The following is a 57,671-nucleotide window of genomic DNA, read 5'->3' on the forward strand; positions in this document are numbered from 1 at the left end:
AAAGCCCGGCCAAGAATAATTCCCCAGATTGAATCGGAGAGAGCAGCAATTATGCTGCCGAGAACAAATACCGCCAGCCCGCCGACAATAAGCGGCTTACGACCGATGCGGTCAGAGAGCAGGCCAAAGGGGATCTGGAAGACGGCCTGGGCCAGACCGTAAATGCCGATAGCAAGGCCTATCAGCGCTTCGCTGGCACCCTGTAGCGCCATACCGTAAGTGGTCAGAACCGGCAGGACCATAAACATGCCAAGCATGCGCAAAGAGAATACGGTCCCTAAACCCCAGGTGGCGCGCAACTCACCGGGCGTCATTTTGTAATCGTTCATTCCCACCTCTGTATTAATTTCGCGCCTAGTGTAAAGCGCTAAGCAGGCTGGGTAAATATGCGCTTTATTAACAAATGTTGGGGTTGTGAGGGGCGTCGGCTGGAGACGAAAATGCCGGATAGCGATCTGAACGTAACTTATCCGGCCTACAAGCTATATGCTTTTTGGTAGGCCGGATAAGGCGTCAGCCGCCATCCGGCATAGAAGGTGTGACGATTAACTTACCAGACGTAAGTCAGCAGGTTCTGCGAGTTTGGCACCATAAAGTCGACGGACATCATCACGGAAAGCGCGGTAATGGCGATGATGGAGAAACCGAACAGCTTGCGCGCCCAGACTCTGTCATCTTCCACTTTATAACCGCGCAGCGCCATGCCCAACCACCAGACGCTCACCGCTGCTGCAACAATCAGGTATTTATAACCTGCATAGCCGCCCAGGGTTAGCATCAGCGTGGCGATAGCAAATGCCACGATATACAGCGTGATATGGTTCTTCGCGACCGAAATGCCTTTTACCACTGGCAGTACAGGGATGTTGGCAGCCTGATAATCCTTGAAGCGGAAAATCGCAATCGCGTAAGAGTGCGGCATCTGCCACAGGCTGAAAATAGCCAGCAGAATCAACGCACCGCTATCGAACTCACCGGTTACGGCACAGTAGCCAATCACCGGTGGCGCAGCGCCGGAGAGTGAGCCAATCAGCGTGCCATAAACGGAATGGCGCTTCATGTACAGGCTATAAACGCCCACATAGACCACGAAGCCCATTACCCCCAGCCAGCAGGCCAGAGGGTTCGCGCCAAACCACAGCAGCATAAAGCCAGCAATACCCAGCAGGGTGGCGTATACCAGCGAGACCGCAGGGGAAATCAGACCTTTAACCAGCACGCGGTTTTTGGTCCTCTCCATCTTCCTGTCGATATCCCTGTCGATGTAGTTGTTAAATACACAACCCGACGCCACAACCAGTGACACCCCAACCAGCGTGTAGATAAACAGGGGATAATCAATGCTGCCTTTCGAGGCCAGCAGGAATCCCCCAATCACCGAGATCAGGTTGCCAAAGATGATGCCTGGTTTCGTTACTTGCAGGTATTGCTTAAACATCATAATCGCCGCTCTTAGTGCATCATCATGTTGTAGTTAAGGTTCCACATAATCCAGATGGAGCCCACAACCAGGATGGCGATGATTAGCACAGTAAAGACAAAGGCCGTCATGTTCCAACCCTCATCAGATTTGCTATTCATGTGCAGGAAGCACACCAGGTGCACCAGAATCTGTACCACTGCCATTGCCAGAATAGTTCCCAGAATGACGGCCGGTGAGGCAGAACCTGTCATCACCATCCAGAACGGAATGACCGTCAGGATGATCGACAGGATAAAACCTGTCATGTAGGTTTTTACGCTGCCATGGGATGCGCCGCCGCTCTCGTTAGAATGACTCATTACATCGCCCCCATCAGATAAACAACAGTGAACACACAGATCCACACCACATCCAGGAAGTGCCAGAACAGGCTCAGGCACATGATGCGGGTACGGTTAGTACTGGTCAGACCGCGACGAGCAACTTGCACCATCAGCACCGCCATCCAGATAAGACCGGAGGTGACGTGCAGACCGTGCGTACCGACCAGCGCGAAGAACGCAGACAGGAAGCCGCTGCGATCCGGGCCCATACCGTTAACAATCAGGTGATGGAATTCATAGAGTTCCATCCCGATGAATCCGGCACCGAACAAGAAGGTCAACGCCAGCCAGGAGATAACCTGGCTCTTGTTGTTCTTGTACATGGCAATCGCTGCCATGCCGTAAGTAATGGAGCTGAATAACAGCAGGAATGTTTCAACCAGAACGAACGGCAGTTCAAAAATGTCCTTACCTGTCGGGCCACCTGCGGTGCCGTTCACCAGAACGGCATAGGTTGCAAACAGAATAGAGAACAGAATGCAGTCGCTCATCAGGTAGACCCAGAATCCGAAGATCTTGGTCTGGCCTGCATCGTGGTGCCCGTGTTCGTGCGCGTGGGCAGTCGCGTGCGTTAAAGTATCAGTTGCCATTTTTCAGCCCTGCCTTAGTAATCTCATCGAAATGCTGGTTTTCCAGTTTTTCGACTTCCGGGACCGGCACGTAGTAATCCACGTCTTCATCAAAGCTTTTCACAATCCAGCTGATGATCATGCCTGCGAAGCTTGCAATCGCCAGCCACCAGATATGCCAGATCATGGCGAAACCAAACAGTGTTGCGAAGGCGGTAATGACGATACCGGCACCGCTGTTCTTCGGCATATGAATTTCTTCATAGTGCGCAGGCTGCTTGTACGCTTCACCTTTTTCTTTCATTTCCCAGAAGGCATCACGCTCGTGAACGTGCGGCACAACGGCAAAGTTATAGAACGGAGGCGGGGAAGAGGTTGCCCACTCCAGCGTACGACCACCCCATGGGTCACCGGTCAGGTCACGGTTCTGCTCGCGGTCGCGAATAGAAACGAAGATCTGAATCAGCTGGCACAGGATACCCAGTGCAATCAGCGCGGCGCCGCAGGCGGCAACGACCAGCATCGGATGGAACTGTGGATCAATCTGCTGGCTGAGGCGACGGGTCATACCCATGAAGCCCAGCACGTACAGTGGCATAAATGCTACGAAGAAGCCGATGATCCAGAACCAGAATGCGCGTTTACCCCAGGTTTCGTTCAGCGTGAAGCCAAACGCTTTTGGCCACCAGTAGGTCATACCAGCGAAGCATCCAAATACGACGCCGCCGATGATAACGTTATGGAAGTGCGCAATCAGGAACAGACTGTTGTGCAGAACGAAGTCCGCACCCGGCACCGCCAGCAGTACACCGGTCATGCCGCCGACTGAGAAGGTGACGATAAAGCCAATCGTCCACAGCATTGCTGAGTGGAATACGATACGGCCCTGATACATGGTGAACAGCCAGTTGAAGATCTTCACCCCGGTCGGGATGGCGATAATCATGGTGGTGATACCGAAGAAGGCGTTTACGTTAGCGCCTGCACCCATGGTGAAGAAGTGGTGCAGCCAAACAACGAACGACAGAACGGTGATACACACGGTTGCCCACACCAGCGAGGTGTAACCAAACAGACGTTTACGTGAGAAGGTTGCCGCGATTTCGGAGAACACACCGAAGACTGGCAGAACCAGAATGTACACTTCCGGATGGCCCCAGGCCCAAATCAGGTTGATGTACATCATCATGTTGCCGCCCATATCGTTGGTAAAGAAATGGGTGCCCAGATAGCGATCCAGGGTCAGCAACGCGACGGTAACCGTCAGGATTGGGAAAGAAGCGATAATCAGGATGTTTGCACACAGAGATGCCCAGCTAAACACTGGCATCTTGAACATGGTCATTCCTGGTGCACGCATCTTAATGATGGTCACAAAGAAGTTGATACCGGTCAGAGTTGTACCAATACCGGACAACTGGACTGCCCATATCCAATAGTCGACCCCGACGCTTGGACTGTACTCTATTCCCGAAAGTGGCGGATACGCCAGCCAACCGGTCTGCGCGAATTCACCCACGCCCAGAGAAAGGTTAACCAGGATTACGCCGACAACGGTGAACCAGAAGCTCAGGTTGTTCAGGAACGGGAATGCAACGTCACGTGCGCCGATCTGCAGCGGAACCACCAGGTTCATCAGACCGATAACAAATGGCATTGCCACGAAGAAGATCATAATCACGCCGTGAGCCGTGAAGATCTGGTCGTAGTGGTGAGGTGGCAGGAAGCCCGCTTCACCTGCAGAAGCCAGCGCTTGCTGACTACGCATCATGATGGCGTCGGCAAAGCCACGAATCAACATGACGATTGCGACGATGACATACATGATGCCAAGGCGTTTGTGGTCAACAGAAGTCAGCCACTCTTTCCACAGGTAGGTCCACTTACCGAAGTAAGTGATAAGGCCCAGTAAGGCCGCACCACCGATGATAATGGCAGCAATCGTAACCATGACAATAGGTTCATGGAACGGAACTGCATCCAGCGTCAATTTTCCGAACATCGTATTCTTCCTCGGCCCCTTAGTGAGCGGATTCCGCGTGGCTCATGTCCATGCCTTCCATTCCTTCGTGTGCGCTGTGCTCACCTTCGGGTTGGGTCATGTCCATGCTCTTACCGTGAGCCATAAATTTGTTAATAACGTCTTTAAACAAATCCGGTTTCACGTTGGAGAAGTATTCCACCTGGTTGTATTCGCTTGGCGCAGCCACTTTCTCGAACGCTGCCATGTCGCTCATGGTGTTCGTGGACTGTTTAGCTTTAGCAACCCATTGGTCGAATTCGGCGCGGTCCTTTGTTGCGATAGCCTTGAACTTCATACCGGAGAAGCCTGGTCCGCTATAACTTGCGGAGATACCATCATAAGTACCGACTTCGTTGGCGATCAGATGCAGTCGAGTCTGCATACCTGCCATGGCATAAATCTGGCTACCCAGACGCGGGATAAAGAAGGAGTTCATCACGGAGTTGGAAGTCACTTTGAATTCAACCGGAGTATTCGCCGGGAAGGCGATTTCATTCACGGTAGCGATACCCTGTTCCGGATAGATGAAGAACCATTTCCAGTCCATGGAAACCACTTCGATGGTAATGGGCTTCTCGTCATGCGCCAGCGGTTTGCTTGGCTCAAGAGCGTGAGTGGTTTTCCAGGTCAGAACGGCAAGGAAAATGATGATTAAGATCGGCACCGTCCAGACCACAGCTTCCACTTTATTGGAGTGTGACCAGTTCGGGCTGTACTTCGCATCTTTATTGCTTGCACGATACTTCCAGGCAAAACCAACAGCCATCAAGATGGCGGGAATAACGACAATCAACATCAGGCCAAATGCCGTCAGTATCAATGACCGTTGTTCCAGTCCAATCTGTCCTTTAGGGTCAAGCAGCGCAGAATTACAGCCACTGAGTAATGCAGTGCCTGCAATTAATGACAACCATCCCAAACTTTTATTGTATTTCCTGAGTCTCATTTAACGACCTCAATTCCACGGGACCGGGTGGCGTTTAAAGTGTGAGGGCATTTTACGGGAAGGTTACATTACTGTAAACATCTCTAGATCTGTGTTACTGGGTTCTGCCGTGCATGTCACATATGTTGCAATATATGTCGCTTTGGCTTTAAGAACCTGTTGCAACATCACGTTATAACGAAAGCGGGCAGGTGGGGGGCGTACTGAGGGCAATTGGTATAACCAATACGAAAATAAAACAATTGCTTAACAATTGATTATCAATAAACGGACAATTGAGGAACAAAAAATAAATCTTTCGTGGCTGAATCGAGTAAGGAAAATAGTATATATAAAAGGCGTCAATAATTTCCAAATTCTTTGGCGCACAAAATAACAAATATTATTTTTAGCAGTTGTTGCTTATTTCGCCGTTATAATTACGCAGGGTGATTACAACGACCAAATATGCTCGTCATACTTCAAGCTACGGGTGTGTTGGCTTTCCTCGCTCGCCCCAGTCACTTACTTATGTAAGCTCCTGGGGATTTGCTGCGTCGCCGCGTGATTCGGCCTCTCGGCCTCTCCCCTACGGGGCCAGCGCAAGCGCTGTTCAAAACGCTCACGCCTTTTGTCCCGTAACTCGAATTATTTAGAGCATAAATATGCAACATCATGCCAGACGGGTTTTGCGCAATGCCAGATAATCAAGCAATCCACCAAAAACGACCCCGCAGACAGCGACCACCACTGAGACTTCAAGCAGTTCCGGCAGGAAGGAGAAGTTGGTGTAATCCATCGCGTTCATGGTTAACAGCAGCAGCCAAACCAGCAGCAGGCAGCAGCCCACTACCAACGTCATTAATGCCAGACTGTATGCTCCACGAAATTCCGTACGCGGAATAAAGCTTTCATTTTGCCAGCTATGTTCCAGGGTCTGGCGACATACCAGCAGCAGTATCAGGCCGGGGATCGCGGCAAATACGGAGAACAGATAAAACGTCGGCCAGCCGTGTGCTTCGACAAACCAACCCGCTACCGGGCCAACGTAAACGCGACCAACGGCTGAAAGCGCGGAGAGCAGGGCGAACTGGGTCGCTGAGAAGGACTTATTGCACAGCGTCATTAATAAAGCGACAAATGCCGCCGTGCCCATTCCGCCGCACAGGTTTTCAAAGAAGACGGCCGCCGCCATGCTGAACATGTGTTTGTCAGTGATGGACAGTAGCCAGTAGCCCGCATTCGACGCCCCTTGCAGGATGCCGAAAATAAGCAATGCGCGGAACAGAGAAAGGCGCTGCATCAGGCTCCCACCGTACAGCGCGCCAACAATGGTGGCCAGTAGCCCCAGTGTCTTATTCACCACGCCAACTTCACCCGCATCAAACCCAACGCCGCGGATTAAAAAGGTGGTGGTCAGGCTCATGGCGAAAGCATCCCCGAGCTTATACAGCACAATAAGCAGCAGAATCAGCCATGCGTTGTTACGACCAAAGAAGTCTCGCAGCGGAGCCGCAACCGCCTGTTCCAGCGTTTTAGGCACTGGAATGGTGTCAGTCGGTTCAGGTGCTAACAGGGTGGCGATGATACAGGGAATCAACAGCGCAGCCATCAGCCAGTACATCCCTTGCCAGCCCAGCCAGCGATCGGCCATCCACAAGGCCAATCCGCCTGAAACCAGCATCCCTAGTCGATAGCCCAGCACGCTGATAGCTGCGCCGGTGCCGCGGTCTTCTGCGGGCAATACGTCGGTTTTCCAGGCATCAAAGACGATATCCTGCGATGCCGAGCAAAAAGCGATCACTACTGCGAGTGCGGCCATCCAGCGTAACTGTGTGCCAGGCTCCAGAAAGCCCATCGCGACGATAGAAATTAACAACAGCACCTGGGTCGCCAGCAGCCAGCCGCGACGTCGACCTAAAAACGGTGGCGTGTAACGGTCCATCAACGGGGACCAGAGAAATTTAAATACATAGGCCTGACCGACCAGGGAAAAGAAACCGATGGTTTTAAGATCGATATTCTCGACGGTCATCCACGCCTGAAGCGTACCGGAGGTGAGTGCGAGCGGTAAACCGGAGGCGAACCCCAGAATGAGCAGGATAGCTGAACGTGGTTGCTGAAAAATACGTAAGTATTGACTGGACATGGGCTTCTATAGGCCCGACGAACGCCGGGCCATATGGGCAGAAATTAACGAGCGTTCTGCTTGATGAAATCGTGAACGCTGGTGTCCTGAGACATATCAGCGATGGTGTCGGTCAGTACGCTGTTAACGGCGTTAGCGATATTTTTGTTAGAGGCCTGCAGGGCACCTTCAACAGAATAGCTTGCGCGGTAGTTTTTGGTCATCTTGTTGCCATTAGCGGCGGTCGCGATGATGGCGATGTCTGCTTTGGTGGCGATGTTATAGCGCACGCTACCCTGAGACACGTCAGCATACAGCTGGTTAACAATGATTTGCAGGTTGACTGCACCGTTTGGTCCAATCATATAACCACGTGCTGTCATCTGTTTTTCCAGTACTTCTTGCAACAGGAAACGCAGGTCGCGGGACGCGGTCAGGGTCACCAACTGGTTGTCGCGGGTGACTTTTGCCAGCGCTTGATCCTGGCGCTGGTCGGCTCCGTTGATGCTAACGGTCACGCCCATCAGGCTCGGGTCCTGCTGTGGCAGGGTAATTTTCGGGGAGACTTCAATAGTGGTCGGCGGTGTTGCGCATCCAGCTAACATAAACAGCGCGACAAACGGGACGAGGATTTTTTTAAACATGCCAGGGCTCTCAGCGAATCTAAATTGTATGGTTAGAGAAAATTCCCGCCATCATAACATCGCCAACGATGAGGGGAAGTGGGTAACGCATGTAAATTCATTGTGTTGTCCGTTTTATGACTTTGTGGAGACTATAAACGGACTTTTTGCAATAAATTGGAGTGAGGAATCAGTGAACTTCATCCGTTTGAATGAGAAAATCAGACAAGCGCTAATTTTTTGTTGCTAAGGTGTAATGAAAACGGTAAAAGCGGCTAGTATTTAAAGGGATGGGTGACATCTCAGCGTTGTCGGAGGAAAAATTTCATGATGATTCGTGAGCAAATAGAAGAAAAATTAAGGGCAGCGTTCGAACCCGTGTTCCTCGAAGTTGTGGATGAAAGCTATCGTCACAATGTCCCGGCTGGTTCTGAAAGCCACTTTAAGGTTGTACTGGTTAGCGATCGCTTTACAGGTGAACGTTTTCTTAATCGTCATCGGATGATTTACAGCACGTTAACGGCGGAGCTTTCCACAACCGTTCATGCGCTTGCCCTGCATACCTACACTATTAAGGAGTGGGAAGCGTTGCAGGATACGATTTTTGCATCGCCTCCGTGTCGTGGGGCGGGAAGCATCGCGTAAAAACGGATTTGCAACAACCGACGCTTTTCCAGTATGTTGCTACAGATTATGTGAAAACGGCCTGCGGGCCGTTTTGTTTTGTCTGAATTCTGGGGCAGTCGTACAGTATTCAGACAAAAATTAGCCGGGAATTGTGAAAAAAGCCGCAGCAACGCGCGATAACCGTTCTCGACTCATAAAAGTGATGCCGCTATAATGCGCGTCTTATTTTTCGGAATGTCTTCGGGATGATTCTGACGACAGGGAATGTGATTGCTTATGAGAACATCCCAGTTCCGCGAAGCCAACAACCTGTGCTTGCGGAGAAGAGTTGACCGAGCACTGTGATTTTTTGAGGTAACAAGATGCAAGTTTCAGTTGAAACCACTCAAGGCCTTGGCCGCCGTGTAACGATTACTATCGCTGCTGACAGCATCGAGACCGCTGTGAAAAGCGAGCTGGTCAACGTAGCGAAGAAAGTGCGTATTGACGGTTTCCGCAAAGGAAAAGTACCGATGAATGTTGTTGCTCAGCGTTATGGCGCGTCTGTTCGCCAGGACGTTCTGGGTGACCTGATGAGCCGCAACTTCGTTGACGCGATCATCAAAGAAAAAATCAATCCGGCTGGCGCACCGAACTACGTTCCGGGCGAATACAAACTGGGTGAAGATTTTACTTACGCGGTAGAGTTTGAAGTTTACCCGGAAGTTGAGCTGACTGGCCTGGAAGCAATCGAAGTTGAAAAACCGGTTGTTGAAGTTACCGACGCTGACGTTGACGTAATGCTGGACACCCTGCGCAAGCAGCAGGCTACCTGGAAAGACAAAGACGGCGCTGCTGATGCAGAAGACCGTGTAACCATCGACTTCACCGGTTCTGTAGACGGCGAAGAGTTCGAAGGCGGCAAAGCGTCTGACTTCGTACTGGCGATGGGCCAGGGTCGTATGATCCCGGGCTTTGAAGAAGGCGTTAAAGGCCACAAAGCTGGCGAAGAGTTCACTATCGACGTGACCTTCCCGGAAGAATACCACGCTGAAAACCTGAAAGGTAAAGCTGCGAAGTTCGTTATCAACCTGAAGAAAGTTGAAGAACGCGAACTGCCAGAACTGACTGAAGAATTCATCAAACGTTTCGGCGTTGAAGATGGTTCCGTAGCAGGTCTGCGCGCTGAAGTCCGTAAAAACATGGAACGCGAGCTGAAAGGCGCTGTGCGTAACCGCGTTAAGTCTCAGGCGATCGAAGGTCTGGTAAAAGCTAACGACATCGACGTTCCGGCTGCTCTGATCGACAGCGAAATCGACGTTCTGCGTCGTCAGGCTGCACAGCGTTTCGGCGGCAACGAGAAACAAGCTCTGGAACTGCCGCGTGAACTGTTCGAAGAACAGGCTAAGCGTCGCGTAGTTGTTGGTCTGCTGCTGGGCGAAGTGATTCGTACCAACGAACTGAAAGCTGACGAAGATCGCGTTAAAGGCCTGATCGAAGAGATGGCTTCTGCTTACGAAGATCCGAAAGAAGTTGTTGAGTTCTACAGCAAAAACAAAGAGCTGATGGACAACATGCGTAACGTCGCTCTGGAAGAGCAGGCTGTTGAAGCCGTTCTGGCGAAAGCGAAAGTGACTGAAAAAGCCACTTCCTTCAACGAACTGATGAACCAGCAGGCGTAATTCGTCGCTTTTTTAGCTCGAATTTCGTACGCAAGCCCGTCACCTTTTGGTGGCGGGTTTTTTTTTGTCACGCATTTTGCATGGGAAGAGTGCGAAAACAGCGTTTCAGTGTTAGCGTTACAACAAAAGATTGTTATGCTTGAATTATGGCGATGTCGTACCCATTACTGAGGGACTAGCTGATAATCCGTCCATAAGGTTACAATCAGCACAGCAGGTTTTTTCAAATTTTATCCAGGAGACGGAAATGTCATACAGCGGCGAACGAGATAACTTTGCACCCCATATGGCGCTGGTGCCGATGGTCATTGAACAGACCTCACGTGGTGAGCGCTCTTTTGATATCTATTCTCGTCTACTTAAGGAACGCGTCATTTTTCTGACCGGCCAGGTCGAAGACCATATGGCTAACCTGATCGTGGCGCAGATGCTGTTCCTGGAAGCAGAAAACCCAGAAAAAGATATCTACCTGTACATCAACTCCCCTGGTGGAGTGATCACTGCCGGGATGTCTATCTATGACACCATGCAGTTTATTAAGCCGGACGTCAGCACCATTTGTATGGGCCAGGCGGCCTCAATGGGTGCGTTCCTGCTGACCGCCGGGGCGAAAGGCAAACGTTTTTGCCTGCCTAACTCTCGCGTCATGATCCACCAGCCTCTGGGCGGTTACCAGGGCCAGGCAACGGATATTGAAATTCATGCCCGTGAAATCCTGAAGGTAAAAGGGCGCATGAACGAACTTATGGCGCATCATACGGGTCAATCTCTTGAGCAGATTGAACGTGATACCGAGCGCGATCGCTTCCTCTCCGCTTCTGAAGCGGTAGAGTACGGTCTGGTCGACTCGATTTTGACCCATCGTAATTAATGCCCAGTGCGCAGGTGTGCCGCTATAATTACCTGGAGCGGCACAACGCTGACTAGCGTCTTGCGCCTGAGAATGGCATTTGCGTCGTCGTGTGCGGCACAAAGAACAAAGAAGAGGTTTTGACCCATGACAGATAAACGCAAAGATGGCTCGGGCAAATTGTTGTACTGCTCTTTTTGCGGCAAAAGCCAGCATGAAGTGCGTAAGCTGATTGCCGGTCCATCCGTGTATATCTGCGACGAATGTGTTGATTTATGCAACGACATCATTCGCGAAGAGATTAAGGAAGTAGCACCGCACCGTGAACGCAGTGCGCTGCCGACGCCACATGAAATTCGCAACCACCTGGACGATTACGTTATCGGTCAGGAGCAGGCGAAGAAAGTGCTGGCGGTCGCGGTATACAACCATTACAAACGTCTGCGCAACGGCGATACCAGCAATGGCGTCGAGTTGGGCAAAAGTAACATCCTGCTGATTGGCCCGACGGGTTCCGGTAAAACGCTGCTGGCTGAAACGCTGGCGCGCCTGCTGGACGTTCCGTTCACCATGGCTGATGCCACCACGCTGACCGAAGCCGGTTATGTGGGTGAAGATGTTGAAAATATTATTCAGAAACTGTTGCAGAAGTGCGATTACGACGTGCAGAAAGCACAGCGTGGGATCGTCTATATCGATGAGATCGACAAGATTTCTCGTAAGTCTGATAATCCATCTATTACCCGTGACGTTTCCGGCGAAGGCGTACAGCAGGCGCTGTTGAAACTGATCGAAGGGACGGTTGCTGCCGTTCCGCCGCAGGGTGGTCGTAAACATCCTCAGCAGGAATTCCTGCAGGTTGATACCTCCAAGATCCTGTTTATCTGCGGTGGTGCCTTTGCAGGTCTGGATAAAGTGATTGCTAACCGTGTTGAAACCGGCTCCGGCATTGGTTTTGGCGCAACGGTAAAAGCACAGTCTGATAAAGCCAGCGAAGGTGAACTGCTGTCGCAGGTCGAACCGGAAGATCTGATCAAATTTGGTCTGATCCCTGAGTTCATCGGTCGTCTGCCGGTTGTGGCAACGCTGAGCGAGCTGAGCGAAGAAGCGTTGATCCAGATCCTCAAAGAGCCGAAAAACGCCCTGACCAAGCAGTACCAGGCGCTGTTCAATCTTGAAGGTGTCGATCTGGAATTCCGTGAGGAAGCGCTGGATGCGATCGCTAAGAAAGCGATGGCGCGTAAAACCGGTGCTCGTGGTCTGCGTTCTATCGTCGAAGCCGCGCTGCTCGACACCATGTACGATCTGCCTTCTATGGAAGACGTCGAAAAAGTGGTGATCGATGAGTCGGTGATTGGCGGTCAGAGCAAGCCATTGCTGATTTACGGTAAGCCGGAAGCGCAGCAGGCATCTGGCGAATAATTCATCAATTCATACAGACATTTAATTAAAAAGGGGGGATTTTATCTCCCCTTTTATTTTTCCGTAAACATGGCGTTGAATGTGTGGGAAACATCCCCATATACTGACATACATGTTAAAGGTGGTGTGAAGCACAGTCGTACCACCTGATTACCTGGCGGAAACTAAACTAAGAGAGAGCTCTATGAATCCTGAGCGTTCTGAACGCATTGAAATCCCCGTATTGCCGTTGCGCGATGTGGTGGTTTATCCGCACATGGTCATACCCTTATTTGTAGGGCGGGAAAAATCTATCCGTTGTCTGGAAGCGGCTATGGACCATGATAAAAAAATCATGCTGGTCGCACAGAAAGAAGCGTCAACGGATGAGCCGGGTGTAAACGATCTTTTCACCGTCGGGACCGTGGCCTCTATTTTGCAGATGCTGAAACTGCCTGACGGCACCGTAAAAGTGCTGGTCGAGGGGTTACAGCGTGCGCGTATTTCTGCGCTGTCTGACAACGGCGAGCATTTCTCTGCGAAAGCAGAGTACCTTGACTCGCCTGCTATTGATGAGCGCGAACAGGAAGTGCTGGTGCGTACCGCTATCAGCCAGTTCGAAGGCTATATCAAGCTGAACAAGAAAATCCCACCAGAAGTGCTGACGTCGCTGAACAGCATTGACGATCCTGCACGTCTGGCGGATACCATCGCTGCACACATGCCGCTGAAGCTGGCTGACAAGCAGTCCGTGCTGGAGATGTCCGACGTTAACGAACGTCTGGAATATCTGATGGCGATGATGGAATCTGAAATCGATCTGCTGCAGGTTGAGAAACGCATTCGCAACCGTGTGAAAAAGCAGATGGAAAAATCTCAGCGCGAGTACTATCTGAACGAGCAGATGAAAGCTATTCAGAAAGAACTCGGTGAGATGGACGATGCACCGGACGAAAACGAAGCGTTGAAGCGTAAAATCGACGCGGCGAAAATGCCGAAAGAGGCAAAAGAGAAAGCGGAAGCAGAACTGCAGAAGCTGAAAATGATGTCTCCTATGTCGGCGGAAGCGACCGTGGTGCGTGGCTACATCGACTGGATGGTACAGGTGCCGTGGAATGCGCGTAGCAAGGTCAAAAAAGACCTACGCCAGGCGCAGGAAATCCTCGATACCGACCATTATGGTCTGGAGCGCGTCAAAGACCGTATCCTTGAGTACCTCGCGGTTCAAAGCCGTGTAAATAAAATCAAGGGGCCGATCCTGTGTCTGGTTGGACCGCCGGGGGTAGGTAAAACCTCTCTGGGGCAGTCCATCGCTAAGGCAACTGGGCGTAAATACATCCGTATGGCGCTGGGCGGCGTGCGTGATGAAGCCGAAATTCGTGGTCACCGCCGGACCTATATCGGTTCTATGCCGGGTAAACTGATCCAGAAAATGGCCAAAGTGGGCGTTAAAAACCCGCTGTTCCTGCTTGATGAGATCGACAAAATGTCTTCCGACATGCGTGGCGATCCGGCGTCCGCACTGCTTGAGGTGCTGGATCCAGAGCAGAACGTGGCGTTCAGCGATCACTACCTGGAAGTGGACTACGATCTCAGCGACGTAATGTTTGTTGCGACCTCTAACTCCATGAATATTCCGGCACCGTTGCTGGATCGTATGGAAGTGATCCGTCTGTCCGGTTATACCGAAGACGAAAAGCTGAACATTGCCAAACGTCACCTGTTACCGAAACAGATTGAGCGTAATGCACTGAAAAAAGGTGAGCTGACGGTCGACGATAGCGCCATTGTGGGCATTATTCGTTACTACACCCGTGAAGCAGGCGTACGTAGTCTGGAACGTGAAATCTCTAAACTGTGCCGTAAAGCGGTGAAACAGCTGCTGCTGGATAAATCGCTGAAACATATTGAGATCAATGGCGACAACCTGCACGATTATCTGGGTGTACAGCGCTTTGACTATGGCCGCGCGGACAACGAAAACCGCGTTGGTCAGGTGACGGGGCTGGCGTGGACGGAAGTTGGCGGCGATCTGCTGACTATCGAAACCGCCTGCGTACCGGGTAAAGGTAAGTTGACCTACACCGGTTCTCTGGGTGAAGTCATGCAGGAGTCGATTCAGGCTGCGCTGACCGTGGTGCGTGCGCGTGCGGAAAAACTGGGTATTAACCCGGACTTTTACGAAAAACGCGACATCCACGTTCACGTACCTGAAGGGGCGACGCCGAAAGACGGTCCAAGTGCGGGTATTGCTATGTGTACTGCGCTGGTTTCTTGTCTTACCGGTAACCCAGTTCGCGCCGACGTGGCGATGACGGGTGAGATCACTCTGCGTGGTCAGGTTCTGCCTATAGGTGGTTTGAAAGAAAAACTGCTGGCGGCACACCGTGGCGGCATTAAGACGGTCTTAATTCCCGATGAGAACAAACGTGACCTGGAAGAGATTCCGGACAACGTAATTGCCGATCTTAATATTCACCCGGTGAAACGTATTGAGGAAGTTCTGACTCTTGCGTTGCAAAATGAACCCTCTGGAATGCAGGTTGTGACGGCAAAATAGTGACCTCGCGCAAAGAGCATTAATAAAAACAGGGCTGGCAGGCCATTTCGGGCTTGCCAGCCTTTTTTTGTATAGCTAATTTAGATAACGGATTGGGCTTGCCATCATTAACGGGTGTTGTAAGGGCATGGCAGGCCTGATATAACTGCTGCGCGGTCGCACTTTGAAGGATTCAGGTGCGATATAAATTATAAAGAGGAAGAGAAGAGTGAATAAATCTCAACTGATCGACAAAATTGCTGCAGGGGCTGATATCTCTAAAGCTGCGGCTGGACGTGCGTTAGATGCAATTATTGCTTCTGTTACCGAATCTCTGAAAGAAGGTGATGACGTAGCGCTGGTAGGTTTTGGTACTTTTGCCGTTAAAGAGCGTGCTGCCCGTACTGGTCGCAACCCGCAAACAGGTAAAGAGATCACCATCGCCGCGGCTAAAGTACCGGGCTTCCGTGCAGGTAAAGCACTGAAAGACGCGGTAAACTAAGTGATTTCCCCTTTGGGGATGTGACGAAGTACAAGGGCGCATCGACTGATGTGCCTTTTTTATTTGTAATTCCGGTACTTTCTACGCGTTGTGGGCTGACAATTGCCCCTGTTTCTTGTCACAATAGACCTTTGTGCGCAGCGTTCAGGAAACGCTATGCTGCGTGAAGCATATATACTCAAAATCCTTGTTGCCGTTGTTGTCATCAACGCGGGGGCAGCAGAGAGGATAACGCGTATAGTCATCTACAGCGGAGTGTGGTTACACCATGATGGACAGCTTACGCACGGCTGCTAACAGTCTCGTGCTCAAGATTATTTTCGGTATCATTATCGTGTCGTTCATTTTGACCGGCGTGAGTGGTTACCTGATTGGCGGAGGCAATAACTTCGCCGCCAAAGTGAATGGCCAGGAGATCAGCCGCGGGCAGTTCGAGAATGCGTTCAACAGCGAACGTAACCGCATGCAGCAACAGCTGGGCGATCAATACTCCGAGCTGGCCGCGAACGAAGGTTATATGAAAACGCTGCGTCAGCAGGTGCTGAATCGTCTTGTTGACGAAGCACTGCTGGATCAGTATTCCCGCGAGCTTAAGCTCAACATCAGCGACGATCAGGTTAAACAGGCCATTTTCGCCACGCCTGCGTTCCAGGTGGACGGCAAGTTTGATAACAACCGCTACAACGCGATTGTCAATCAAATGGGAATGACTGCAGACCAGTACGCTCAGGCATTACGTAATCAGCTTACGACACAGCAGCTGATTAACGGTGTTGCCGGTACGGACTTCATGCTGAAAGGTGAAACGGACGAACTGGCGGCGCTGGTCGCACAGCAGCGTATCGTGCGCGAGGCGACGATTGACGTTAACGCACTGGCCGCGAAGCAGTCTGTTACCGAGCAGGAAGTTGCCAGCTACTACGAGCAGAATAAAAACAACTTTATGACGCCGGAACAGTTCCGCGTGAGCTACATCAAGCTGGACGCTGCTGCAATGCAGGAGACGGCCAGCGATGCTGATATTCAGTCTTACTATGACCAGCATCAGGATCAGTTCACTCAGCCGCAGCGTAACCGCTACAGCATCATTCAGACCAAAACGGAAGATGAAGCCAAAGCGGTACTGGACGAGCTGAACAAAGGCGGTGATTTTGCTGCGCTGGCGAAAGAAAAATCTGCCGATATCATCTCTGCCCGTAAAGGCGGCGATATGGGATGGCTGGAAGATTCCACCACCCCGGATGAGCTGAAAAATGCTGGTCTGAAAGAAAAAGGCCAACTGTCTGGCGTAATTAAGTCTTCCGTTGGTTTCCTCGTTGCGCGTCTTGACGACGTACAGCCTGCGCAAGTTAAACCGCTGAGCGAAGCCCGTGACGAGATTGCGGCAAAAGTGAAGCAGGAAAAAGCGCTGGATGCGTACTATGCGCTGCAGCAGAAAGTCAGCGACGCGGCCAGCAATGATAACGAATCTCTGGCGGGTGCAGAGCAGGCTGCGGGTATGAAAGCGGTTGAAACGGGCTGGTTTAGCCGTGACAGCCTGCCGGAAGAACTGAATTTCAAACCAGTCGCTGACATCATTTTCAATGGTGGGCTGGTTGGTGAGAACGGTACGCCTGGCAGTAACTCCGATATCATCACCGTGGACGGCGATCGTGCGTTCGTGCTGCGTATTGCAGAGCACAAAGCTGAAGCCGTGAAGCCACTGGCTGAAGTGAAAGAGCAGGTAACTGCGCTCGTTAAGCACAATAAAGCAGAGCAGCAGGCGAAGCTTGATGCCGATAAACTGCTGGCGGATCTGAAAGCCGGTAAAGGCGATGAAGCGGTGAAAGCGGCGGGTCTGAGCTTTGGCGAGGCGAAAACGCTGAGCCGTACGGGTCAGGATCCGCTGAGCCAGGCTGCCTTTGGTCTGAGCCTGCCGGAGAAAGACAAACCGAGCTACGGCGTCGCGAACGACATGCAGGGTAACGTTGTTCTGTTGGCGTTGGACGAGGTGAAAGCTGGTTCTATGCCTGAAGCGCAGAAGAAAGCGATGGTTCAGGGGATCACTCAGAACAACGCGCAGATTGTCTTTGAAGCGCTGATGAGCAACCTGCGTAAAGCCGCAAAAATTAAAATCGGTGATGCGCTGGAACAGCAGCAATAACCGAGGCAGTTCGCAAAAAATTGCAAAAAGTTGTATCTACCAAAGGCCGCTTTCGCGGCCTTTTCCATTTCTGATATTTGCCGTTTGTCTGCCGTTCTGCACCTCGCTATCGTGATTCCACTGTTAACAAACAAGGAGAAAACAGTATGAAACATGGAATCAAAGCTCTGCTTATCACTCTTTCATTGACCTGCACTGGTATGGCCCAAACTGCATTGGCGGCTGAGCCTGTCGTCAAAAGCCAGGCGACTCAAACCAAAGCGGAAAACCCAGGGGCGGCACAAAGCAAAGCCACACAGCCCGCTAAAGCAAGCGACGATGAGGGCACCAGGGTAAGCATCAACAACGCTTCTGCGGAGGATTTAGCGCGAGTTATGAATGGCGTGGGTCTAAAGAAAGCGCAGGCGATTGTGAGCTATCGTGAGGAGTACGGGCCGTTTAAAACGGTGGACGATTTAAAGCAGGTGCCGGGCATGGGCAGTTCACTGGTTGAGCGTAACCTGGCAGTTTTAACACTTTAATAACTTGCAGAGCGCTGAAAGTTTGCCAGACTGTAGAGGTCATACCAGTTATGACCTCTTTACCCAAAAATCTGTTCCTATAAAAACAACGTAAGGCTCCTGCGCTATGCAAACACAAATCAAAGTTCGTGGTTTTCATCTTGATGTCTATCAGCACGTTAACAATGCCCGCTATCTGGAGTTTCTGGAAGAAGCCCGCTGGGATGGTCTGGAAAACAGCGACAGCTTTCAGTGGATGACAGCACACAACATCGCTTTTGTGGTCGTGAATATTAATATCAACTACCGACGACCTGCGGTGCTGAGCGACCTGCTGACTATCACCAGTCAGGTTCAACAGTTAAATGGCAAAAGTGGTGTGTTAAATCAGACCATTATTCTGGAGCCGGAAGGGCAGGTGGTGGCAGACGCGCTGATTACGTTCGTCTGTATTGATTTGAAAACGCAAAAAGCGTTGCCGCTGGAAGGGGAGTTGCGCGAAAAACTGGAGCAGATGGTGCAGTAGTGGCTGCGACTGCCGGAAGGCGACGCTCAAGCGTCTTATCCGGCCTACAAGAGTTGCTGCAACTGCATGTAGGCCGGATAAGCAAAGCGCCATCCGGCAATACAATCATTTTAACCCGGTTTTCTGTTTCATTGCCGCCATTACTGCCGGTTTATCCGCCAGATAATGGTTCAGGCCGTTGGCACGCAGATTACACGCCGCACAATGACCGCAACCGTCACCTTTGATGCCGTTATAGCAGGTCAGCGTTTCTTCGCGTACCAGGTCCAGCTTGCCCCAATAATCGGCCAGTGCCCAGGTTTCGGCTTTATCGATCCACATCAGTGGGGTTTCAAAGCGAATATCTTTCGCCATCCCCAGGCTTACAGCATGGTTCAGGGCTTTAACGAACTCATCGCGACAGTCCGGATAGCCGGAGAAATCGGTCTCACAAACGCCGGTGATGACCGCCTCTGCCTGCACCTGGTAAGCGTAAATTGCTGCCAGCGTTAAGAACAGAATATTGCGTCCTGGCACAAAGGTATTGGGAATGCCATTCGCATCCGGTTCGTAATCGGGTACCGGAATGTTATCGCGGGTCAGGCTGCTGACAGCCAGTTCACTGAGCAATGTGACATCAAGTACTTTGTGCGCGCGCGCGCCAAGTTTTAAGGCCAGGTCACGTGCGACATCAATCTCAGCGCGATGGCGCTGACCATAATCAAAGGTCACGCAGTGCACTTCATCATACTGATGCAGCGCTTGCGCCAGACAAGTCGTGGAGTCCTGACCTCCACTGAATACAACAACAGCACGTTTCATGGCTTTTCCTGACAAAATAACGAAGCCCTTATGGTAGCGCCTGGGCGTGCCGTCGACCAGCTTCTTCACGCGGAAGGAGGTGGCAGCCAGGCTTCGGTAAACTCGAACCAGCCACGAGGATTCAGGCGTACGCCGTTCACGCCCGGTGGCGCGCTGATGCGATAGTGATAATTGAACAGTGGCGTCAGGGTAGCGTCATGCATTAGCGTGGCGAAAACTTGTTGTAAAGCCGCGTGGCGATCGTCCTCATCGGCCTGAATTTGAAGGGCATCCAGGGTCGTTTGCAAATGTGTATATGCTGGCGCATTCAATACATGTGACCAGAGCTGATCGCAGCGCAACCACTGTTCGAGAGTATATTCAGGTGCCTCACCAATCAGCCTGTCGCCCATCATCAGGTCGGCCTGGGCTAAGGGATGATCGCCATCCCAGTTTTTAGCATTATGAAAAATAAGCGTTAATTCACAGCCGAGCAGCGCCAACGCCTGGCGAAGCTGTTCAGCCATAGCGTGAAGTTCTACCGGCAGGTGATAAGCCAGCGTCAGCTTTTCCGGCAGCGCTACCTCGTCGAGTTCATCCCATTGCGGGATAGTCCATCCGGGGAGCAGTGCATTGCTTGGCGTGATCAGATTTTCATCCACTTCAAGCGTTTGTAGCAGGGAAGAACGGTGGATGATATTGATCAGTCTACGGGCCTGCTGCGTATTCAGGCGCGCGCTTTTTCTGAGCGTGAGATAGCAAAAACCAAGACTGATCCCGCTGCTTACCTGGCTTAGCATAGGCAATTCTTCGGGTTTACCAATCGCAATTTGCACCGGATGGCGACAGCTGGTGCCCAAATCCTGGGAGAAGAGCTGCGGGGTTATCCAGTATTCAATGGCTTTTAGCAGCGGATGACTCAGATGGTAGTGATCGTGACTCTCGATACGCACCAGCTCAGGAGTAAACAGCGTCAGCCGGAACGGGCCGGTACCCACAAACGGGTGCTCAGGATGCGCCAGGTGACTGCTGTAGCTTGCCAGACGGTGCGCCAGCCAGAAGTCGGGATGATGCAGAATAAAGGTCAGACACTGGGGATGCGTCACCTCAATGCGCTTTACGCTGATAAACAGCTTATTCAGCGCGGGGAGTTCTAACAGCTTCAGCAACTGCTGATGTAGCTGTGTGCTGCTGACCGCATCGCCGTTATGCCAGTACAGGGTGGAACGAATATAGAAATCCCAGCGCAGGCCGTCAGCGGAGATATTCCAGTGGTGGGCTAAGTCTCCACAGGGACGTTGCGTAGTGCTGTCAAACCGGGTCAGGCCAGAGAAAACTTGTCCAGCGAGGTGTTGCTCCGCGCGACCGGGGAGAAACCCGGGGTGCAAGGGGTCGAGCGGGCGGTAATAGGGTATACGCAGGGTTGGCGTGTCGTTTTGCCACTGACCGCCCATAAACGGTTGTAACAGTGTTCTTAATTCACCCGGTGCCAGCTGAGCCAGTTCCAGTACGCTAAGCTGCTCGCCCTTTTGCAGCGCCTGTTCCATCATGGTGTTGCGCAGTGAATCTGGCGTCACTAAAAACCGCAGCTGCCCGCGTTTCCCGCGCCCCGACTGGGCATGCCACTCCAGCCAGCCTGCATCCTGCGCTTGCTTTAGCAGGGTACGCACATGGCGTTCGCTACAAAAACAGCGTTCGGCCAGTTCCCCGACGGTCACCGACTGCGGTTCGCCGTTCGAGGGCAGCCACAGGCGTTGGTACTGGTTCAGGCGATTAAGCAGACGCATTGATACTTTTTCCTTCAGGATGTTCGTTAACGGTTTATGCGTAGAGAAACCCGGAACAATTCATTTTATCTATTCACTATTACTTCCGTATATCTCAGGTGATACTGGATCACAAGTTAACCGCGTCACAGTGTGGAGAAAGAAATGGCTCGTCTGGCTGCATTTGATATGGATGGCACCCTTTTGATGCCGAATCACCATTTAGGTGACGAAACGCTTTCAACGCTGTCGCGCCTGCGTGAACGCGATATTACTCTGACATTTGCCACCGGTCGCCATGTGCTTGAGATGCGCCATATTTTAGGCTCGATCTCACTGGACGCCTTTTTGATCACGGGTAATGGCACGCGCATTCACTCTCTTGAGGGCGATGTGTTACACCGTCAGGATCTGGATCCGAATGTCGCGGACATTGTGTTGCATCAGAAGTGGGACACTACCGCCAGCATGCATGTCTTTAATGACAATGGCTGGTTCACCGGACAAGAGATCCCCTCGCTGCTGCAGGCGCATGTATATAGCGGATTTCGCTATCAGATCGTCGATGTGAAACGTATTCCGGCGCATCAGGTCACCAAAGTCTGCTTCTGCGGCGATCATGACTCTCTTATCCAATTGCGCATTCAACTGAATGAAGCGCTGGGTGAACAGGCGAATCTCTGTTTTTCCGCGTTTGATTGCCTTGAGGTGCTGCCGCTGGGCTGTAATAAAGGATCGGCATTGGCGGTGTTGAGCGACTATTTAGGTTATTCAATGGCCGAGTGTATGGCGTTTGGCGATGCCATGAACGATCGCGAAATGTTAGGCAGCGTTGGGCGCGGCCTGATTATGGGTAACGCGATGCCGCAACTGATTGCTGAACTGCCTCATTTATCGGTGATTGGGCATTGCCGTAATCAGGCAGTGTCACACTTTTTGACGCATTGGCTGGACAATCCACATCTACCTTATTCCCCCGAATGAGAGATCCCTTCCAGCAAGCCAGACTTCGCGTCTGGCTTTTTTTTATCCCATTAATGGGTGTTCAGTAGTTGGGCAAGCTCCGCTTTCCACGGCGTTAAATCACCGATGTGCGCGTCGACCCACTGTGGGTTGTAGTAGGTTTCCAGATAGCGTTCGCCGCTGTCACACAACAGTGTCACCAGCGAACCGGTAACGCCTGCATCGCGCATACGGGCGGCAAGTTGTAGCGTTCCCCACATGTTTGTGCCGGTAGAGGCGCCGACCTTGCGGCCCAACTGCGTTTCCAGCCAGTGTGCGGTGGCCACGCTTGCGGCATCCGGCACGCGCAGCATTTCATCGACCACGTCAGGAATGAAAGACGGTTCGACACGCGGGCGGCCAATGCCTTCAATTTTACTTCCTACCGGACTGCGTAACGTGGCATCGCGATCCTGCCAGAAGGGCAGAAAGACCGAGTTTTCCGGGTCTACCACCATCAGTTGAGTATCGTAGCCCTGACAGCGAATATAGCGGCCAATGGTTGCTGAGGTGCCACCGGTTCCGGCGCTCATCACAATATGGCGGGGAACGGGGTTGGGCTCGCACTGCATCTGACGAAAGATGCTGTCGGCGATATTATTATTGCCGCGCCAGTCGGTGGCGCGCTCAGCGTAAGTGAACTGGTCCATGTAATGACCGTTCAGCTCACGCGCCAGTTGCTCAGAGGCTGCATAGATTTCGCAGGCGCTTTCCACGAAATGACAGCGACCGCCGTAAAATTCAATCTGTTCAACTTTACGTTTTGCCGTACAGGAAGGCATGACGGCAATAAATGGCAACCCTAACAGTCGAGCGAAATAAGCCTCAGAGACCGCCGTTGAACCGGACGATGATTCAATGATGGTGGTGCCTTCTTTGATCCAGCCATTGCACAATCCGTACAGAAACAGTGAGCGCGCCAGACGATGCTTCAGACTCCCGGTCGGATGCGTGCTCTCATCTTTTAAATAGAGCTGAATGCCCGGGAACGCCGGTAGCGACAGGCGAATGAGATGCGTATCCGCAGAACGCTGATAATCCGCGTTGATTTCATTGATGGCGTTTTTAACCCAGGAGCTATTCATCATTAATAGATATCCATTTGTCATTTTGTGCCCAGAATAGCGAAAAGCACGGAAAAAATTGTTGCCATTTAGCCTTTAAAATAGAATGTAAGGAGAAAATTCTTCTCTGTGGAGTGGATATGTTAGACAAAATTGACCGCAAGCTACTCGGCTTACTGCAACAGGACTGCACCCTTTCTTTGCAGGCATTAGCAGATGCCGTTAATCTGACTACCACCCCCTGCTGGAAACGTCTCAAACGACTCGAGGATGACGGTATCCTGCTGGGCAGAGTCGCCCTGTTGGATCCAGAAAAACTGGGGCTGGGCTTAACGGCGTTTGTGCTGATCAAAACTCAGCATCACAGCAGCGAATGGTATTGCCGCTTTGTCACTGAAGTGACCGGAATGCCCGAGGTTCTGGGGTTCTGGCGTATGGCAGGGGAGTATGACTACCTGATGCGAGTGCAGGTTGCTGATATGAAAAGCTATGATGAATTCTATAAGCGCCTGGTGAACAGCGTACCGGGCCTGTCTGACGTCACCTCCAGCTTTGCCATGGAACAGATTAAATACACAACTGCTCTACCTATTGAATAATTCTCCCGGCGCTTATTGCCGGAAATCTTGTCAGGATATAACGCGTGCGATTATTTGCTCAATTAAGCTGGTACTTCCGCCGGGAGTGGCGTCGCTACCTCGGGGCAGTGGCCTTGCTTATCATCATCGCTATCCTTCAGCTTATTCCGCCGAAAGTGGTCGGGATCATTGTGGATGGCGTGACGACTCAACGCTTCACCACCGAGCGGCTGCTGATGTGGGTGGGGACAATTGCCCTGATTGCCGTGGTGGTTTATTTGCTGCGTTATGTCTGGCGCGTGCTGCTGTTTGGCGCATCCTACCAACTGGCGGTTGAACTGCGGGAAGATTATTACCGTCAGTTGAGTCGCCAGCATCCAGAATTTTATCTGCGGCACCGTACGGGCGATCTGATGGCACGGGCAACCAACGATGTCGATCGCGTCGTATTTGCCGCCGGAGAAGGGGTGCTGACGCTGGTGGATTCGCTGGTAATGGGGTGTGCGGTGCTGATCGTGATGTCAACGCAGATAAGCTGGCAACTGACGCTCATTGCGCTGCTGCCGATGCCGGTGATGGCGTTGATGATCAAACGTTACGGCGATCGACTCCATAACCGTTTTAAGCTGGCGCAGGCGGCGTTTTCCAGTCTCAACGATCGTACTCAGGAAAGCCTGACTAGTATTCGTATGATCAAGGCCTTTGGGCTGGAGGATCGGCAGTCGGCATTATTTGCTGCTGATGCTGAAGATACCGGTAAGAAAAACCTGCGTGTGGCGCGCATTGACGCCCGCTTTGATCCTACGATTTATATCGCCATTGGTATGGCTAACCTGCTGGCGATTGCCGGGGGAAGCTGGATGGTGGTTCACGGCTCGCTGACGCTCGGGCAGCTCACCAGCTTTATGATGTATCTCGGTCTGATGATTTGGCCGATGCTGGCGCTGGCCTGGATGTTTAACATCGTCGAACGCGGCAGCGCCGCGTATAGCCGAATTCGCGCCATGCTGGCAGAAGCGCCGGTAGTGGATGACGGTACTGAACCGGTGCCGGAAGGACGCGGCGAGCTGGCGGTGGCGATTCGCGAATTTTGTTACCCTCAAACCACCCACCCGGCGCTGGAAAATGTGAATTTCCAGCTCAAACCTGGACAGATGCTGGGCATCTGTGGTCCGACCGGCGCGGGAAAAAGTACGGTACTGTCGCTGATCCAGCGTCATTTTGATATCACCCAGGGCGATGTGCGCTTTCATGATATCCCATTAACGCGCTTACAGCTGGATAGCTGGCGCAGCCGACTGGCGGTTGTCAGCCAGACACCATTCCTGTTTTCCGATACCGTCGGTAATAACATCGCCTTAGGACGCCCGCAGGCCACGCAGGAAGAGATCGAGCATGTGGCGCGCCTTGCCAGCGTTCATGAGGATATTTTACGTCTTCCTCAGGGCTACGACACCGAAGTGGGCGAACGCGGGGTGATGCTGTCAGGCGGGCAAAAACAGCGTATTTCTATCGCTCGAGCGTTACTGCTGAACGCTGAAATTCTGATTCTGGATGATGCGCTGTCGGCGGTGGACGGTCGTACCGAGCATCAGATCCTGCATAACCTGCGCCAGTGGGGCGAAGGCAGAACCGTGATTATCAGCGCTCACCGTTTATCGGCTTTGACGGAAGCCAGCGAGATTATCGTGATGCAGCATGGGCATATTGCTCAGCGCGGTGAGCATGAATCTTTAGTGCAACAGCCCGGTTGGTATCGCGACATGTACCGCTATCAGCAACTTGAAGCGGCGCTGTCTGATGCACCAGAGATAAACGAGGAGGCGGCTAATGCGTAGTTTCGGGCAATTATGGCCAACTCTGAAAAGACTGCTGGCGTATGGTTCCCCATGGCGAAAACAGCTGGCGATTGCGGTAGTCATGCTATGGGTGGCTGCGGCGGCGGAAGTCAGCGGTCCGCTGCTGATTAGCTATTTTATCGATAACATGGTGGCGAAGAACAATCTGCCATTGGCGATGGTTGCCGGGCTGGTTGCGGCCTATGTCGGTCTGCAACTGCTGGCGGCAGGTCTGCATTACGCGCAGTCATTGCTGTTTAACCAGGCGGCGGTTGGCGTAGTACAACAGTTACGCACCGACGTAATGGACGCTGCGCTGCGCCAGCCGCTCAGCGCTTTTGATACTCAGCCCGTCGGGCAGCTTATCTCACGTGTGACCAATGATACTGAAGTTATTCGCGACCTGTACGTGACGGTGGTCGCAACGGTTCTGCGCAGTGCGGCCTTAATCGGCGCGATGCTGGTGGCGATGTTCAGCCTGGAGTGGCGCATGGCGCTGGTGGCAATGGCCATTTTCCCGGCCGTGCTGGTGGTGATGGTGATTTACCAACGCTACAGCACCCCGATTGTGCGTCGGGTGCGCGCTTATCTGGCGGATATTAACGATGGCTTTAACGAAGTCATCAACGGCATGAGCGTTATCCAGCAGTTCCGCCAGCAGGCAAGGTTTGGCGAGAGAATGGGCGAGGCCAGCCGCTCGCACTATATGGCGCGTATGCAAACCCTGCGACTGGATGGTTTTTTGCTGCGTCCACTGCTGAGCCTGTTCTCGGCGCTGATCCTCTGCGGTTTGCTGATGCTGTTCAGTTTTACCTCTGGCACCTCCATCGAGGTTGGCGTGCTGTACGCGTTCATCAGCTACCTCGGCCGTTTGAACGAACCGCTGATCGAGCTGACCACCCAGCAATCAATGCTGCAGCAGGCGGTTGTCGCTGGTGAGCGAGTGTTCGAACTGATGGACGGGCCTCGTCAGCGCTATGGTGAAGACGATCGCCCGCTCAAAAGCGGAGATATTGAGGTGGATAACGTTTCATTTGCCTATCGCGACGACAACCTGGTGCTGCAAAACATCAGTCTGTCCGTGCCTTCGCGCAGCTTTGTGGCTTTGGTCGGACACACAGGCAGCGGCAAAAGCACGCTGGCCAGCCTGCTGATGGGATATTACCCGCTGACGCAGGGGGAAATCCGCCTTGACGGACGTCCGTTGTCTTCTCTGAGCCACGGTGCGTTACGTCAGGGCATCGCGATGGTGCAGCAGGATCCGGTGGTGATGGCGGATACCTTCCTGGCAAACGTCACGCTGGGTCGCGATATCTCAGAAGAGCGGGTCTGGCAGGCGCTGGAGACTGTGCAACTGGCAGAACTGGCTCGGGGTTTGAGCGAGGGGATCCATACCCGGCTGGGCGAGCAGGGCAATAATCTCTCCGTTGGGCAGAAACAGCTGCTGGCGCTGGCGCGGGTATTGGTTGAAACGCCGCAGGTGCTGATCCTCGATGAAGCCACGGCCAGTATTGATTCCGGTACTGAACAGGCCATTCAGCACGCGCTGGCGGCGGTCCGTGAACACACTACGCTGGTGGTGATTGCGCATCGGTTATCGACGATTGTCGATGCGGATACCATTCTGGTGCTGCATCGCGGTCAGGCGGTTGAGCGTGGTACGCACCAGCAATTACTGGCGGCGCAAGGCCGTTACTGGCAGATGTATCAGCTGCAGCTGGCGGGCGAAGAGTTAGCCGCCAGCACGCAAGAGGATTCTGTTATCGCCTGACGGCGCAGCGCTTATCCGGCCACGCGGTATCGTAGGCCGGGTAAGGCGTTTACGCCGCCATCCGGCAATCAACAATCTGGTGCAAAAATGTAACGCACTATGCACCGTTATAGTGCGTTTTTTCTTTTTCTCTCCCGATAGTACCTGGCGAACCTGAATCATTCCGCGTTTTTCATTCCTGGCACACCCCTTGCAATATTCCTCTCGTGTATCTGCAGCCACTACTGAATTCTGACTGGAGGGGATCTATGAAGCTGGTTACCGTGGTAATCAAACCGTTCAAACTGGAAGACGTCCGTGAAGCACTGTCGTCTATTGGTATTCAGGGGCTGACCGTCACCGAAGTGAAGGGGTTTGGCCGACAGAAAGGTCATGCTGAGCTGTACCGTGGGGCTGAATATAGCGTCAATTTTCTGCCAAAGGTGAAGATTGATGTGGCGATTGCCGACGACCAACTGGATGGCGTGATTGATGTCATCAGTAAGGCGGCATACACCGGAAAAATTGGCGACGGCAAAATCTTCGTCGCCGAGCTGCAACGTGTGATTCGTATTCGTACCGGCGAAGCCGACGAAGCCGCACTGTAACTTCTGGCACACAGTGATAGGAAACCAAAAAATGAAGATAGCAACGATGAAAACGGGTATTGCTTCACTGGCACTACTGCCGGGACTGGCGATGGCGGCACCGGCGGTTGCGGATAAAGCAGATAACGCTTTTATGATGATCTGTACCGCGCTGGTGCTGTTTATGACTATCCCTGGCATTGCGTTGTTCTACGGCGGTTTGATTCGCGGTAAGAACGTGCTGTCGATGTTGACTCAGGTGACGGTGACATTCGCTCTGGTTTGTATTCTATGGGTGGTTTATGGCTACTCACTGGCCTTTGGCGAAGGGAATAATTTCTTCGGCAACTTCAACTGGGTATTGCTGAAGAACATCGCGCTGACGGCGGTCACGGGGAGCTTCTACCAGTACATTCACGTTGCTTTTCAGGGATCTTTTGCCTGCATCACCGTTGGGCTGATTGTCGGGGCGCTGGCTGAGCGTATTCGTTTCTCTGCGGTGCTGATTTTTGTGGTGGTGTGGTTAACGCTGTCGTACATCCCCATTGCACATATGGTCTGGGGCGGCGGATTGCTGGCTTCTCACGGCGCACTGGATTTTGCGGGCGGGACGGTCGTGCACATCAACGCAGCGATTGCCGGTCTGGTTGGCGCGTATCTGATTGGCAAACGCGTCGGTTTTGGCAAAGAAGCCTTTAAACCGCATAACCTGCCGATGGTCTTCACCGGTACCGCTATTCTCTACATTGGTTGGTTTGGCTTTAACGCCGGTTCAGCGGGAACGGCGAATGAAATTGCTGCACTGGCCTTCGTCAATACCGTGGTCGCCACCGCTGCCGCCATCCTCGGATGGATCTTCGGTGAATGGGCGCTGCGTGGTAAACCGTCTCTGCTGGGCGCCTGTTCCGGTGCTATTGCAGGTCTGGTGGGCGTAACACCTGCATGTGGCTACATCGGTGTCGGCGGGGCGCTGATTATCGGTGTGGTTGCGGGGTTGGCTGGTCTGTGGGGCGTAACCATGCTGAAGCGTTTTCTGCGCGTGGACGATCCGTGTGACGTGTTTGGCGTGCACGGCGTGTGCGGTATTGTTGGCTGCATCCTGACCGGGGTTTTCGCTGCCAGCTCTCTGGGCGGCGTGGGCTTTGCTGAGGGAGTGACCATGGGGCATCAGCTGCTGGTGCAACTGGAAAGCGTGGCGATCACCATCGTCTGGTCCGGCGTGGTGGCCTTCATTGGCTATAAGCTGGCGGATATGACGGTGGGTCTGCGCGTACCGGAAGAGCAGGAACGCGAAGGTCTGGATGTGAACAGTCACGGCGAGAACGCTTACAACGCTTGATGTTTCAATCTGCCGGATGGTAACGCTTTTGCGCCACCATCCGGTAATTCTCAATTGCGATTACGCATTACCCCTTCCTGCACGGTAGAGGCGACCAGCACGCCGTCCTGCGTATAAAACTCCCCGCGTACAAAACCTCTGGCACCGGAGGCAGAAGTACTCTCGACGTTATACAACAGCCACTCATTAATATTGAACGGACGGTGGAACCACATTGAATGGTCAATGGTGGCGATCTGAATCCCTTTTTCCAGAAAACCAATCCCGTACGGCTGCAGCGCTACAGGCAGGAAGTTCAGGTCTGAGGCATAACCCAGCAGATATTGATGGACGCGCAGATCGTCCTGCAGCTCGCCGTTTGCACGGATCCATACCTGGCGCGCCGGAGGTGCGACGTGACCTTTTAAGGGGTTATGAAATTCAACCGGGCGCACTTCCAACGGACGATCGTTGATAAATTTTTCTTTCAACAGCGGCGGCAGTAAATGCGCCACTGAGCGGGCAATTTCTGTTTCTGATTTCAGCTCATCGGGACCCGGCGCATCCGGCATGGTTTTCTGATGTTCAAATCCGTCTTCCGGTGCCTGGAAAGAGGCGGTCATGTAAAAAATGGGTTTACCATTCTGAATTGCGGCAACGCGGCGCGCGCTGAAGCTGTTACCATCACGCAAGACTTCAACATCATAGATGATGGGCTTTTGGCTATCGCCGGGGCGTAAAAAGTAGCTGTGGAAGGAGTGCACCAGACGCTCTTCCGGTACGGTTTCTTTGGCGGCATACAGCGCCTGACCGACAACCTGTCCCCCAAAAACCTGACGTAACCCTAAGTCTTCACTTTGGCCCCGAAAGAGTCCTTCTTCAATTTTTTCCAGATTTAACAATGTCAGCAAATTTTTCAGCGCCAGACTCATACGTGCTCTCCAGGTTATATCGATCTCGCAGCGAGGTAGGCAGAGTATAACGCAATTTTGAAAGTGGTCCGATGGGTGCAATTGTCTGAATTAAAGGCCTATTACAGGCAAAAACAGCTGTCTTGTGCCACACTTAGTCACGTTATGTTTTTGTTAACCACTCTTCTGGCGAGGATAGTTCTCGCTGGTGCATAGATGATAAGGAGAATTTAATGAAACTCGTGCACATGGTAAGTGGTTTAGCGGTTGCGGTCGCTCTGGCGGCCTGTGCTGATAAAAGTGCAGATATTCAGACACCTGCGCCAAACCCTAATACGTCAATTGCTGACACACAGTCTAAAATTCAACAGCCCAATGTTTCTGGTACGGTATGGATCCGCCAGAAAGTGGCCTTGCCACCCGATGCGGTGCTGACCGTCACGCTGTCAGATGCGTCGCTGGCCGATGCACCGTCAAAAGTGCTGTCGCAAAAAGCGGTCCGTACTGAAGGTAAGCAGGCGCCATTCAGCTTTGTATTACCATTTAACCCGGCAGATATTCAGCCTAACGCCCGTATTCTGCTGAGTGCGGCAATTACGGTTAATGACAAACTGGTCTTTATTACTGATACCGTTCAGACGGTCATTAATCAGGGTGGTACGAAAGCTGACCTGACGCTGGTCCCTGTACAGCAAACAGCAGTACCGGTTCAGGCAAGCGGTGGGGCAGCCACCACGGTGCCGTCAACGTCACCAACCCAGGTAAATCCTTCTTCTGCCGTTCCTGCTCCCACGCAGTACTAAGGCAGTCGTAACCCTCTCCGTCTGGAGAGGGTTAGTACACCCAGCGATAGCGCTGTAAATCTATCTGCCCGCTTCCTGAAACCACTATTCCTTCTGCCAGCAACGCCTGACGCTGCCGTTGTAAGTCGGGGCCGGTCAGCGAAATGGCACCATGACGATTAACCACCCGATGCCAGGGCAAAGTGCTGCCTTCAGGGAGACGCTTAAGCACGCCGCCGACCTGGCGCGCAGCGCGCGGCGAACCGGCAAGCCTGGCAACATCGCCATACGTGGTGACGAAACCTTCGGGGATTGACGCGACGATTTGCCAGACGCGTTGGGGGAAAGTGTCTTGTATATCCATTATTTATTCCTGCGCTAATCCTCCAGCATAATGCCGAATGGCGAGGGAGTGAAGCCGCATTGCACAAGAAAACAGCATCCGATGCTGGATGGGTTGCAATTACAGGGTGCAGCAGTGATAATGCGCCTGCGCGTTGGTTAACAACGCTCTCAATGGGGGCTCTGTTGGTTCTCCCGCAACACTACTCTGTTTACCAGGTCAGGTCCGGAAGGAAGCAGCCAAGGCAGATGACGTGTGTGCCGGGATGTAGCTGGCAGGGCCCCCACCCAATTCTGCCGTCCGGCAATTTCCCTTCTGGTTATCTTCTTTTCTTTGTCATCGTAATGTCATTTTATTGTCATCAAATGCTGTCAATGTGTTTCGGGGATGTTATTTGTTGCTTTTGCCGCCGCCATCGCGCTGTAACGACAGGGTCTTACATCCGGTGTGTTTTGGCTGACCACAAGGATTTTCTACGATGTCGACCGCTGTATTGAATGTCAAAATTGATGAGGCGCTAAAAGAAAAGCTTCGCCATTACGCTGAAGTGCATAACGAAAATTTAAGTGTTGCGACGGAAAAACTGCTGCTGATTGCGTTTACCGCCGTTGAAGAGGCAGGAGTCTCCGCTGAGGATATCGATAGCCAGCATACGGAAGAGTCCGTAGTTGAAGCACTGACTCCTAAAGAAATCAAAGCATTGCGCAGACTACTGAAGAAGAAAAAATGAAACAACAACCGCTCTCAACTGCCAGTAATTACGGCGAAGCTTGTGAAATGCTGCGCTCCGGTTATGTGAAACATGTTCGTCTGAGCTGGAACGTCGGCAGCGATGAGTTCTTCCGTATTGCCTCAGACTGGTGTGATGCCGGGGCAAAAATTAAGAAAGACGGTGAAAATTTCGTGATTTCACTGAAGGGTTTTCCTGTTCCCCCTCAGCGGTAATATCACCGGGACTCTCTCATCCATCCCGGCTTATAAGGGCGAGTCCTTTGACTCGTCGCTTAGATTATTTTGCGTACTTTCCCGCTGCTGGCCTGCAAACGCAGGTTATCCCAAATGGGTTGTAACACCCTGAAGGCGGCACGCGCTGTGTCATCCGGCAACGTGAAAGGCATACGCAAAAAACGATCGAATGCGCCATCAAGCCCAAACCGCGTACCGGTTCCTAATTGAATGCCTACGCTTTCGGCGCGCGTAGCGAATAGCGTTGCCAGCGTATCGGGCAGTTCAACCCAAAAAGAGAGTCCTCCCTGTGGCTGGGTAAACTGCCACTCCGGGAAATGTGCGTTCATCAGGCTCGAGCACAGATCGCGCTGCGATGTGAGTAGCCGTCTTCTGTCAGGAAGAAAGTCGGCGGCGTTATCCAGCAGCCAGCTGGTGGCGAGTTGTTCAAGCACGGGGGAGCCTAAATCGAACGTGTCGCGGGTTTGTACCAGCGCCGCAATGGTTCGCGCCGACGCACGGATCCAGCCCAGACGTAATCCCCCCCAAAAGCTTTTCCCGGCCGAACCCAACAGAATGATCGGCGCGTCGCGATTGAATGCGGCAAGTGGCGGCGGCGGCGGGGCGTCATACCACAGGTTCACCATCGTCTCATCGACCACCAGGGTAGTGCGGGTTCGTTCGGCAATATCCGCCACGACCTGGCGAGTTGCAGCGTCCATGCAACGCCCGGTCGGATTGTGAAAGTCCGGCATTAGGTAGGCCATTCTCGGTGCGGTTTGCGCGATGGTGGCGACCAGACCCGCGGTATCCCAACCGTGCTCGGGTAGCGACACGCCGACGGGACGACAGGATGCGCCTTGAATCGCGGCAATCGCCAGCGGATAAGTGGGGTGATCGACCACCACGCGATCGCCGGGGCCGGTGAGCAAACGCAGGATCAGCGCCAGGCCGCTGACTGCACCATTCACGACCATGATTTCATCGGGCTGCGTCGGGAGCCCGCGATCGCAATAATGCTGAGCGATGGACTCACGCAATACCGACAGCCCCTGCGGCAAATACCCGGAGCTCAGCAAATGCTGTGGCATAGCAAACAGCGCCTGCTGGTAAGCCTGATGAATTTCGGGACCGGCACTTAGTGCCGCCGTGGACAAATCAAGCGCTGTGCCGGTGCTGGTCCGGGTTGGCACATGGCGAATATGTTTCGGCAGGATCACCCGTGAGCCGCTACCATGACGGCTTTCCAGATATCCCTCTTCACGCAGTTGCGCCATAGCGCTGGCGACGGTAGTTCGACTTACTTGCAGGACGACGGCGAGCTCGCGTTCACCCGGTAAGCGGCTATCCAGCGCCAGCCGACCATCGAGAATAAGCAGACGTAACGCTTCTGCCAGCTGTCGCCAGATGGGCGTTCGCGAGGGGCTTTCCAGCCAGTGTCCGAGCAGGCGTTGCAAAGACTGACTTCCATAACGGCGAGATGACATAACAGTCCACTTTTTGAAAACTGGACATTAATCATAGTGCCAATTGCGGTGAAGATGAAAGTTATCCGAGAGTGGGAGGGAAATGCATGCTGCGTCGTTTACTTCAGTTATATATCGGGCTGGCGCTGTACGGTGTATCGACGGCGATGTTTGTCCGTGCTGATTTAGGAGCCGATCCGTGGAACGTGTTTCACCTGGGTGTAGCCAATTTATTGTCGATGAATATCGGCGTGGTGATTATTGCCGTTGGCGTGTTGGTGTTGCTGGCGTGGATACCGCTGCGCCAGCGTCCAGGCTTTGGCACGCTGAGCAACGTGATTATGATCGGGCTGGCGGCAGATGCCGCGCTGCTGGTGATTCCTGGATTTGAATCTCTGCTGGCGCGCAGCGGGCTGCTGGTGTCAGCGGTAATATTGAATGCGTTAGCAACCAGCCTGTACATTGGCGCAGGTTTTGGCGCCGGTCCGCGTGATGGTCTGATGACCGGTATCCACGCGCGTACCGGCTGGCCAGTACGACGAATTCGAACCGCAATCGAAGTGTCGGTGCTGCTTATCGGTTGGCTGCTGGGGGGAACCGTGGGGGTTGGTACGGTGCTGTATGCCTTGGCTATCGGGCCGCTCATTCAGCTTTGCCTGCCGTGGTTTCGGCATCAGCCGCAGTCACGTACGCGTATCAGGAATGCACCTGGGGCGCGATCGCCTACTGGCGACTAAACTTAACCTCGACTGACGCGGCCGGAATCGGCTTGCCGCGCAGTACACTTCGGAGGTTTTTCTCATGAAGTATGTTGATGGCTTTGTGGTTGCCGTACCCGCTGAAAACAAGGAGGCGTACATTGCGATGGCGGCAAAAGCAGCTCCGCTTTTCAAGGAGTTCGGTGCATTACGCGTAGTGGAGTGCTGGGCAGATGATGTCCCCGACGGCAAACTGACCGATTTTCGCATGGCTGTGAAAGCACAGGAGCATGAAGAAGTGGTATTCAGCTGGATTGAATACCCTTCCAAAGAGGTCCGCGATGCGGCGAATCAGAAGATGATGTCCGATCCCCGTATGAAGGAGTTCGGTGAATCTATGCCATTTGATGGCAAGCGAATGATCTACGGTGGATTTGCGCCCATTATGGAAGAGTGATGTGACTGGCTGTGCGGCGTGCCGCCAGCCATCTCAACATCAACAGCAATGTTAAAGCCGTTTTTCTGCCCACAGAATAAATTCCGCCTTCGGCAGCGCTTTGCTGTAAAGCCAGCCCTGACCGTACTGCACGCCATGCTGGCGTAGCCAGGCTTCCTGATTCTCGGTTTCGATACCTTCCGCCACCATCTCCAGCTTCAACGTTTTCGCTATCTCGATAATATGTGGCGTCACGTTGTTGTACTCCAGTGCATCAACGAACGATTTGTCTATCTTCAGGATGTCGACATCCAGATCCTGTAAATAGCTCAGGCTGGAATAGCCGGTGCCAAAATCATCGATATAGATCGAGTGGCCTGCCTGACGGTATTTAGCAATAAACGGCGCGCTGTTTTTCGGGTCGGCAAACTCGCGTTCAGTTAGCTCCAACGCGATTTGCGCAGGCTTAAGTTGCCAGTGGTTCACTTTCTGACTTAACAGAGCAGGAAGCGTTTCGGAGGCCAGATCGGCTGACTCAAGATTGATGGATATATGCTGCTCCGGATGCTGACGCAGCCATTTACCTAAATCTTCAAATACGCTTTCAATAATCAACCGTGTGAGAGGCTCTGTCAGCCCGGTCTCTTGCGCCAGCGCGACGAAAATTTCTGGCGACAGATAGCTTCCGTCAGCCTGTTGCCAGCGAGCCAGTGCTTCAGCCCCGACGACTTTTCCCGTTTTGAGCGAGATAATCGGTTGGTAGTAGACCTTGATATCCCGATGCTGGATAGCGTCCTGTAATTGGTGATGGGGCGACTGTAAGCGGCGCAAAATGCGCAAAACAAAGGCGGCGGTGAGCAATCCGATAAGAATGCCTGCCGGAAGCCAGATCAGCGCCTGTCGGTGCCAGGTTTTTTGTAACGGCAGGGTAGATGCCCAGGTTACGATCGTAATACCCAACTCAGGAAAGGGGCGGGCGTTATAAATGCTGCCATCTTTTTTAAAATGAGTAATCGATTTTTCTTGCTGTACATGCTGCAAAACGTCCGATGGCAGATCGGCGCTACTGGCAACCACGACGTTGCGCACGGTGCCAATGATAGTCACTTCAATCGGCCATGAGCCAAAAGGGATGACGTCAATGAAAGAGCCCGGATCGACCATCACAACATAATGTTCGCTCCCTAATGCTGCCATAAAGCGCTTGATGCCCAAATCATTTTGCGTGGTAAGCCATGCGCGATATCCATCAGGCGTAACTTTCATTGCGGGTGGAAATGCGTCTGCCTGGCTTCTTTTTTCCAGAGATGAGCATTGCGGAACATTATCTTTGAGGTACAGCACTTCCTGAATATAGCGATAGCTATAGGACAAACGACGCATTTCCAGCAGATGCTCTTCACTGCAAGGCACCCCCTGAAATGCTTCAATATGGCGCAATGCTTTTTTCGCCTGCTCGCCTACGCGTTCCGTACGTAATGCGACTCGCGTTGAGAACATATCGAGTTCATCGATAAATTTCGTTTCGACCTGTCGATGTGCCAGCCACAGGCTTAAACCTACCGGCGCGAGGATGGAAAGGAACAGTACCCCAGTCACCAGGCTTATCAAATGTCGTGTTGTCACAGTGATATCCTTATTTACACAGCGTAGGGAAAGTATATCCGAAACCCCAAAAAGCTATTCGATTGGCATCATATATTTACGGCCATTTATCATCCCGTTTGACTCCCTGTAGCGTAAATCAGGTTGTGGTTTATACAAGAGTGGTGTATTTTGATGGTTATGTTATAACGTAACAAATTGAGGTTGCCATGAAACCGGATATTCATCCTTTTTACCGTACCGTAGTGTTTCACGATACCAGTGCCAATGAATTCTTTAAGGTCGGTTCGACCATCAAGACTGAGCGTGAAATTGAGTTTGAGGGGAAAATGTACCCGTACGTGACCCTCGATATCTCTTCTAAATCACATCCGTACTATACCGGGAAACAAAAAACCTTTGATAATGAAGGTAGTGCAGCACGTTTCCAAAAACGTTTTGGTCATTTTATTGGCGTTAAGCGGGGTTAAAATGCAGGTACTCAATTCACTTCGCAGCGCAAAACAGCGCCATCCTGACTGCCAGATAGTAAAACGCAAAGGGCGTTTGTACGTTATCTGCAAAACGAATCCGCGCTTTAAAGCAGTACAGGGGCGTAAAAAAAGACGTTAGTTTCTTTGCCAGCATTTCAGGGATTAAAGTGCGTTACCTTCGCAGGAACGCACTTTTTTTATCTGTGCTGAGATGCCGTTACTGGCTGGTCTGGGCGCGGGTAAGCGTAAAGACATCGTAAAACGAGAGTTCGCCTTTGCGCGATATCATCTTTTGCAGCTGTGCTTTATGTTCGCTATCCACGGACGGTGAGTGCAGGATAGTATCGATGAGAGAGGAGGGGACAAAGCGAGTGTTGTACCATTCTCCGTTATAGCAAACTCTAAAATCCAGAACGTCGATATCTTCAAAGCGGTATCGTGGCGCAACGTCGAAAAAGAAAAAGCCGTTGAGTACAACGAACAGTACCACCAGCAGCCATACCGAATCGACTAACGTTTCTGACTGTAGCATCACCGCCAACGTGGCAAACCACGCAACATACATGCCGATAAACAGCCCTGGGTGTTTGCGAATAAAGCTGATGCTAAAGCGCGGTTTGTTGTCGCGCTTCTCGCGAATATTTAAGTCGTCGATTGTTTCAGTAAGCAGGCGCTGTATTTCTGTCATCTCTTGCCTTCGTGATATCTGCAAAATTCAGGAGGGATCGCCCTATTTTAAAAGGGGATACCCTTTGAAGAAAGTAACAGATTAACCGCAATTTAGCATAACAGTTACATTTAAGATCACAGCGTTTTGATGATCCTTGCGGGATTGCCCCCAACCACGGTGTTTGCCGGAACGCTTTTAGTGACCACTGCGCCTGATGCCACAACCACGTTATCGCCCAGCGTGACGCCGGGATTGATCACTGCACGGCCACCTATCCAGACATTATTGCCGATAGTCACGGGCTTTCCGAACTCCAGGCCACTGTTGCGCTCGGTAGCATCCAGCGGATGGGTCGCGGTATAGATATGAACGCCTGGTGCCAGCATGCAGTTGTCGCCAATATGAATTGGACAAACGTCGAGCATAACGCAGTCGAAATTAGCGTAAAAGTCTTTACCAAGATAGATGTTATAACCGTAATCACAACGGAAAGAGGGTTCAATATAGGCTCCCTCACTCTGACCTAACAGATCGTGCAGGATTGCCTGACGCTCATTTTTTTCATCGGGAGCGGTGAGGTTGTAGCGATGGATCAACTGACGAGCGCGTAGTCGGTCACTGCGCAGCGTTTCATCTGCCGGGCGATAGTATTCGCCGGCGATCATTTTTTGCTTTTCATTACGCATTACGAATTCCCTGTGTACTGAAGGTTATTTCAGCACAGTAAAACGTAATGCAAACAAGGGGAACGTTCCCGCTTCTTTGCTGTGATCATAGTCACGCGATTTGAATTAAATAACCATTGTAAATACGAAAATGGTCAGCCAGACAACGGTACCGCTATACCTGACTTAACCTTGAGTGCAATTAGCGAATGAATTTCCAAACAGAAGTTGGAATCTTGTCGTAAAGCTTATTCATGGTCAATTCAGCAAGGCGATGATCTGCTGCTGAGTAAAATACAGCCAGTTCGTTGTCGGACAATTCATATTTATTTTTTTCAATAACGCGCTCTAGCGTATCAATTGTCTGGCAACGTCGCAGGCGCATCAAATAATCTGTTTTAGTTAATGGTTTATCGGACATAACTCTTACCTATGATTGTAATAATTTTTAACAAGACAAACTAACAGGATTAGCCCTGGTGGCATTGACAAAACAGCGAAACAGTCGATTACCTGACTTCCGCCATTTCTGCAGATCCTGCGTATTAATACCATAACTGCTGAACAACATAAAAGTGTCATCCAGGTATTCATCTATCTGCGCGATCAGCTTATTGTCCTCATTGTACTTAATTTTATAATTAAGTGCGAAGGTTGCAATATGCTCTATCAGTTCATTGAGCTGCAAGCTGGTTGCAGAGGTAGGGTCATTAACCCAGCCATGGTTACTTTGTTCAAGGTTTGCAAGACAGTCATGATACAGAGTTTCGCAGAGAAATTTAAGCTGCGCGATATCATGTCTTTTGGGTGAGTATTCATCCATAACGCATCCCCTTCTTAGTGGCTTAAACTAACCGAACACCTTTCGGGATGGATACAACAACTACCTGGAACTTGCCCGCGACTCCTGATGATTTAACTATAATCTACTCTAAAAAAGATTTCATCGTCATATCACGAAAAATTACAATTATGTAAAATTATGATGCTACGTCATTTTTACATTTTAACAGATAAATGCCGCTATTCGAAATGGGACAATTTCTTTATTCTTCGGGCAATCATCGGGTTATCTTGTTTAGGTTTAGCAACGAAAGGCAACAACCGACAATGTGAACCAGTGGATAGGATTAATCTTAATATTTATTAAAGTAAATAAGAACTCTCGCTGTTTTTTTAAGAATAGCCTTTAAGGCTGCAAGGATTATATCGCTTATTTATCCGATAGAAAATAAACGGAATGGCAATAAGTGATTTTTATGATTTTTCCAGAAAAAAGGCCGCTTGCGCGGCCTTATCTTTAGAGATGTATCAATGATGCTCTACTGAGTGGCTATGCTCAATATCTTCATTTTTGCGGCTAAAGCGGCGGCGTACCACCACAAAGAACACCGGAACAAAGAAGATAGCCAACACGGTAGCCGTCACCATCCCGCCCATTACGCCAGTACCAACGGCGTTCTGTGCACCGGAACCTGCGCCGGAGCTGATGACCAGCGGCATTACGCCCAGAATAAAGGCCAGTGACGTCATCAGGATTGGACGTAAACGCATGCGTACTGCGTCCAGCGTCGCCTCTATCAGACCTTTACCCTCTTTATCCATCAAGTCTTTGGCGAATTCGACGATAAGTATCGCGTTCTTCGCCGACAACCCAATGGTTGTGAGCAGGCCTACCTGGAAGTAAACGTCGTTGGTCAGGCCGCGGAACGTTGCTGCCAGCAATGCACCGATAACACCCAGCGGTACAACCAGCATTACGGAGAACGGAATTGACCAGCTCTCGTACAGCGCTGCCAGACACAAGAACACGACGATCAGTGAAATGGCATACAGGGCAGGGGCCTGGTTGCCGGACAGTCGTTCCTGGTAGGACATACCGGTCCAGTCATAACCGATACCGGATGGCAGTTTGCTGGCCAGTTGCTCCATCATGGCCATGGCTTCACCGGTACTTTTACCCGGAGCGGCCTGGCCTAAGATTTCCATGGACGGCAGACCGTTATAGCGTTCCAGACGCGGTGAACCGTATTCCCAACGTGAGGTAGAGAAGGCGGAGAACGGTACCATCTGTCCATCGCTGCCGCGGACGTACCAGTTTCCAATATCTTCCGGCAACATACGGTATTTCGCTTCAGACATGACGTAAACTTTCTTCACACGACCACGGTCGATGAAGTCATTCACGTAGCTTCCGCCCCATGCTGCACCCAGCGTTGTATTAATATCACTAATGGAAACGCCCAGAGCCTGCGCTTTTTCCTGATCGATATCGATCTTGAACTGCGGCGTATCTTCCAGACCGTTAGGACGAACACCGACCAACAGATCAGGATGCTTCGCGACTTCACCAAACAGTTGGTTACGCGCCTGAGTCAGCTTCTCATGGCCCAGGCCTGCCTGGTCAATCAACTGGAAGTCGAAACCGGTCGCGGTCCCTAACTCCACAATCGCTGGTAGGTTAAAGGCAAAGACCATCGCGTCTTTGATCTGCGAGAATGCGCCCATTGCACGTTGAGTAATCGCTTCAACTTTGTTCTCTTTACCTGGACGTTCACTCCAGTCTTTCAAAGAGACGAATGCGATACCGGTGTTCTGACCACGACCTGCAAAACCGAAGCCGTTAACGGCAAACACCGATTCAACGTTCGCTTTTTCTTTGGTCAGATAGTAATCCGTCATTTCGTCCAGCACCTTCTGGGTACGCTCTTGCGTTGCACCCGCAGGCAACTGAGCCATAGACAGGAATACCCCCTGGTCTTCGTCTGGCAGGAACGAACTTGGCAGACGAACGAACAGATAGGCCATGCCCACGACGATGATCAGATACAGCGCCAGATAACGACCGGTGCTGCGCAGAATACCGCCTACGCTATCGGTGTAATGGTGCGTACTCTTATCGAACATGCGGTTAAACCAGCCGAAGAAGCCTTTTTTGCCTTCTCCGTGATCGCCTTTAGCAATCGGTTTGAGCATGGTCGCACACAGGGCAGGGGTCAGAATCAACGCCACCAGCACAGACAACGCCATCGCGGAAACAATGGTGATGGAGAACTGACGGTAAATTGCACCGGTAGAACCCCCGAAGAACGCCATTGGGATAAATACCGCTGACAGTACCATCGCGATACCCACCAGTGCGCCCTGAATCTGGCCCATTGATTTACGCGTTGCTTCCTTCGGCGGTAGTCCTTCCTCAGCCATTACACGTTCAACGTTCTCGACCACAACGATGGCGTCATCCACCAACAGGCCGATGGCGAGTACCATCCCGAACATCGTCAGGGTGTTTATCGAGAAGCCGAAAATCGCAAGGACGGCAAACGTACCCAAGAGCACCACCGGCACGGCGATAGTCGGAATCAGCGTCGCGCGGAAGTTCTGCAGGAACAGATACATTACCAGGAACACGAGGATGATTGCTTCCGCCAGCGTTTTCACTACTTCGTGAATAGAGATTTTCACGAACGGTGTGGTGTCATACGGGTAAACGATCTTCAGACCTGACGGGAAGAACGGTTCCATCTTCTTCAGTTCATCGCGGATAGCGTTTGCTGTATCCAGGGCGTTAGCACCTGTCGCCAGCTTGATACCCAGACCGGATGCCGGTTTACCGTTGAACTTCGCAATGATGTCGTAGTTCTCACCGCCCAGTTCCACTTTCGCCACGTCACGCAGACGAACCTGGGAACCATCCTGATTCACTTTCAGCAGAATTTTGCTGAACTCATCAGCGGAGGTCAGACGGGTTTGCGCGATGATTGACGCGTTAAGCTGCTGGCCTTTCACCGGTGGTGTACCACCTAACTGACCGGCTGCAACCTGGGCGTTCTGCGCTTTGATGGCGCTGATTACATCAACCGGCGTCAGCTGGAAGTTGTTCAGTTTGTTCGGATCCATCCAGATACGCATCGCGTACTGAGAACCGAACAGCTGAACATCACCCACACCTGAAGTACGGCTGATGGCATCCTTCATGTTGGCGCCAACGTAGTCGGAAATATCCTCCTGCGTCATGGTGCCGTTGGTGTTGATAACACCGACAACCATCAGGAAGCTGCTGGATGACTTCTCAACGCTAACCCCTTGTTGCTGTACTTCCTGAGGCAGCAACGGCATGGCCAGCTGCAGTTTGTTCTGCACCTGTACCTGCGCGATATCCGCATCAGTACCAGACTGGAAGGTTAGGGTGATCTGCACGGTACCCGTGGAGTCACTGTTAGAGGACATGTACATCAGGTTATCGATACCGTTCATGTTCTGTTCGATAACCTGCGTAACAGTATCCTGTACTGTTTTGGCATCAGCGCCAGGGTAGGTCGCGGAGATCGTCACTGCTGGCGGTGCAATAGTTGGATATTGCGCTACCGGCAATTTGAGGATCGCGAGCCCCCCTGCCAACATGATGATAATGGCGATCACCCACGCAAATATTGGGCGATCGATAAAGAAATTAGGCATGTCTTAACGGCTCCTGTTTAAGTTAAGACTTGGACTGTTCAGGCTGGCTACCGCTTTGGCCTTGCTGGTTGTTATCAGCGGTGATTTCCTGCGCTTTTACCTGCGCGCCAGGACGTACTTTCTGCAGCCCAGTGACAATCACGCGGTCGCCCGGCTTAAGTCCATCAGTGACTAACCATTTGTCGCCAATCGCTTGTGCGGCGACAATTTGACGAGTTTCAACTTTGTTGTCTGCACCGATAACCAATGCACTGGCATCGCCACGCGGTGTACGGGTAACGCCTTGCTGTGGAACCAGTAATGCCGTTGGGTTAATCCCTTCTTCCAGACGTGCGCGAACGAACATACCCGGCAGTAAGGTGTGATCCGGGTTAGGGAAGATGGCTCGTAACGTAATAGAACCGGTGGTTTGATCAACCGTCACATCAGAAAATTCCAGCGTACCGGACTGCGGGTATTTAATGCCGTCGTTGGTCACCAGTTCGACTTTCGCTTTGCCGTTCTCTTGCTTCAGCGTGCCGTTGGCCAGCTCTTGTTTCAGGCGCAGGAAGTCGTTGCTTGACTGCGTCACGTCCACGTAGATCGGGTCCAACTGTTGAACGGTCGCCAGCGCGGTCGCTTGACCGTTTTGCACCAGAGCACCTTCCGTAACGGATGATTTACCAATGCGGCCGCTGATCGGCGACGTCACTTTGGTATAGGCCAGATTGATGCGTGCAGTTTCTACCGCGGCTTTCGCGGCGACAACGGCGGCGTTTGCCTGCTGTGCGTCTGCCTGCGCGCTATCGTAATCCTGTTGACTGATGTACTTAGTACCCAACAGTTTCTGATAACGTTTAACCGTCAGTTGAGCGATATTTGCTGCGGCTTGTGCTTTGGCCAGATCGCCTTTTGCGCTTTCATAAGCGGCCTGGTAAGTTGCAGGATCAATCTGATAGAGAGATACACCCGCTTCGATATCGCCACCTTCCGTGAAATTACGCTTCAGGATAATACCGCTAACCTGAGGACGAACTTCTGCAATGCGAAACGCACTGGTGCGACCCGGAAGCTCAGTTGTTATCTGTAGAGGTTCAGTTTTGAGCGTAACAACTCCAACCTCTGGCATCTGCTGGCCCCCTTGTTGGGCCTGTTTGTCGTCACATCCTGTTAGCGCTAAGCTGCCTGAGAGCATCAGAACGACTGCCAGAGGCGTTAACCCTCTGTTTTTGTTCATATGTAAACCTCGAGTGTCCGATTTCAAATTGATCAATGGCTTAAAGCCCATAAACCCATTGCTGCGTTTATATTATCGTCGTGCTATGGTACATACATTCACAAATGTATGTAAATCTAACGCCTGTAAATTCACTGACATATGGCACGAAAAACCAAACAACAAGCACAGGAAACACGACAGCATATTCTCGATGTTGCTCTGCATTTGTTTTCGCAACAAGGGGTATCATCCACCTCGCTTGCGGAGATCGCAAAAGCCGCTGGTGTCACGCGCGGCGCAATCTATTGGCATTTCAAAAACAAGTCGGATTTATTCAGTGAAATCTGGGAGCTAGCAAAACCTAACATTGATGAGTTAGAGACTGAGTATCAGGCAAAATTCCCCGACGATCCACTATCAGTATTAAGAGAAATTTTAATTTACGTTCTTGAAGCTACCGTGACAGAAGAACGCCGACGTTTGTTGCTGGAAATTATATTCCACAAATGCGAATTTGTCGGGGAAATGGCCTCTGTTCAGTTAGCTCAACGCCATCTTTGTATTGAAAATTACGATCGTATCGAACAAACATTGCGGCACTGTATGGATGCCAATATGCTGCCGGAAAACCTGAACACCCGTCGCGTGGCGGTCCTGTTGCGCAGCTATATTACCGGAATCATAGAAAACTGGTTATTTGCCCCCGAATCGTTTGATCTGAAAAAAGAAGCTCGGGAATACGTCGCTGTGCTGCTGGAGATGTGCCTTATGTGCCCAACTCTGCGGCTTGGCGTGGCGGAAATCCACTAAACGTTTTGGGCCTGTACCAGGAATTCTCCTGGTCGTTTTGCCTGCTGCTATTCTGCCGGTCACAGCCGTGATATTCTTGCCGCTTGACTATTTTCGGTCACTTTTCCGGTTCAGAAACGTTCATTCTCATGACTATGTTGCAGCTCTATAAACGTTCACAGCATCTTATTGCTATTACCATTCTTTTCTTCATTCTCTTGCTATCTTGCCAGTCGTCTGCTTTTGCGCGGGCGCAACAGAGTGGTGAACTGCCGACGAAAGCGGATATTCAGAGCCAACTGGACGCACTGAGTAAACAAAAAGATCTCTCCGCGCAGGATAAGCTGGTCCAACAGGATCTCATCGATACCATCGCCACGTTGGATAAAATCGATCGCGTGAAAGATGAGACCGTACAGCTTCGCCAGAAAGTTGCCCAGGCACCGGAGAAAATGCGTCAGGCGACGGATGCGTTAAATTCGCTCAGCGATGTCGATAACGACGATGAAACGCGAAAAACGCTGAGTACACTCTCCTTGCGACAGCTTGAGTCGCGCGTGGCACAGGTTTTGGATGACCTGCAAAGTGCACAAAACGATCTTGCCGCTTACAACAGCCAACTGGTGTCGCTCCAGACGCAGCCAGAGCGTGTGCAGAATGCGATGTACACCGCGTCGCAGCAAATGCAGCAAATTCGTAATCGACTCGATGGCAACAATGTGGGAGAGGCTGCGTTACGCCCCAGCCAGCAGGTGTTGCTGCAGGCACAGCAGGCGCTGCTGAGTGCGCAGATCGACCAACAGCGTAAGAGCCTCGAAGGTAATACTGTTTTGCAGGATACCTTGCAAAAACAACGTGATTACGTAACAGCTAACAGTAACCGGCTTGAACATCAGCTCCAGCTTCTGCAAGAAGCGGTGAACAGCAAACGACTAACGTTAACCGAAAAGACGGCTCAGGAAGCGGTAACGCCGGATGAAGCCGAACGTATTCAGTCAAACCCGTTAGTGAAGCAGGAACTGGACGTTAACCATCAGCTCAGCCAGCGTCTGATTGCCGCGACCGAAAACGGCAACAACCTGATGCAGCAGAATATCAAAGTCAAAAACTGGCTTGACCGCGCGCTGCAATCCGAACGCAACATTAAAGAACAGATTGCCGTCCTGAAAGGCAGCCTGCTGCTGTCGCGTATTCTGTATCAGCAACAACAAACGCTGCCGTCGGCGGATGAACTTGCCGATATGACCAACCGGATCGCCGATTTGCGTCTGGAACAGTTTGAGATAAACCAGCAGCGTGATGCGCTATTCCAGAACGATGCGTTTGTCGCCAAACTGGAAGAAGGGCACAGCAACGAAGTGAATGGTGAAGTCCATGATGCCCTGCTGCAGGTTGTGGATATGCGCCGTGAACTGTTGGATCAGCTGAACAAGCAGCTGGGCAACCAGTTGATGATGGCAATTAACCTGCAAATCAATCAACAGCAGCTAATGAGCGTGTCGAAGAACCTGAAAGGGATCCTCACGCAGCAAATCTTCTGGGTTAATAGTAACCGTCCGATGGACTGGGACTGGATCAAAGCCTTCCCACAAACGCTAAAAGACCAGTTTAAGTCGATGAAAATCACGGTGAACTGGGAAAAAGCCTGGCCCGCCGTCTTTATTGCGTTCCTGGCGGGGCTACCGTTGCTGCTTATTGCCGGGTTAATCCGCTGGCGTTTGAAATGGTTGAAAGAGTATCAGGCGAAATTAGCCGCCGCAGTAGGGAATCTGCGTAATGACAGTCAGCTCAATACGCCAAAAGCGATTCTGATCGATCTGATCAGAGCGTTGCCGGCGTGCCTGATTATCCTCGCCGTGGGCCTGATTCTGCTTACCATGCAGTTGAATATCAGCGACCTGCTGTGGGCGTTCAGTAAGAAGATGACAGTCTTCTGGCTGGTGTTTGGTCTGTGCTGGAAGGTGCTGGAAAAAGATGGCGTGGCAATTCGTCATTTTGGTATGCCAGCGAAGCAGACCAGCCACTGGCGCCGCCAGATCGTGCGTATTAGCCTGGCGCTGTTACCGCTCAACTTCTGGTCGGTCATTGCTGAGCTGTCACCGCTTAATTTGATGGACGATGTGCTGGGTCAGGTAGTTATTTTCCTCAACCTGCTGCTGATCGCCTTCCTGGTATGGCCAATGTGTCGTGAAAGCTGGCGCGACAAAGAGTCGCATGGCTTGCGTCTGGTTACCATTACTGTCCTCTCAATTATCCCGATTGCATTAATGGTGCTGACGGCGACAGGGTATTTCTACACCACGTTGCGCCTGGCCGGTCGTTGGATTGAAACGGTCTATCTGGTTATCCTCTGGAACCTGCTGTATCAGACGGTACTGCGTGGATTGAGCGTGGCGGCACGGCGTATCGCCTGGCGCCGTGCCTTAGCGCGTCGTCAGAACCTGGTGAAAGAAGGGGCGGAAGGAGCCGAGCCGCAGGAAGAACCGACCATTGCGCTTGAGCAGGTGAACCAGCAAACGCTGCGCATCACCATGCTGGTAATGGTTGCCCTGTTTGGTGTTCTGTTCTGGGCTATTTGGTCTGATTTGATAACTGTATTCAGCTACCTTGATAGCATTACGCTCTGGCATTACAACGGCACCGAAGCGGGAGCTGCGGTGGTGAAAGACGTCACCATGGGCAGCCTGCTGTTTGCGATTATTGCGTCAATGGTCGCGTGGGCGCTGATCCGTAACTTACCCGGCCTGCTGGAAGTGCTGGTGCTGTCGCGACTGAAGATGCGTCAGGGCGCTTCGTATGCGATCACCACGATCCTTAACTACGCGATCATCGCCATCGGCGCGATGACGGTCTTCGGATCGCTCGGTGTTTCATGGGATAAGCTACAGTGGCTGGCAGCAGCCCTGTCGGTTGGTCTTGGTTTTGGCTTGCAGGAAATCTTCGGTAACTTTGTTTCGGGTCTGATTATTCTGTTTGAACGCCCGGTCCGCATCGGCGATACCGTGACTATCGGTACGTTCTCAGGAACGGTCAGCAAGATCCGTATCCGTGCCACCACCATTACCGACTTCGATCGCAAAGAGGTGATCATCCCGAACAAAGCATTTGTGACGGAGCGTTTGATCAACTGGTCGCTTTCCGATACCACCACGCGCCTGGTGATCCGCATCGGCGTGGCCTACGGTTCGGATCTGGATAAAGTGAAGAAAGTGCTGTTGCAGGCGGCGATGGAACACCCGAAAGTGATGCACGATCCAGAGCCTGCGGTGTTCTTTACCGCCTTCGGCGCCAGCACGCTGGATCATGAACTGCGTTTATACGTGCGTGAACTGCGCGATCGTAGTCACACGGTTGATGAACTGAACCGTGCGGTCGATCGTTTGTGCCGTGAAAACGACATTGATATCGCCTTTAACCAACTCGAAGTGCATCTGCATAACGCGAAAGGTGATACCGTGACCGAGGTTAAGCGTGACATCATTAAAGGTGATGATCCGACGCCTTCGGTAGGTTAATAGAAAAACTCATCAGGCCTGCGAGCTTCGATTCATTCGTAGGCCTGATAAGTGCAACGCTTTCAGGCATTCCAGCTATATCGCGTTTTTTGAACAAGAGAGCTGTTTCTTTTCGTAATCCCGTTTAACAATCTCCAGCGCCTTCAGTACGGTTTCAGGCGCAACCTGATTTTCCTCAAGTAAAACAATCAAATCGACGGCCAGTTTGACCTCGTCCGGGGCGTTCTCTAATGACATAAATTCTCCGGGGATTAGCGGGTTAAACGCGCCAGCACGTTTTCTATTCTTGCCAGAGCATGGCGACAGCGCGCCAGTCGCGCCTCGAATGCTTCTACTTCACGATGCAGTTTTTGCTGTTCTTCAAAGCCGGTAGCCTGAGCCAGACGCTCTTTGCGTTCACGCGTCATTTCAACCAGACGGCGCTCAAATTCCTGATGTTGGACCCGCTTGCGCTGCCAGCGCGCCAGACCTGGAGAAGCGCTGTCCCACTCTCGAAGGGACCAACTGGCGGTTTCACGTGAAATCGCCTCTAACTGTGAGGCAAGGTGTTCCGCAAGCCAGGTGATTTGTGGGAGTTGCTGCTGCTCAACGGCGCGACGCAGGGCAGTAAGATTATCGTCAGCCTCATCCAGACAGGCCTGCAGCAACGTACTGCGCGTGTGAAACAGATGCCTGTCAAAGCGGGCGCTAAGCGTTGTGTGGTGCGCCAGCGGGGCGCAATGTTGTCGCAAGCGGTTAAGCTGGTTTTCGAGCGTCTGTAACAGCATGGCGGTTTTCACAACAACACTCCGATGAAAATGAGAACCGTTATGCTAAAGTAGCGATTCTCTGTGTTAAGTACTCATATTATGCAACGCATTATTCTAATCATCATTGGCTGGATAGCGGTAGTGCTAGGTACGCTGGGCGTTGTATTGCCTCTGTTGCCGACGACACCGTTTATACTGCTGGCCGCCTGGTGTTTTGCCCGCTCATCGCCGCGTTTTCACGACTGGTTGCTTTACCGTTCGTGGTTCGGCGGGTATTTGCGCCACTGGCAAAAACACCGTGCGATGCCGCCGGGAGCAAAACCGCGCGCTATTTTGTTGATCCTGGTGACGTTTGGCATTTCACTGTGGCTGGTCAATATGATGTGGGTGCGCGGCCTGCTGCTGGTTATTCTCGCCTGTTTACTGATTTTTATGTGGCGGATCCCGGTGATTGATGAAAAACAACAAAAGCAGTAAAGCGCAATAATCGCTGTTGCAATTGTCTCTCACAGCCAGTAAATTCGACCGTTTTCGAGCACAGGCGCAGGTGGTCAAAGGTTAAGCAAGTGTAACCTTGGCTCTTATATAGACACAAAATCATTCAAGATACGTCGAGGATGAAGTGTTTAGTGCGCCGTGAAGTAATACTGTATTAATCAGGCACAAACTTATGACCGCGACAGCACAGCAGCTTGAGTTTCTCAAAAATAGCATCAAAAGCATCCACGACTACCCAAAACCGGGCATTCTCTTTCGTGATGTCACCAGTTTACTGGAAGACCCGAAAGCCTACGCCCTCAGCATTGAATTGCTGGTTGAACGCTACAAAAATGCGGGTATCACTAAAGTGGTTGGCACCGAAGCGCGTGGCTTCCTGTTTGGCGCGCCGGTAGCGTTGGGGCTGGGCGTCGGCTTTGTTCCGGTACGCAAACCCCGTAAGCTTCCGCGTGAAGTTATTGCTGAGACCTATGAGCTGGAGTACGGCACCGATCAGCTGGAAATCCACGTTGATGCCATCAAACCTGGCGATAAAGTGCTGGTTGTGGACGACCTGCTGGCAACTGGCGGCACGATTGAAGCGACCGTGAAGCTGATCCGCCGTCTGGGTGGTGAAGTTACCGATGCTGCTTTTATCATTAACCTGTTTGATCTGGGCGGCGAACAGCGTCTGGAAAAACAGAGGCTGACCTGTTATAGCCTGGTTCCATTCCCGGGCCACTAATTTAGGGCTATCTTTTTTGCCATTTTGGCCCCGGTCAGTGCTCGAAATCCTCACGTACTGCGTGTACGCTCCGGTTTCTGTGCGCTGCCCGAAACCAAACTGACTGCAACGATAACGCCCGAATATAACGTGTCAACCTCGCCGTCGCTGCGAGGTTGTGTTAGCATTATCCCCCTGTGAATCCACCCTCCAGCCTTTCAGAGCCTGCCAATGAGTTATCAGGTCTTAGCCCGAAAATGGCGCCCACAAACCTTTGCTGACGTCGTCGGCCAGGAACATGTGCTGACGGCACTGGCGAACGGCTTGTCGTTAGGGCGTATTCATCATGCTTATTTGTTTTCCGGCACCCGTGGCGTCGGGAAAACCTCTATCGCCCGCTTGCTGGCGAAGGGATTGAACTGTGAAACCGGCATCACCGCTACGCCGTGCGGCGTGTGCGATAATTGCCGGGAAATCGAGCAGGGGCGTTTTGTCGATCTGATTGAAATCGACGCCGCCTCACGCACCAAAGTCGAAGACACCCGTGACCTGCTGGATAACGTCCAGTATGCGCCTGCGCGCGGTCGCTTTAAGGTCTACTTGATCGACGAAGTGCACATGCTGTCGCGCCACAGTTTTAATGCCTTGCTGAAAACGCTCGAAGAGCCGCCCGCGCACGTTAAGTTCCTGCTGGCGACTACCGATCCGCAGAAGCTGCCGGTGACTATCCTGTCGCGCTGTCTGCAATTCCATCTTAAAGCGTTGGATGTCGAACAGATTCGCCATCAGCTTGAGCATATCCTCAAAGAAGAGCATATCGCCCATGAACCACGTGCACTGCAACTGCTGGCTCGCGCCGCGGACGGTAGCCTGCGTGATGCGCTGAGCCTGACCGATCAGGCGATCGCCAGCGGCGATGGTCAGGTCTCGACCGAGGCGGTCAGCACCATGCTCGGCACGCTGGACGACGACCAGGCGCTCTCGCTCGTTGAAGCGGTTGTGGCTGCGGACGGCGAACGCGTTATGGCGCTGGTAAACGACGCCGCCGCGCGCGGTATCGAATGGGAAGCGCTGCTGGTTGAGATGTCGGCTTTGCTGCATCGTATTGCCATGGTTCAGCTTTCGCCTGCCGCGCTCGGCAGCGATATGGCCGCCATTGAACAGCGTATGCGTGAACTGGCGCGAATTGTTCCGCCAACCGATGTGCAGCTTTACTACCAGACTTTGTTAATCGGCCGCAAAGAACTGCCGTATGCACCGGACAGGCGAATGGGCGTCGAAATGACGCTGCTGCGTGCGCTGGCTTTTCATCCGCGCATGCCGCTCCCGGAACCTGAAGTTCCACGACAGTCGTTTGCCCCGGTCGCACCCACGGCGGTGATGACCCCGACGCAGGTGCAGCAGCAGCCCGCGCCTGCACAACAGCAACAGAATGTGCCGCTCTCCGATGCCACCAGTCAGGTGTTGGCGGCGCGTAACCAGCTGCAACGCGCTCAGGGAGCAACCAAAGCAAAAAAGAGTGAACCGGCAGCCGCTTCCCGCGCGCGGCCGGTGAATAATGCTGCGCTGGAAAGACTGGCTTCGGTGTCGGAACGTGTTCAGGCGCGTCCGGCGGTCTCTGCGCTGGAAAAAGCACCGGCGAAGAAAGAAGCGTATCGCTGGAAAGCGACCAATCCTGTTGCAGAAGTTAAAGAAGTCGTTGCCACGCCGAAAGCGCTGAAAAAAGCGCTTGAGCATGAAAAAACGCCGGAACTGGCGGCAAAGCTTGCGGCTGAAGCCATTGAACGCGACCCGTGGGCCGCCCAGGTGAGTCAGCTCTCGCTGCCTAAACTGGTGGAGCAGGTGGCGCTTAATGCGTGGAAAGAAGAGAATGGCAACGTGGTTTGCCTGCACCTGCGTTCCACGCAGCGACACCTTAATTCCAGCGGCGCGCAGCAAAAACTGGCTGAAGCACTGAGTTCCTTAACGGGGTCAACGGTTGAATTGACCATCGTTGAAGATGATAATCCAGCGGTGCGTACGCCGCTGGAGTGGCGTCAGGCCATTTATGAAGAGAAGCTCGCGCAGGCGCGTGAGTCGATTATTGCGGATAATAACATCCAGACGCTGCGTCGTTTTTTCGATGCGGAGCTGGACGAAGAGAGTATTCGCCCCATTTGATCGTGAGCCTAATGGTTTGACGGTCGTCATCCCTTAACGTGATTGAGAGAGAAGCCTATGTTTGGTAAAGGCGGTCTGGGTAACCTGATGAAACAGGCCCAGCAGATGCAAGAAAAAATGCAGCAGATGCAGGAAGAAGTCGCCAAGCTGGAAGTGACCGGCGAATCTGGCGCGGGTCTGGTAAAAGTGACCATTAACGGCGCGCACAACTGCCGTCGCGTGGAGATCGATCCAAGCCTGCTGGAAGACGACAAAGAGATGCTGGAAGACCTGGTTGCTGCGGCATTCAACGACGCGGCGCGTCGCATTGAAGAGACGCAGAAAGAGAAGATGGCCTCTGTTTCCTCCGGAATGCAGCTGCCGCCTGGCTTTAAGATGCCGTTCTGATGCAAACCAGCCCGCTGTTAACTCAGCTTATGGAAGCACTGCGCTGTCTGCCGGGCGTTGGCCCGAAGTCGGCGCAGCGCATGGCGTTCACGCTACTTCAGCGCGATCGCAGCGGCGGGATGCGTCTGGCACAGGCGTTAACGAAGGCAATGTCGGAAATCGGCCATTGTGCCGATTGCCGCACCTTCACAGAGCAAGACGTCTGCAACATTTGCTCGAACCCGCGTCGCCAGGAAAACGGTCAGATTTGTGTGGTGGAGAGTCCGGCGGACATCTACGCCATTGAGCAAACCGGGCAATTTTCCGGACGTTACTTCGTGCTGATGGGACACCTGTCGCCGCTGGACGGTATTGGCCCTGATGATATCGGGCTGGATCGTCTCGAACAGCGACTGGAGTCTGAGCACATCAACGAACTGATCCTGGCGACCAATCCTACGGTCGAAGGAGAGGCGACCGCCAACTATATTGCTGAGCTTTGCATGCAATATGGCGTTGAAGCCAGCCGTATCGCCCATGGCGTTCCGGTAGGCGGCGAGCTGGAAATGGTCGATGGCACTACGCTGTCGCACTCTCTGGCAGGGCGACACAAGATTAAATTCTGAACAAACGGAGGCCGCGACGGCGGCTTCCGCTTGAAATCCTTCCCGCTTGTCCCCATTTCACCCTCAACGTGTTTTTACCATTGAAAATGGCATTGTTGAGGTAGATCTACATGAAAGGACAAGAAACTCGTGGTTTTCAGTCAGAAGTAAAACAACTTCTGCACCTGATGATCCATTCTCTGTATTCCAATAAAGAAATCTTCCTGCGTGAGCTTATCTCTAACGCCTCGGATGCGGCAGACAAGCTGCGTTTCCGCGCCCTGTCTAACCCGGACCTGTATGAAGGCGACGGTGAGCTGCGTGTACGTGTTTCCTTCGATAAAGATAAGCGTACGTTGACCATTGCCGATAACGGCGTGGGGATGAACCGTGATGACGTTATCGATCATCTGGGGACCATTGCGAAATCCGGTACTAAATCTTTCCTCGAATCCATGGGATCCGATCAGGCGAAAGACAGCCAGTTGATCGGCCAGTTCGGGGTGGGTTTCTACTCTGCGTTCATCGTGGCGGACAAAGTCACCGTGCGTACCCGCGCTGCGGGCGATAAGCCGGAAAACGGCGTGTTCTGGGAATCTGCGGGCGAAGGTGAGTACACCGTTGCCGACATCACCAAAGACGATCGCGGCACCGAAATCACCCTGCATCTGCGTGAAGGCGAAGATGAGTTCCTTGATGACTGGCGCGTACGTTCCATCATCAGCAAATATTCCGACCATATCGCGCTGCCGGTAGAGATCGAAAAATCCGAAGAAAAAGACGGCGAGACCGTGGTTTCCTGGGAAAAGATCAACAAAGCGCAGGCGCTGTGGACCCGTAACAAGTCGGAAATCAAAGACGACGAATACAACGAGTTCTACAAGCACATCGCCCACGACTTCACTGACCCGCTGACCTGGAGCCACAACCGTGTGGAAGGTAAGCAGGAGTACACCAGCCTGCTGTACATCCCGTCCCAGGCTCCGTGGGATATGTGGAACCGCGATCACAAGCATGGTCTGAAACTGTACGTCCAGCGTGTGTTTATTATGGACGACGCCGAGCAGTTCATGCCGAACTACCTGCGCTTTGTGCGCGGTCTGATAGATTCCAACGATCTGCCGCTGAACGTTTCCCGTGAGATCCTGCAGGACAGCACCGTCACCCGTAACCTGCGCAGCGCGCTGACCAAACGCGTACTGCAGATGCTGGAAAAACTGGCGAAAGACGACGCGGAAAAATACCAGACCTTCTGGAAACAGTTCGGCCTGGTACTGAAAGAAGGCCCGGCGGAAGATCACGCCAACCAGGAAACGATCGCTAAGCTGATGCGCTTCGCGTCTACGCACACTGACTCCTCCGCACAGACCGTGTCGCTGGAAGACTACGTGTCGCGTATGAAAGAAGGGCAGGAGAAAATCTACTACATCACCGCAGACAGCTATGCGGCAGCGAAGAGCAGCCCGCACCTGGAACTGCTGCGTAAGAAAGGCATCGAAGTGCTGCTGCTTTCTGACCGCATCGATGAGTGGATGATGAACTACCTGACCGAGTTCGACGGTAAGGCATTCCAGTCTGTTGCCAAAGCAGACGAGTCCATCGACAAGCTGGCGGATGAAGTTGATGAATCGGCAAAAGAAGCGGAAAAAGCGCTGACGCCGTTCGTTGAGCGCGTGAAAACCCTGCTGGGCGACCGCGTGAAAGAAGTGCGTCTGACTCACCGTCTGACTGACACGCCAGCCATCGTCACCACCGATGCGGATGAAATGAGCACTCAGATGGCGAAACTGTTTGCCGCTGCGGGCCAGGCCGTACCGGAAGTGAAATATATCTTTGAACTGAACCCGGACCACGTGCTGGTAAAACGCACGGCGGATACCCAGGACGAAGCGCAGTTCAAAGAATGGGTCGAACTGCTGCTGGATCAGGCGCTGTTTGCTGAGCGCGGCACGCTGGAAGACCCGAACCAGTTCATCCGTCGTATGAACCAGTTGCTGGTGTCCTGATACCCGTAATGTAATGCCGGATGGCGCTAACGCTTATCCGGCCTACAGCATCTCGTAATAGTATGCCGGATACGGTGTTTCCACCGCCATCCGGCATTTTCTCTCCTTATTTTTAATTTTCCCACCGTTAACCGTTTCAGCGTCGGGCGTCTTTCTTGAGCCAATTGCGTGATGGTGGTATCGTTTAGCGCTTTTTAAAAAATATCGACAACCTTTAAGGGGATTTTCGTAATGCGTATCATTCTGCTTGGCGCTCCGGGCGCGGGTAAAGGAACTCAGGCTCAGTTCATCATGGAGAAGTATGGTATTCCGCAAATCTCCACCGGTGATATGCTGCGTGCCGCCGTGAAATCTGGCTCCGAGCTGGGCAAACAAGCGAAAGACATCATGGACGCCGGTAAGCTGGTGACTGATGAGCTGGTGATCGCGCTGGTAAAAGAGCGTATTGCTCAGGAAGACTGCCGTAATGGTTTCCTGCTGGATGGCTTCCCGCGTACTATTCCGCAGGCAGACGCCATGAAAGAAGCGGGCATCAACGTGGACTACGTTCTGGAGTTCGATGTTCCTGACGAACTGATCGTTGACCGTATCGTGGGTCGTCGCGTACACGCTGCTTCTGGCCGCGTTTACCACATCAAATTCAACCCGCCTAAGGTTGAAGGTAAAGACGACGTGACCGGCGAAGAGCTGACCACCCGTAAAGACGATCAGGAAGAAACTGTACGTAAGCGCCTGGTGGAATACCATCAGATGACCGCTCCGCTGATCGGCTACTACTCTAAAGAAGCGCAGGCGGGTAACACCAAATACGCGAAAGTTGACGGCACCCAGGCCGTTGCTGACGTGCGCGCAGCGCTGGAAAAAATCCTCGGCTAATTTTTTCGCGTAATAAACCTCTTATCAGGCCTGCCATTATCGCGTAGGCCTGATAAGCGTAGCGCCATCAGGCAAATTCTCGTCTTACCTCTCACAGCAATTAGTTCTTCTTTATCGCTTTTCCGCTACAATTATCAACAATTTGAATCGATAAGAGGCGGTAATGCGTCAGACGAAAACCGGTATCCTGCTGGCAAACCTCGGCACTCCCGATGCCCCAACCCCCGAAGCCGTTAAGCGCTACCTGCGCCAGTTTTTAAGCGATCCACGCGTAGTTGATACGTCACCTGCACTGTGGTGGCCGCTGCTGCGCGGGGTGATTTTACCGTTGCGTGCGCCACGCGTAGCCAAGCTGTACCAGTCAATCTGGATGGAAGACGGTTCTCCGCTGATGGTTTATAGCAAGGCACAACAGCGGGCGCTGGCAGAACGCCTACCAAATACCCCTGTCGCGCTGGGAATGAGCTACGGTTCGCCGTCGCTTGAAAGCGCGGTCGATGAACTGTTGGCAAGCGGGGTTGAACACATGGTGGTGTTACCGCTGTACCCGCAATATTCCTGTTCGACGGTAGCGGCCGTCTGGGACGAACTGGCGCGTATCTTAGCGCGTAAACGCGGTATTCCTGGCGTTTCATTTATTCGTGATTACGCCGATGACAGCAGCTACATCGATGCGCTGGCGAAGAGTGCCCGGGATTCATTTGCTCAACACGGTGAACCTGATTTGCTGCTGCTCTCCTACCACGGCATTCCGCAGCGTTACGCCGATGAAGGCGATGACTACCCGCAGCGCTGTCGCGATACCACCCGAGAGCTGGTTTCAGCGCTTGGCCTGCCGCCAGAAAAAGTAATGATGACCTTCCAGTCTCGCTTTGGTCGCGAACCGTGGCTGACGCCGTATACCGACGAAACGTTAAAAATGCTGGCGGAGAAAGGGACACAACATATCCAGGTTATGTGTCCGGGCTTCTCGGCAGATTGCCTCGAAACGCTGGAAGAGATAGCGGTACAAAACCGGGAGATTTTCCTCGAAGCTGGCGGTAAGCAATATGAGTATATTCCGGCGCTTAATGCCGCACCGGAACATATCGAAATGATGGTTAAACTGACCGACGCTTACCGTTAAAGCTGGGCTCTGAAGTAACGAGCGCCTTCCCGTAATGCATCGTCGGCGGTTTTCATCATTCGCGAATAGTGCAGGAAGGCGTGCAGCGTACCGGGGTACATTTTGTACTGGCAGGGCTG

At 52.3% G+C, this 57,671-nt stretch carries 55 protein-coding genes, 1 other RNA gene, 1 pseudogene and 1 other annotated feature (2 of these 58 only partly in view); of the genes and pseudogenes, 33 read left to right on the forward strand and 24 right to left on the reverse strand.

Features of this window, described 5'->3' with window-relative positions; translation table 11 throughout:
* From OGY09_RS23650 to OGY09_RS23685, 8 genes are all read right to left on the reverse strand, one after another.
* Positions 1-329, reverse strand: the start of a protein-coding gene (locus tag OGY09_RS23650; RefSeq protein ID WP_032942533.1) for an MFS transporter. It extends 1,036 nt beyond the left edge of the window; only the first 329 of its 1,365 coding nucleotides appear in the window; its start codon is at positions 327-329; its stop codon lies off the left edge, out of view.
* Positions 330-550: 221 nt separating this feature from the next.
* Positions 551-1,441: a heme o synthase gene (gene cyoE / locus OGY09_RS23655; protein WP_003831005.1), complete on the reverse strand. Its 891-nt coding sequence runs from the start codon at positions 1,439-1,441 to the stop codon at positions 551-553.
* Between the two features lie 11 nt (positions 1,442-1,452).
* Complete coding sequence (locus tag OGY09_RS23660; RefSeq protein WP_003831006.1) at positions 1,453-1,782, reverse strand: cytochrome o ubiquinol oxidase subunit IV; 330 nt, start codon at positions 1,780-1,782, stop codon at positions 1,453-1,455.
* A complete protein-coding gene (locus tag OGY09_RS23665; protein WP_003831007.1) occupies positions 1,782-2,396 on the reverse strand; it encodes a cytochrome o ubiquinol oxidase subunit III in 615 nt (204 codons plus the stop codon). The genes OGY09_RS23660 and OGY09_RS23665 overlap by 1 nt, the downstream gene beginning before the upstream one ends.
* Positions 2,386-4,377 (reverse strand): cytochrome o ubiquinol oxidase subunit I, encoded by a 1,992-nt coding sequence (gene cyoB / locus OGY09_RS23670; RefSeq protein WP_003831008.1) that lies wholly within the window; start codon positions 4,375-4,377, stop codon positions 2,386-2,388. Before cyoB ends, OGY09_RS23665 begins: the two co-directional genes overlap by 11 nt.
* A gap of 19 nt (positions 4,378-4,396) precedes the next feature.
* A complete protein-coding gene (cyoA, locus tag OGY09_RS23675; protein ID WP_032942534.1) occupies positions 4,397-5,344 on the reverse strand; it encodes a cytochrome o ubiquinol oxidase subunit II in 948 nt (315 codons plus the stop codon).
* Between the two features lie 652 nt (positions 5,345-5,996).
* Entirely contained in the window at positions 5,997-7,472 is a 1,476-nt protein-coding gene (ampG, locus tag OGY09_RS23680) for a muropeptide MFS transporter AmpG (protein WP_275399119.1), read from the reverse strand.
* Between the two features lie 44 nt (positions 7,473-7,516).
* The gene (locus OGY09_RS23685) at positions 7,517-8,095 is read right to left on the reverse strand and encodes a lipoprotein (protein ID WP_032941838.1); all 579 of its coding nucleotides are present in this window, start codon (positions 8,093-8,095) and stop codon (positions 7,517-7,519) included.
* A 306-nt stretch (positions 8,096-8,401) separates the two neighbouring features.
* On the opposite strand from OGY09_RS23685, the gene bolA reads away from it, so the two are divergent.
* From bolA to OGY09_RS23730, 9 genes are all read left to right on the forward strand, one after another.
* Positions 8,402-8,719, forward strand: a complete 318-nt coding sequence (gene bolA, locus OGY09_RS23690; RefSeq protein WP_003021619.1) for a transcriptional regulator BolA — start codon at positions 8,402-8,404, stop codon at positions 8,717-8,719.
* A gap of 344 nt (positions 8,720-9,063) precedes the next feature.
* The gene (gene tig, locus OGY09_RS23695) at positions 9,064-10,362 is read left to right on the forward strand and encodes a trigger factor (RefSeq protein ID WP_003021622.1); all 1,299 of its coding nucleotides are present in this window, start codon (positions 9,064-9,066) and stop codon (positions 10,360-10,362) included.
* Between the two features lie 247 nt (positions 10,363-10,609).
* Positions 10,610-11,233 (forward strand): ATP-dependent Clp endopeptidase proteolytic subunit ClpP, encoded by a 624-nt coding sequence (gene clpP, locus OGY09_RS23700; protein WP_003021624.1) that lies wholly within the window; start codon positions 10,610-10,612, stop codon positions 11,231-11,233.
* A 126-nt stretch (positions 11,234-11,359) separates the two neighbouring features.
* Positions 11,360-12,634: an ATP-dependent protease ATP-binding subunit ClpX gene (gene clpX / locus OGY09_RS23705; protein WP_003831013.1), complete on the forward strand. Its 1,275-nt coding sequence runs from the start codon at positions 11,360-11,362 to the stop codon at positions 12,632-12,634.
* 184 nt (positions 12,635-12,818) lie between these two features.
* Positions 12,819-15,173, forward strand: a complete 2,355-nt coding sequence (gene lon / locus OGY09_RS23710) for an endopeptidase La (protein ID WP_003831014.1) — start codon at positions 12,819-12,821, stop codon at positions 15,171-15,173.
* Between the two features lie 190 nt (positions 15,174-15,363).
* Positions 15,364-15,654 (forward strand): nucleoid-associated protein HU-beta, encoded by a 291-nt coding sequence (gene hupB, locus OGY09_RS23715; protein WP_219352570.1) that lies wholly within the window; start codon positions 15,364-15,366, stop codon positions 15,652-15,654.
* A gap of 268 nt (positions 15,655-15,922) precedes the next feature.
* Positions 15,923-17,797, forward strand: a complete 1,875-nt coding sequence (ppiD, locus tag OGY09_RS23720) for a peptidylprolyl isomerase (RefSeq protein ID WP_032942536.1) — start codon at positions 15,923-15,925, stop codon at positions 17,795-17,797.
* A gap of 146 nt (positions 17,798-17,943) precedes the next feature.
* A complete protein-coding gene (locus OGY09_RS23725) occupies positions 17,944-18,318 on the forward strand; it encodes a helix-hairpin-helix domain-containing protein (protein ID WP_032942537.1) in 375 nt (124 codons plus the stop codon).
* Between the two features lie 106 nt (positions 18,319-18,424).
* Positions 18,425-18,823, forward strand: coding sequence for a YbgC/FadM family acyl-CoA thioesterase (locus OGY09_RS23730; RefSeq protein ID WP_032942538.1), 399 nt, complete (start codon positions 18,425-18,427; stop codon positions 18,821-18,823).
* 105 nt (positions 18,824-18,928) lie between these two features.
* Here OGY09_RS23730 and queC read toward each other — a convergent pair whose 3' ends face one another.
* Together queC and OGY09_RS23740 are read right to left on the reverse strand one after the other, a co-directional pair.
* A complete protein-coding gene (gene queC, locus OGY09_RS23735; RefSeq protein WP_003021638.1) occupies positions 18,929-19,624 on the reverse strand; it encodes a 7-cyano-7-deazaguanine synthase QueC in 696 nt (231 codons plus the stop codon).
* A gap of 65 nt (positions 19,625-19,689) precedes the next feature.
* Positions 19,690-21,390 carry an SgrR family transcriptional regulator gene (locus OGY09_RS23740; protein ID WP_032942539.1) on the reverse strand — a complete coding sequence of 567 codons (1,701 nt, stop codon included), beginning with the start codon at positions 21,388-21,390 and terminating at the stop codon, positions 19,690-19,692.
* Positions 21,391-21,534: 144 nt separating this feature from the next.
* On the opposite strand from OGY09_RS23740, the gene cof reads away from it, so the two are divergent.
* Positions 21,535-22,353: an HMP-PP phosphatase gene (gene cof, locus OGY09_RS23745; protein ID WP_032942541.1), complete on the forward strand. Its 819-nt coding sequence runs from the start codon at positions 21,535-21,537 to the stop codon at positions 22,351-22,353.
* A gap of 50 nt (positions 22,354-22,403) precedes the next feature.
* On the opposite strand, the gene OGY09_RS23750 is transcribed toward cof, so the two are convergent.
* Positions 22,404-23,459, reverse strand: coding sequence for a PLP-dependent cysteine synthase family protein (locus tag OGY09_RS23750; protein ID WP_220471131.1), 1,056 nt, complete (start codon positions 23,457-23,459; stop codon positions 22,404-22,406).
* A gap of 116 nt (positions 23,460-23,575) precedes the next feature.
* Here OGY09_RS23750 and decR point away from each other — a divergent pair, with 116 nt between their 5' ends.
* The 5 genes from decR to amtB all read left to right on the forward strand — a co-directional run bounded on the left by decR (position 23,576) and on the right by amtB (position 29,527).
* Positions 23,576-24,034 (forward strand): DNA-binding transcriptional regulator DecR, encoded by a 459-nt coding sequence (gene decR / locus OGY09_RS23755; RefSeq protein WP_003831023.1) that lies wholly within the window; start codon positions 23,576-23,578, stop codon positions 24,032-24,034.
* Positions 24,035-24,078: 44 nt separating this feature from the next.
* Positions 24,079-25,851 (forward strand): SmdA family multidrug ABC transporter permease/ATP-binding protein, encoded by a 1,773-nt coding sequence (locus OGY09_RS23760; RefSeq protein WP_020996575.1) that lies wholly within the window; start codon positions 24,079-24,081, stop codon positions 25,849-25,851.
* The gene (locus OGY09_RS23765) at positions 25,844-27,622 is read left to right on the forward strand and encodes a SmdB family multidrug efflux ABC transporter permease/ATP-binding protein (protein WP_008783952.1); all 1,779 of its coding nucleotides are present in this window, start codon (positions 25,844-25,846) and stop codon (positions 27,620-27,622) included. Before OGY09_RS23760 ends, OGY09_RS23765 begins: the two co-directional genes overlap by 8 nt.
* Before the next feature lie 248 nt (positions 27,623-27,870).
* On the forward strand, positions 27,871-28,209 hold the full coding sequence (gene glnK / locus OGY09_RS23770; RefSeq protein ID WP_003021657.1) for a P-II family nitrogen regulator: 339 nt from the start codon (positions 27,871-27,873) through the stop codon (positions 28,207-28,209).
* 31 nt (positions 28,210-28,240) lie between these two features.
* Positions 28,241-29,527 carry an ammonium transporter AmtB gene (gene amtB / locus OGY09_RS23775; protein WP_008783954.1) on the forward strand — a complete coding sequence of 429 codons (1,287 nt, stop codon included), beginning with the start codon at positions 28,241-28,243 and terminating at the stop codon, positions 29,525-29,527.
* A 50-nt stretch (positions 29,528-29,577) separates the two neighbouring features.
* Here the strand turns inward: amtB and tesB are convergent, their stop codons facing one another.
* On the reverse strand, positions 29,578-30,438 hold the full coding sequence (tesB, locus tag OGY09_RS23780) for an acyl-CoA thioesterase II (RefSeq protein ID WP_003831027.1): 861 nt from the start codon (positions 30,436-30,438) through the stop codon (positions 29,578-29,580).
* A gap of 212 nt (positions 30,439-30,650) precedes the next feature.
* Here tesB and OGY09_RS23785 point away from each other — a divergent pair, with 212 nt between their 5' ends.
* Positions 30,651-31,220: a YbaY family lipoprotein gene (locus OGY09_RS23785; RefSeq protein ID WP_032942542.1), complete on the forward strand. Its 570-nt coding sequence runs from the start codon at positions 30,651-30,653 to the stop codon at positions 31,218-31,220.
* A gap of 31 nt (positions 31,221-31,251) precedes the next feature.
* Here OGY09_RS23785 and OGY09_RS23790 read toward each other — a convergent pair.
* Positions 31,252-31,641 (reverse strand): annotated as a pseudogene (locus OGY09_RS23790) (MGMT family protein).
* A gap of 84 nt (positions 31,642-31,725) precedes the next feature.
* Here OGY09_RS23790 and ffs point away from each other — a divergent pair.
* The 3 genes from ffs to OGY09_RS23805 all read left to right on the forward strand — a co-directional run bounded on the left by ffs (position 31,726) and on the right by OGY09_RS23805 (position 32,487).
* Positions 31,726-31,822: signal recognition particle sRNA small type (ffs, locus tag OGY09_RS23795), an RNA gene on the forward strand.
* A 198-nt stretch (positions 31,823-32,020) separates the two neighbouring features.
* Positions 32,021-32,272 (forward strand): hypothetical protein, encoded by a 252-nt coding sequence (locus tag OGY09_RS23800; protein ID WP_003831029.1) that lies wholly within the window; start codon positions 32,021-32,023, stop codon positions 32,270-32,272.
* Positions 32,269-32,487, forward strand: a complete 219-nt coding sequence (locus OGY09_RS23805) for a hypothetical protein (protein ID WP_032942544.1) — start codon at positions 32,269-32,271, stop codon at positions 32,485-32,487. The genes OGY09_RS23800 and OGY09_RS23805 overlap by 4 nt, the downstream gene beginning before the upstream one ends.
* A 59-nt stretch (positions 32,488-32,546) precedes the next feature.
* Here OGY09_RS23805 and yczR read toward each other — a convergent pair whose 3' ends face one another.
* Positions 32,547-33,974: a MocR-like transcription factor YczR gene (gene yczR, locus OGY09_RS23810; protein ID WP_032942545.1), complete on the reverse strand. Its 1,428-nt coding sequence runs from the start codon at positions 33,972-33,974 to the stop codon at positions 32,547-32,549.
* A gap of 86 nt (positions 33,975-34,060) precedes the next feature.
* On the opposite strand from yczR, the gene yczE reads away from it, so the two are divergent.
* Positions 34,061-34,690 carry a membrane protein YczE gene (gene yczE, locus OGY09_RS23815; protein ID WP_032942547.1) on the forward strand — a complete coding sequence of 210 codons (630 nt, stop codon included), beginning with the start codon at positions 34,061-34,063 and terminating at the stop codon, positions 34,688-34,690.
* 64 nt (positions 34,691-34,754) lie between these two features.
* Positions 34,755-35,108: a DUF1428 domain-containing protein gene (locus OGY09_RS23820; RefSeq protein WP_008783959.1), complete on the forward strand. Its 354-nt coding sequence runs from the start codon at positions 34,755-34,757 to the stop codon at positions 35,106-35,108.
* A gap of 51 nt (positions 35,109-35,159) precedes the next feature.
* Here the strand turns inward: OGY09_RS23820 and pdeB are convergent, their stop codons facing one another.
* Positions 35,160-36,713 (reverse strand): cyclic di-3',5'-guanosine monophosphate phosphodiesterase PdeB, encoded by a 1,554-nt coding sequence (gene pdeB, locus OGY09_RS23825; protein ID WP_032942548.1) that lies wholly within the window; start codon positions 36,711-36,713, stop codon positions 35,160-35,162.
* A 188-nt stretch (positions 36,714-36,901) separates the two neighbouring features.
* On the opposite strand from pdeB, the gene OGY09_RS23830 reads away from it, so the two are divergent.
* Together OGY09_RS23830 and ykgO are read left to right on the forward strand one after the other, a co-directional pair.
* Positions 36,902-37,162: a type B 50S ribosomal protein L31 gene (locus OGY09_RS23830; RefSeq protein WP_008783961.1), complete on the forward strand. Its 261-nt coding sequence runs from the start codon at positions 36,902-36,904 to the stop codon at positions 37,160-37,162.
* Between the two features lies 1 nt (position 37,163).
* Complete coding sequence (gene ykgO / locus OGY09_RS23835; protein WP_005125190.1) at positions 37,164-37,304, forward strand: type B 50S ribosomal protein L36; 141 nt, start codon at positions 37,164-37,166, stop codon at positions 37,302-37,304.
* Between the two features lie 78 nt (positions 37,305-37,382).
* Here ykgO and OGY09_RS23840 read toward each other — a convergent pair whose 3' ends face one another.
* The 6 genes from OGY09_RS23840 to acrA form a co-directional block, all read right to left on the reverse strand.
* Positions 37,383-37,853 carry a YlaC family protein gene (locus OGY09_RS23840; RefSeq protein WP_020996574.1) on the reverse strand — a complete coding sequence of 157 codons (471 nt, stop codon included), beginning with the start codon at positions 37,851-37,853 and terminating at the stop codon, positions 37,383-37,385.
* A 116-nt stretch (positions 37,854-37,969) separates the two neighbouring features.
* Positions 37,970-38,521, reverse strand: a complete 552-nt coding sequence (gene maa, locus OGY09_RS23845; RefSeq protein WP_003835924.1) for a maltose O-acetyltransferase — start codon at positions 38,519-38,521, stop codon at positions 37,970-37,972.
* A gap of 181 nt (positions 38,522-38,702) precedes the next feature.
* Positions 38,703-38,921, reverse strand: coding sequence for a hemolysin expression-modulating protein Hha (gene hha, locus OGY09_RS23850; protein ID WP_002892050.1), 219 nt, complete (start codon positions 38,919-38,921; stop codon positions 38,703-38,705).
* 27 nt (positions 38,922-38,948) lie between these two features.
* Positions 38,949-39,323, reverse strand: a complete 375-nt coding sequence (gene tomB / locus OGY09_RS23855) for an Hha toxicity modulator TomB (protein WP_003021733.1) — start codon at positions 39,321-39,323, stop codon at positions 38,949-38,951.
* 488 nt (positions 39,324-39,811) lie between these two features.
* Positions 39,812-42,961: an efflux RND transporter permease AcrB gene (gene acrB / locus OGY09_RS23860; RefSeq protein ID WP_008783964.1), complete on the reverse strand. Its 3,150-nt coding sequence runs from the start codon at positions 42,959-42,961 to the stop codon at positions 39,812-39,814.
* Between the two features lie 22 nt (positions 42,962-42,983).
* Positions 42,984-44,177, reverse strand: a complete 1,194-nt coding sequence (gene acrA, locus OGY09_RS23865) for a multidrug efflux RND transporter periplasmic adaptor subunit AcrA (protein ID WP_032942549.1) — start codon at positions 44,175-44,177, stop codon at positions 42,984-42,986.
* Between the two features lie 141 nt (positions 44,178-44,318).
* Here acrA and acrR point away from each other — a divergent pair, with 141 nt between their 5' ends.
* Together acrR and mscK are read left to right on the forward strand one after the other, a co-directional pair.
* On the forward strand, positions 44,319-44,969 hold the full coding sequence (gene acrR / locus OGY09_RS23870) for a multidrug efflux transporter transcriptional repressor AcrR (RefSeq protein ID WP_003831045.1): 651 nt from the start codon (positions 44,319-44,321) through the stop codon (positions 44,967-44,969).
* Between the two features lie 128 nt (positions 44,970-45,097).
* Positions 45,098-48,463, forward strand: coding sequence for a mechanosensitive channel MscK (gene mscK / locus OGY09_RS23875; RefSeq protein WP_032942551.1), 3,366 nt, complete (start codon positions 45,098-45,100; stop codon positions 48,461-48,463).
* Positions 48,464-48,538: 75 nt separating this feature from the next.
* On the opposite strand, the gene rsmS is transcribed toward mscK, so the two are convergent.
* Complete coding sequence (gene rsmS, locus OGY09_RS23880) at positions 48,539-48,700, reverse strand: pleiotropic regulatory protein RsmS (RefSeq protein ID WP_008783967.1); 162 nt, start codon at positions 48,698-48,700, stop codon at positions 48,539-48,541.
* Between the two features lie 14 nt (positions 48,701-48,714).
* Entirely contained in the window at positions 48,715-49,242 is a 528-nt protein-coding gene (gene priC, locus OGY09_RS23885; protein WP_008783968.1) for a primosomal replication protein N'', read from the reverse strand.
* Positions 49,243-49,311: 69 nt separating this feature from the next.
* On the opposite strand from priC, the gene OGY09_RS23890 reads away from it, so the two are divergent.
* The 8 genes from OGY09_RS23890 to hemH all read left to right on the forward strand — a co-directional run bounded on the left by OGY09_RS23890 (position 49,312) and on the right by hemH (position 57,552).
* Positions 49,312-49,689 carry a DUF454 family protein gene (locus OGY09_RS23890; RefSeq protein WP_008783969.1) on the forward strand — a complete coding sequence of 126 codons (378 nt, stop codon included), beginning with the start codon at positions 49,312-49,314 and terminating at the stop codon, positions 49,687-49,689.
* 193 nt (positions 49,690-49,882) lie between these two features.
* Complete coding sequence (gene apt / locus OGY09_RS23895; RefSeq protein WP_275399118.1) at positions 49,883-50,434, forward strand: adenine phosphoribosyltransferase; 552 nt, start codon at positions 49,883-49,885, stop codon at positions 50,432-50,434.
* Between the two features lie 210 nt (positions 50,435-50,644).
* Positions 50,645-52,573 (forward strand): DNA polymerase III subunit gamma/tau, encoded by a 1,929-nt coding sequence (gene dnaX, locus OGY09_RS23900; protein ID WP_032942552.1) that lies wholly within the window; start codon positions 50,645-50,647, stop codon positions 52,571-52,573.
* Positions 51,906-51,970, forward strand: a sequence feature (DnaX frameshifting element). (Overlaps the previous gene by 65 nt.)
* Before the next feature lie 57 nt (positions 52,574-52,630).
* Complete coding sequence (locus OGY09_RS23905) at positions 52,631-52,960, forward strand: YbaB/EbfC family nucleoid-associated protein (RefSeq protein ID WP_003021764.1); 330 nt, start codon at positions 52,631-52,633, stop codon at positions 52,958-52,960.
* Complete coding sequence (recR, locus tag OGY09_RS23910) at positions 52,960-53,565, forward strand: recombination mediator RecR (RefSeq protein WP_032942553.1); 606 nt, start codon at positions 52,960-52,962, stop codon at positions 53,563-53,565. Before OGY09_RS23905 ends, recR begins: the two co-directional genes overlap by 1 nt.
* Positions 53,566-53,675: 110 nt before the next feature.
* Positions 53,676-55,550, forward strand: coding sequence for a molecular chaperone HtpG (gene htpG, locus OGY09_RS23915; RefSeq protein WP_032942554.1), 1,875 nt, complete (start codon positions 53,676-53,678; stop codon positions 55,548-55,550).
* A gap of 231 nt (positions 55,551-55,781) precedes the next feature.
* Positions 55,782-56,426: an adenylate kinase gene (adk, locus tag OGY09_RS23920; RefSeq protein ID WP_003021773.1), complete on the forward strand. Its 645-nt coding sequence runs from the start codon at positions 55,782-55,784 to the stop codon at positions 56,424-56,426.
* Positions 56,427-56,589: 163 nt separating this feature from the next.
* Positions 56,590-57,552 carry a ferrochelatase gene (gene hemH, locus OGY09_RS23925; RefSeq protein WP_003831052.1) on the forward strand — a complete coding sequence of 321 codons (963 nt, stop codon included), beginning with the start codon at positions 56,590-56,592 and terminating at the stop codon, positions 57,550-57,552.
* Here hemH and aes read toward each other — a convergent pair.
* Positions 57,549-57,671 carry the 3' portion of an acetyl esterase gene (gene aes / locus OGY09_RS23930; protein WP_003831053.1) on the reverse strand. The gene runs 837 nt beyond the window's last position, so 123 of the gene's 960 nt are visible here — the last part of the coding sequence; its start codon lies beyond the right edge, outside the window; the stop codon is at positions 57,549-57,551. The genes hemH and aes overlap by 4 nt on opposite strands.

It is taken from the genome of Citrobacter sp. Cpo071 (assembly GCF_030332765.1).
Classification (GTDB): Bacteria; Pseudomonadota; Gammaproteobacteria; order Enterobacterales; family Enterobacteriaceae; genus Citrobacter; species Citrobacter portucalensis.

Bases quoted from the DNA above. Each gene is read 5' to 3' on its own strand.
- cyoE (WP_003831005.1), bottom strand. From the start codon at position 1,441: ATGATGTTTAAGCAATACCTGCAAGTAACGAAACCAGGCATCATCTTT.
- OGY09_RS23660 (WP_003831006.1), bottom strand. From the start codon at position 1,782: ATGAGTCATTCTAACGAGAGCGGCGGCGCATCCCATGGCAGCGTAAAA.
- OGY09_RS23665 (WP_003831007.1), bottom strand. From the start codon at position 2,396: ATGGCAACTGATACTTTAACGCACGCGACTGCCCACGCGCACGAACAC.
- cyoB (WP_003831008.1), bottom strand. From the start codon at position 4,377: ATGTTCGGAAAATTGACGCTGGATGCAGTTCCGTTCCATGAACCTATT.
- cyoA (WP_032942534.1), bottom strand. From the start codon at position 5,344: ATGAGACTCAGGAAATACAATAAAAGTTTGGGATGGTTGTCATTAATT.
- ampG (WP_275399119.1), bottom strand. From the start codon at position 7,472: ATGTCCAGTCAATACTTACGTATTTTTCAGCAACCACGTTCAGCTATC.
- OGY09_RS23685 (WP_032941838.1), bottom strand. From the start codon at position 8,095: ATGTTTAAAAAAATCCTCGTCCCGTTTGTCGCGCTGTTTATGTTAGCT.
- bolA (WP_003021619.1), top strand. From the start codon at position 8,402: ATGATGATTCGTGAGCAAATAGAAGAAAAATTAAGGGCAGCGTTCGAA.
- tig (WP_003021622.1), top strand. From the start codon at position 9,064: ATGCAAGTTTCAGTTGAAACCACTCAAGGCCTTGGCCGCCGTGTAACG.
- clpP (WP_003021624.1), top strand. From the start codon at position 10,610: ATGTCATACAGCGGCGAACGAGATAACTTTGCACCCCATATGGCGCTG.
- clpX (WP_003831013.1), top strand. From the start codon at position 11,360: ATGACAGATAAACGCAAAGATGGCTCGGGCAAATTGTTGTACTGCTCT.
- lon (WP_003831014.1), top strand. From the start codon at position 12,819: ATGAATCCTGAGCGTTCTGAACGCATTGAAATCCCCGTATTGCCGTTG.
- ppiD (WP_032942536.1), top strand. From the start codon at position 15,923: ATGATGGACAGCTTACGCACGGCTGCTAACAGTCTCGTGCTCAAGATT.
- OGY09_RS23725 (WP_032942537.1), top strand. From the start codon at position 17,944: ATGAAACATGGAATCAAAGCTCTGCTTATCACTCTTTCATTGACCTGC.
- OGY09_RS23730 (WP_032942538.1), top strand. From the start codon at position 18,425: ATGCAAACACAAATCAAAGTTCGTGGTTTTCATCTTGATGTCTATCAG.
- queC (WP_003021638.1), bottom strand. From the start codon at position 19,624: ATGAAACGTGCTGTTGTTGTATTCAGTGGAGGTCAGGACTCCACGACT.
- OGY09_RS23740 (WP_032942539.1), bottom strand. From the start codon at position 21,390: ATGCGTCTGCTTAATCGCCTGAACCAGTACCAACGCCTGTGGCTGCCC.
- cof (WP_032942541.1), top strand. From the start codon at position 21,535: ATGGCTCGTCTGGCTGCATTTGATATGGATGGCACCCTTTTGATGCCG.
- OGY09_RS23750 (WP_220471131.1), bottom strand. From the start codon at position 23,459: ATGATGAATAGCTCCTGGGTTAAAAACGCCATCAATGAAATCAACGCG.
- decR (WP_003831023.1), top strand. From the start codon at position 23,576: ATGTTAGACAAAATTGACCGCAAGCTACTCGGCTTACTGCAACAGGAC.
- OGY09_RS23765 (WP_008783952.1), top strand. From the start codon at position 25,844: ATGCGTAGTTTCGGGCAATTATGGCCAACTCTGAAAAGACTGCTGGCG.
- glnK (WP_003021657.1), top strand. From the start codon at position 27,871: ATGAAGCTGGTTACCGTGGTAATCAAACCGTTCAAACTGGAAGACGTC.
- amtB (WP_008783954.1), top strand. From the start codon at position 28,241: ATGAAGATAGCAACGATGAAAACGGGTATTGCTTCACTGGCACTACTG.
- tesB (WP_003831027.1), bottom strand. From the start codon at position 30,438: ATGAGTCTGGCGCTGAAAAATTTGCTGACATTGTTAAATCTGGAAAAA.
- OGY09_RS23785 (WP_032942542.1), top strand. From the start codon at position 30,651: ATGAAACTCGTGCACATGGTAAGTGGTTTAGCGGTTGCGGTCGCTCTG.
- OGY09_RS23800 (WP_003831029.1), top strand. From the start codon at position 32,021: ATGTCGACCGCTGTATTGAATGTCAAAATTGATGAGGCGCTAAAAGAA.
- OGY09_RS23805 (WP_032942544.1), top strand. From the start codon at position 32,269: ATGAAACAACAACCGCTCTCAACTGCCAGTAATTACGGCGAAGCTTGT.
- yczR (WP_032942545.1), bottom strand. From the start codon at position 33,974: ATGTCATCTCGCCGTTATGGAAGTCAGTCTTTGCAACGCCTGCTCGGA.
- yczE (WP_032942547.1), top strand. From the start codon at position 34,061: ATGCTGCGTCGTTTACTTCAGTTATATATCGGGCTGGCGCTGTACGGT.
- OGY09_RS23820 (WP_008783959.1), top strand. From the start codon at position 34,755: ATGAAGTATGTTGATGGCTTTGTGGTTGCCGTACCCGCTGAAAACAAG.
- OGY09_RS23830 (WP_008783961.1), top strand. From the start codon at position 36,902: ATGAAACCGGATATTCATCCTTTTTACCGTACCGTAGTGTTTCACGAT.
- ykgO (WP_005125190.1), top strand. From the start codon at position 37,164: ATGCAGGTACTCAATTCACTTCGCAGCGCAAAACAGCGCCATCCTGAC.
- OGY09_RS23840 (WP_020996574.1), bottom strand. From the start codon at position 37,853: ATGACAGAAATACAGCGCCTGCTTACTGAAACAATCGACGACTTAAAT.
- maa (WP_003835924.1), bottom strand. From the start codon at position 38,521: ATGCGTAATGAAAAGCAAAAAATGATCGCCGGCGAATACTATCGCCCG.
- hha (WP_002892050.1), bottom strand. From the start codon at position 38,921: ATGTCCGATAAACCATTAACTAAAACAGATTATTTGATGCGCCTGCGA.
- tomB (WP_003021733.1), bottom strand. From the start codon at position 39,323: ATGGATGAATACTCACCCAAAAGACATGATATCGCGCAGCTTAAATTT.
- acrB (WP_008783964.1), bottom strand. From the start codon at position 42,961: ATGCCTAATTTCTTTATCGATCGCCCAATATTTGCGTGGGTGATCGCC.
- acrA (WP_032942549.1), bottom strand. From the start codon at position 44,177: ATGAACAAAAACAGAGGGTTAACGCCTCTGGCAGTCGTTCTGATGCTC.
- acrR (WP_003831045.1), top strand. From the start codon at position 44,319: ATGGCACGAAAAACCAAACAACAAGCACAGGAAACACGACAGCATATT.
- mscK (WP_032942551.1), top strand. From the start codon at position 45,098: ATGACTATGTTGCAGCTCTATAAACGTTCACAGCATCTTATTGCTATT.
- rsmS (WP_008783967.1), bottom strand. From the start codon at position 48,700: ATGTCATTAGAGAACGCCCCGGACGAGGTCAAACTGGCCGTCGATTTG.
- OGY09_RS23890 (WP_008783969.1), top strand. From the start codon at position 49,312: ATGCAACGCATTATTCTAATCATCATTGGCTGGATAGCGGTAGTGCTA.
- apt (WP_275399118.1), top strand. From the start codon at position 49,883: ATGACCGCGACAGCACAGCAGCTTGAGTTTCTCAAAAATAGCATCAAA.
- dnaX (WP_032942552.1), top strand. From the start codon at position 50,645: ATGAGTTATCAGGTCTTAGCCCGAAAATGGCGCCCACAAACCTTTGCT.
- OGY09_RS23905 (WP_003021764.1), top strand. From the start codon at position 52,631: ATGTTTGGTAAAGGCGGTCTGGGTAACCTGATGAAACAGGCCCAGCAG.
- recR (WP_032942553.1), top strand. From the start codon at position 52,960: ATGCAAACCAGCCCGCTGTTAACTCAGCTTATGGAAGCACTGCGCTGT.
- htpG (WP_032942554.1), top strand. From the start codon at position 53,676: ATGAAAGGACAAGAAACTCGTGGTTTTCAGTCAGAAGTAAAACAACTT.
- adk (WP_003021773.1), top strand. From the start codon at position 55,782: ATGCGTATCATTCTGCTTGGCGCTCCGGGCGCGGGTAAAGGAACTCAG.
- hemH (WP_003831052.1), top strand. From the start codon at position 56,590: ATGCGTCAGACGAAAACCGGTATCCTGCTGGCAAACCTCGGCACTCCC.